At 73.8% G+C, this 57,352-nt stretch carries 51 protein-coding genes (2 of these 51 cut by a window edge); 39 read left to right on the top strand and 12 right to left on the bottom strand.

The features are described 5' to 3' along the window. The 4 genes from yjfF to O7604_RS21525 all read left to right on the top strand — a co-directional run. A protein-coding gene (yjfF, locus tag O7604_RS21510; RefSeq protein ID WP_091417258.1) for a galactofuranose ABC transporter, permease protein YjfF crosses the window boundary here: on the top strand, nt 1-416 show its end. The gene continues 577 nt to the left of window position 1, outside the view; only the last 416 of its 993 coding nucleotides appear in the window; its start codon lies off the left edge, out of view; its stop codon occupies nt 414-416. A 26-nt stretch (nt 417-442) separates the two neighbouring features. Continuing rightward, the gene (araA, locus tag O7604_RS21515; protein WP_269705551.1) at nt 443-1,945 is read left to right on the top strand and encodes an L-arabinose isomerase; all 1,503 of its coding nucleotides are present in this window, start codon (nt 443-445) and stop codon (nt 1,943-1,945) included. 248 nt (nt 1,946-2,193) lie between these two features. Continuing rightward, nucleotides 2,194-4,272 (top strand): RICIN domain-containing protein, encoded by a 2,079-nt coding sequence (locus O7604_RS21520; RefSeq protein ID WP_281577548.1) that lies wholly within the window; start codon nt 2,194-2,196, stop codon nt 4,270-4,272. A gap of 315 nt (nt 4,273-4,587) precedes the next feature. Next, the gene (locus O7604_RS21525; protein WP_269705553.1) at nt 4,588-5,577 is read left to right on the top strand and encodes a LacI family DNA-binding transcriptional regulator; all 990 of its coding nucleotides are present in this window, start codon (nt 4,588-4,590) and stop codon (nt 5,575-5,577) included. Nucleotides 5,578-5,598: 21 nt separating this feature from the next. Here O7604_RS21525 and O7604_RS21530 read toward each other — a convergent pair whose 3' ends face one another. The 3 genes from O7604_RS21530 to O7604_RS21540 are packed head-to-tail and all read right to left on the bottom strand — an operon-like array spanning nt 5,599 to nt 8,026. Next, nucleotides 5,599-6,207: a copper resistance CopC family protein gene (locus O7604_RS21530; protein WP_281577549.1), complete on the bottom strand. Its 609-nt coding sequence runs from the start codon at nt 6,205-6,207 to the stop codon at nt 5,599-5,601. A 20-nt stretch (nt 6,208-6,227) separates the two neighbouring features. Further along, on the bottom strand, nt 6,228-7,460 hold the full coding sequence (locus O7604_RS21535) for a Dyp-type peroxidase (RefSeq protein ID WP_281577550.1): 1,233 nt from the start codon (nt 7,458-7,460) through the stop codon (nt 6,228-6,230). After that, nucleotides 7,457-8,026: a copper chaperone PCu(A)C gene (locus O7604_RS21540; RefSeq protein WP_281577551.1), complete on the bottom strand. Its 570-nt coding sequence runs from the start codon at nt 8,024-8,026 to the stop codon at nt 7,457-7,459. The genes O7604_RS21535 and O7604_RS21540 overlap by 4 nt, the downstream gene beginning before the upstream one ends. 228 nt (nt 8,027-8,254) lie before the next feature. Between O7604_RS21540 and O7604_RS21545 the strand changes: the two genes are divergently transcribed. Beyond that, nucleotides 8,255-8,659, top strand: a complete 405-nt coding sequence (locus O7604_RS21545; RefSeq protein WP_269705558.1) for a transcriptional repressor — start codon at nt 8,255-8,257, stop codon at nt 8,657-8,659. 14 nt (nt 8,660-8,673) lie between these two features. On the opposite strand, the gene O7604_RS21550 is transcribed toward O7604_RS21545, so the two are convergent. From O7604_RS21550 to O7604_RS21560, 3 genes are all read right to left on the bottom strand, one after another. Further along, nucleotides 8,674-9,066 (bottom strand): SCO5389 family protein, encoded by a 393-nt coding sequence (locus O7604_RS21550; protein ID WP_281577552.1) that lies wholly within the window; start codon nt 9,064-9,066, stop codon nt 8,674-8,676. Nucleotides 9,067-9,204: 138 nt separating this feature from the next. Beyond that, a complete protein-coding gene (locus O7604_RS21555) occupies nt 9,205-14,670 on the bottom strand; it encodes a carboxyl transferase domain-containing protein (RefSeq protein ID WP_281577553.1) in 5,466 nt (1,821 codons plus the stop codon). A gap of 235 nt (nt 14,671-14,905) precedes the next feature. Then, a complete protein-coding gene (locus tag O7604_RS21560) occupies nt 14,906-15,136 on the bottom strand; it encodes a DUF2188 domain-containing protein (protein WP_269705562.1) in 231 nt (76 codons plus the stop codon). 175 nt (nt 15,137-15,311) lie between these two features. On the opposite strand from O7604_RS21560, the gene O7604_RS21565 reads away from it, so the two are divergent. The 3 genes from O7604_RS21565 (at nt 15,312) to O7604_RS21575 (ending at nt 16,937) form a co-directional block, all read left to right on the top strand. Then, entirely contained in the window at nt 15,312-15,965 is a 654-nt protein-coding gene (locus O7604_RS21565; RefSeq protein WP_281577554.1) for a class I SAM-dependent methyltransferase, read from the top strand. 86 nt (nt 15,966-16,051) lie between these two features. After that, the gene (locus O7604_RS21570; protein ID WP_064445658.1) at nt 16,052-16,666 is read left to right on the top strand and encodes a superoxide dismutase; all 615 of its coding nucleotides are present in this window, start codon (nt 16,052-16,054) and stop codon (nt 16,664-16,666) included. Nucleotides 16,667-16,670: 4 nt separating this feature from the next. Next, complete coding sequence (locus O7604_RS21575) at nt 16,671-16,937, top strand: hypothetical protein (RefSeq protein ID WP_064445659.1); 267 nt, start codon at nt 16,671-16,673, stop codon at nt 16,935-16,937. 16 nt (nt 16,938-16,953) lie between these two features. Here O7604_RS21575 and O7604_RS21580 read toward each other — a convergent pair whose 3' ends face one another. Both O7604_RS21580 and O7604_RS21585 read right to left on the bottom strand, forming a co-directional pair. Then, on the bottom strand, nt 16,954-18,180 hold the full coding sequence (locus tag O7604_RS21580; protein ID WP_281577555.1) for a sugar efflux transporter: 1,227 nt from the start codon (nt 18,178-18,180) through the stop codon (nt 16,954-16,956). A gap of 57 nt (nt 18,181-18,237) precedes the next feature. Beyond that, nucleotides 18,238-19,812, bottom strand: coding sequence for an FMN-binding glutamate synthase family protein (locus O7604_RS21585; protein WP_281577556.1), 1,575 nt, complete (start codon nt 19,810-19,812; stop codon nt 18,238-18,240). Between the two features lie 84 nt (nt 19,813-19,896). Between O7604_RS21585 and O7604_RS21590 the strand changes: the two genes are divergently transcribed. The 4 genes from O7604_RS21590 (at nt 19,897) to O7604_RS21605 (ending at nt 22,354) form a co-directional block, all read left to right on the top strand. Continuing rightward, nucleotides 19,897-20,463, top strand: a complete 567-nt coding sequence (locus O7604_RS21590; RefSeq protein ID WP_281577557.1) for an RNA polymerase sigma factor — start codon at nt 19,897-19,899, stop codon at nt 20,461-20,463. Next, nucleotides 20,456-21,166: a hypothetical protein gene (locus tag O7604_RS21595; RefSeq protein WP_281577558.1), complete on the top strand. Its 711-nt coding sequence runs from the start codon at nt 20,456-20,458 to the stop codon at nt 21,164-21,166. The genes O7604_RS21590 and O7604_RS21595 overlap by 8 nt, the downstream gene beginning before the upstream one ends. 65 nt (nt 21,167-21,231) lie before the next feature. After that, nucleotides 21,232-21,756 (top strand): hypothetical protein, encoded by a 525-nt coding sequence (locus O7604_RS21600; protein WP_281577559.1) that lies wholly within the window; start codon nt 21,232-21,234, stop codon nt 21,754-21,756. Between the two features lie 37 nt (nt 21,757-21,793). Beyond that, nucleotides 21,794-22,354: a DUF5872 domain-containing protein gene (locus tag O7604_RS21605; protein WP_269705570.1), complete on the top strand. Its 561-nt coding sequence runs from the start codon at nt 21,794-21,796 to the stop codon at nt 22,352-22,354. Between the two features lie 69 nt (nt 22,355-22,423). Here O7604_RS21605 and O7604_RS21610 read toward each other — a convergent pair whose 3' ends face one another. Beyond that, a complete protein-coding gene (locus tag O7604_RS21610; protein WP_269705571.1) occupies nt 22,424-23,617 on the bottom strand; it encodes an endo-1,4-beta-xylanase in 1,194 nt (397 codons plus the stop codon). Between the two features lie 208 nt (nt 23,618-23,825). Beyond that, the gene (locus O7604_RS21615; protein ID WP_269705572.1) at nt 23,826-24,830 is read right to left on the bottom strand and encodes a LacI family DNA-binding transcriptional regulator; all 1,005 of its coding nucleotides are present in this window, start codon (nt 24,828-24,830) and stop codon (nt 23,826-23,828) included. 135 nt (nt 24,831-24,965) lie between these two features. Here O7604_RS21615 and O7604_RS21620 point away from each other — a divergent pair, with 135 nt between their 5' ends. The 8 genes from O7604_RS21620 to O7604_RS21655 all read left to right on the top strand — a co-directional run bounded on the left by O7604_RS21620 (nt 24,966) and on the right by O7604_RS21655 (nt 35,812). Beyond that, nucleotides 24,966-26,276, top strand: a complete 1,311-nt coding sequence (locus O7604_RS21620) for an extracellular solute-binding protein (protein ID WP_269705573.1) — start codon at nt 24,966-24,968, stop codon at nt 26,274-26,276. Further along, on the top strand, nt 26,273-27,274 hold the full coding sequence (locus tag O7604_RS21625; protein WP_281577560.1) for a sugar ABC transporter permease: 1,002 nt from the start codon (nt 26,273-26,275) through the stop codon (nt 27,272-27,274). The genes O7604_RS21620 and O7604_RS21625 overlap by 4 nt, the downstream gene beginning before the upstream one ends. After that, nucleotides 27,271-28,137, top strand: a complete 867-nt coding sequence (locus O7604_RS21630) for a carbohydrate ABC transporter permease (protein WP_269705576.1) — start codon at nt 27,271-27,273, stop codon at nt 28,135-28,137. The genes O7604_RS21625 and O7604_RS21630 overlap by 4 nt, the downstream gene beginning before the upstream one ends. Nucleotides 28,138-28,176: 39 nt before the next feature. Continuing rightward, on the top strand, nt 28,177-30,501 hold the full coding sequence (locus O7604_RS21635; protein ID WP_281577561.1) for a glycoside hydrolase family 3 N-terminal domain-containing protein: 2,325 nt from the start codon (nt 28,177-28,179) through the stop codon (nt 30,499-30,501). 149 nt (nt 30,502-30,650) lie between these two features. Next, on the top strand, nt 30,651-31,760 hold the full coding sequence (locus O7604_RS21640) for a glycosyltransferase family 39 protein (RefSeq protein WP_281577562.1): 1,110 nt from the start codon (nt 30,651-30,653) through the stop codon (nt 31,758-31,760). 94 nt (nt 31,761-31,854) lie between these two features. Next, complete coding sequence (locus O7604_RS21645; protein ID WP_281577563.1) at nt 31,855-33,735, top strand: glycosyltransferase family 2 protein; 1,881 nt, start codon at nt 31,855-31,857, stop codon at nt 33,733-33,735. Beyond that, nucleotides 33,729-34,883 carry a glycosyl hydrolase gene (locus O7604_RS21650; protein WP_281577564.1) on the top strand — a complete coding sequence of 385 codons (1,155 nt, stop codon included), beginning with the start codon at nt 33,729-33,731 and terminating at the stop codon, nt 34,881-34,883. Before O7604_RS21645 ends, O7604_RS21650 begins: the two co-directional genes overlap by 7 nt. A gap of 47 nt (nt 34,884-34,930) precedes the next feature. Next, on the top strand, nt 34,931-35,812 hold the full coding sequence (locus O7604_RS21655) for a YwqG family protein (protein WP_281577565.1): 882 nt from the start codon (nt 34,931-34,933) through the stop codon (nt 35,810-35,812). 13 nt (nt 35,813-35,825) lie between these two features. On the opposite strand, the gene O7604_RS21660 is transcribed toward O7604_RS21655, so the two are convergent. Continuing rightward, entirely contained in the window at nt 35,826-37,169 is a 1,344-nt protein-coding gene (locus tag O7604_RS21660; RefSeq protein WP_281577566.1) for an aminotransferase class V-fold PLP-dependent enzyme, read from the bottom strand. 139 nt (nt 37,170-37,308) lie between these two features. Between O7604_RS21660 and O7604_RS21665 the strand changes: the two genes are divergently transcribed. Both O7604_RS21665 and O7604_RS21670 read left to right on the top strand, forming a co-directional pair. Further along, nucleotides 37,309-38,199 (top strand): dienelactone hydrolase family protein, encoded by an 891-nt coding sequence (locus O7604_RS21665; RefSeq protein ID WP_281577567.1) that lies wholly within the window; start codon nt 37,309-37,311, stop codon nt 38,197-38,199. A 93-nt stretch (nt 38,200-38,292) separates the two neighbouring features. Then, nucleotides 38,293-41,010, top strand: coding sequence for a LuxR family transcriptional regulator (locus tag O7604_RS21670; RefSeq protein ID WP_281577568.1), 2,718 nt, complete (start codon nt 38,293-38,295; stop codon nt 41,008-41,010). A 33-nt stretch (nt 41,011-41,043) separates the two neighbouring features. On the opposite strand, the gene O7604_RS21675 is transcribed toward O7604_RS21670, so the two are convergent. After that, nucleotides 41,044-41,520, bottom strand: coding sequence for a class I SAM-dependent methyltransferase (locus tag O7604_RS21675; protein ID WP_281577569.1), 477 nt, complete (start codon nt 41,518-41,520; stop codon nt 41,044-41,046). Between the two features lie 466 nt (nt 41,521-41,986). Here O7604_RS21675 and O7604_RS21680 point away from each other — a divergent pair, with 466 nt between their 5' ends. The 17 genes from O7604_RS21680 to ribA all read left to right on the top strand — a co-directional run. Next, nucleotides 41,987-44,266, top strand: coding sequence for an FAD-dependent oxidoreductase (locus O7604_RS21680; protein ID WP_281577570.1), 2,280 nt, complete (start codon nt 41,987-41,989; stop codon nt 44,264-44,266). After that, nucleotides 44,263-44,583, top strand: a complete 321-nt coding sequence (locus tag O7604_RS21685) for an antibiotic biosynthesis monooxygenase family protein (protein ID WP_281577571.1) — start codon at nt 44,263-44,265, stop codon at nt 44,581-44,583. The genes O7604_RS21680 and O7604_RS21685 overlap by 4 nt, the downstream gene beginning before the upstream one ends. Then, nucleotides 44,580-45,806 (top strand): cytochrome P450, encoded by a 1,227-nt coding sequence (locus O7604_RS21690; protein WP_281577572.1) that lies wholly within the window; start codon nt 44,580-44,582, stop codon nt 45,804-45,806. The genes O7604_RS21685 and O7604_RS21690 overlap by 4 nt, the downstream gene beginning before the upstream one ends. Before the next feature lie 52 nt (nt 45,807-45,858). Next, complete coding sequence (locus O7604_RS21695) at nt 45,859-46,524, top strand: TcmI family type II polyketide cyclase (RefSeq protein ID WP_281577573.1); 666 nt, start codon at nt 45,859-45,861, stop codon at nt 46,522-46,524. Nucleotides 46,525-46,608: 84 nt separating this feature from the next. After that, complete coding sequence (locus tag O7604_RS21700) at nt 46,609-46,992, top strand: DUF1622 domain-containing protein (protein ID WP_128138377.1); 384 nt, start codon at nt 46,609-46,611, stop codon at nt 46,990-46,992. A gap of 68 nt (nt 46,993-47,060) precedes the next feature. Further along, on the top strand, nt 47,061-49,106 hold the full coding sequence (locus O7604_RS21705) for a heavy metal translocating P-type ATPase (RefSeq protein WP_281577574.1): 2,046 nt from the start codon (nt 47,061-47,063) through the stop codon (nt 49,104-49,106). A gap of 94 nt (nt 49,107-49,200) precedes the next feature. Further along, nucleotides 49,201-49,602 carry a MerR family DNA-binding transcriptional regulator gene (locus O7604_RS21710; RefSeq protein WP_269705591.1) on the top strand — a complete coding sequence of 134 codons (402 nt, stop codon included), beginning with the start codon at nt 49,201-49,203 and terminating at the stop codon, nt 49,600-49,602. Then, a complete protein-coding gene (gene modA, locus O7604_RS21715; protein WP_281577575.1) occupies nt 49,599-50,381 on the top strand; it encodes a molybdate ABC transporter substrate-binding protein in 783 nt (260 codons plus the stop codon). Before O7604_RS21710 ends, modA begins: the two co-directional genes overlap by 4 nt. Beyond that, nucleotides 50,378-51,175 carry an ABC transporter permease gene (locus O7604_RS21720; RefSeq protein WP_281577576.1) on the top strand — a complete coding sequence of 266 codons (798 nt, stop codon included), beginning with the start codon at nt 50,378-50,380 and terminating at the stop codon, nt 51,173-51,175. The genes modA and O7604_RS21720 overlap by 4 nt, the downstream gene beginning before the upstream one ends. Then, complete coding sequence (locus O7604_RS21725) at nt 51,157-52,227, top strand: ABC transporter ATP-binding protein (protein WP_281577577.1); 1,071 nt, start codon at nt 51,157-51,159, stop codon at nt 52,225-52,227. The genes O7604_RS21720 and O7604_RS21725 overlap by 19 nt, the downstream gene beginning before the upstream one ends. A 95-nt stretch (nt 52,228-52,322) precedes the next feature. After that, nucleotides 52,323-52,595 (top strand): hypothetical protein, encoded by a 273-nt coding sequence (locus O7604_RS21730; RefSeq protein ID WP_269705595.1) that lies wholly within the window; start codon nt 52,323-52,325, stop codon nt 52,593-52,595. A 91-nt stretch (nt 52,596-52,686) separates the two neighbouring features. Beyond that, a complete protein-coding gene (locus O7604_RS21735; protein WP_281577578.1) occupies nt 52,687-53,664 on the top strand; it encodes a zinc-binding alcohol dehydrogenase in 978 nt (325 codons plus the stop codon). Between the two features lie 2 nt (nt 53,665-53,666). Further along, a complete protein-coding gene (locus tag O7604_RS21740) occupies nt 53,667-54,065 on the top strand; it encodes a 6-carboxytetrahydropterin synthase (protein WP_269705597.1) in 399 nt (132 codons plus the stop codon). A 4-nt stretch (nt 54,066-54,069) separates the two neighbouring features. Beyond that, a complete protein-coding gene (locus tag O7604_RS21745; protein ID WP_281577579.1) occupies nt 54,070-55,107 on the top strand; it encodes a glycosyltransferase family 4 protein in 1,038 nt (345 codons plus the stop codon). After that, nucleotides 55,104-55,913 carry a class I SAM-dependent methyltransferase gene (locus O7604_RS21750; RefSeq protein ID WP_281577580.1) on the top strand — a complete coding sequence of 270 codons (810 nt, stop codon included), beginning with the start codon at nt 55,104-55,106 and terminating at the stop codon, nt 55,911-55,913. Before O7604_RS21745 ends, O7604_RS21750 begins: the two co-directional genes overlap by 4 nt. A gap of 117 nt (nt 55,914-56,030) precedes the next feature. After that, nucleotides 56,031-56,966: a lysylphosphatidylglycerol synthase transmembrane domain-containing protein gene (locus O7604_RS21755; protein ID WP_269707075.1), complete on the top strand. Its 936-nt coding sequence runs from the start codon at nt 56,031-56,033 to the stop codon at nt 56,964-56,966. 69 nt (nt 56,967-57,035) lie between these two features. After that, nucleotides 57,036-57,352, top strand: the 5' portion of a protein-coding gene (gene ribA, locus O7604_RS21760; protein WP_269705600.1) for a GTP cyclohydrolase II. 313 nt of this gene lie beyond the right edge of the window; the window shows 317 of its 630 coding nt (coding positions 1-317); it begins with the start codon at nt 57,036-57,038; its stop codon lies beyond the right edge, outside the window.

Below are 57,352 nucleotides of genomic sequence, written 5' to 3' on the forward strand. Positions count from 1 at the left end.
TGCTGGCGTACACCCGGTTCGGCCGCAACGTGTACGCGGTCGGCGGCAACGCGCAGTCGGCGCTGCTGATGGGCCTGCCGGTGGCGCGGACCCGGATCGCCGTCTACACGATCAGCGGGCTCTGCTCGGCGATCGGCGGGATTCTGCTGTCGTTCTACACGCTCTCCGGCGCGCCGCTGATCGCCGTCGGGATGGAACTGGACGTGATCGCCGCCGTCGTGATCGGTGGCACCGTGCTCACCGGCGGTTCCGGGTACGTCTTCGGCACCGTGCTCGGCGTGCTGGTGCTGGGCGTGATCCAGACCCTGATCACGTTCGACGGCAGCCTCAACTCCTGGTGGACCAAGATCGTGATCGGCGGCCTGCTCTTCGCGTTCATCCTCCTCCAGCGCCTCATCGGCATCCGGTTCAAGTGACGGTTCCTAGCGCGGAAGGCAACAACATGGCAACTCACCCCCAGCCCGAGGTCTGGTTCCTCACCGGCAGCCAGGGCCTCTACGGCGAGGACACCCTGCGGCAGGTCGCCGAGCAGTCCCGGCAGATCGCCGCGCGGCTGGACGAGTCGCCGGACATCCCCGTACGCGTGGTCTGGAAGCCGGTCCTCACCTCCAGCGCGGACATCCTGGCCGTGTGCCGGGACGCCGCGGTGCAGGGCGCGGTCGGGGTGATCGCCTGGATGCACACGTTCTCGCCGGCGAAGATGTGGATCTCCGGGCTGGACGCGCTGCGGACGCCGCTGCTGCACCTGCACACGCAGGCGAACGTGGCGCTGCCGTGGGACGAGATCGACATGGACTTCATGAACCTCAACCAGGCCGCGCACGGCGACCGGGAGTTCGGGTTCGTCCAGACCCGGCTCGGGGTCGCCCGCAAGACCGTCGCCGGCCACGTCACCGACCCGCGCGTCGTCGGCCGGGTCGCGGCCTGGGCCCGGGCCGCCGTCGGCTGGTCGGCGCTGCGGACGCTGCGGCTGGCGCGCTTCGGCGACAACATGCGCGACGTCGCGGTCACCGAGGGGGACAAGGTCGAGGCGGAGCTGCGCTTCGGCGTCTCGGTGAACACCTACGGCGTCAACGACCTGGTCGCGGCCGTCGACCAGGTGGCGGACGCGCAGGTGGACGACCTGGTCAAGGAGTACGACGACACCTTCCGAGTGGCGCCGGAGCTGCGGCCCGGCGGGGACCGGCACGACTCGCTGCGGTACGCGGCACGTCAGGAGCTGGGCCTGCGCGCGTTCCTGGAGGCCGGCGGGTTCCGGGCGTTCACCACGAACTTCGAGGATCTCGGCGGGCTGCGCCAGCTTCCCGGCATCGCGGTGCAGCGCCTGATGGCCGACGGCTACGGCTTCGGCGGCGAGGGCGACTGGAAGACCTCGGTGCTGGTGCACACGCTCAAGGCGATGGCCGTCGGCGTGCCGGGCGGCACCTCGTTCATGGAGGACTACACGTACGACCTGACGTTCGGCCAGGAGCTGATCCTCGGCGCGCACATGCTGGAGGTGTGCCCGAGCATCGCCGCCGACGTGCCGAGCGCGGAGGTGCACCCGCTGAGTATCGGCGGGCGGGAGGACCCGGTCCGCCTGGTCTTCGATGCGGCGCCCGGCCCGGCCGTCGTGCTGGGCATGGCGGACATGGGGGAGCGGTTCCGGCTGGTCGCCAACACGGTGGACGTGGTGCCGCCGCCGCACCCGCTGCGCCGCCTGCCGGTGGCGCGCGCGGTCTGGCGTCCGCAGCCCGACCTGGCCGGCTCGGCGGAGGCGTGGATCACCGCGGGTGCCCCGCACCACACCGTGCTGTCCCAGGCCGTCGGCGTGGAGGAACTGCGCGACCTGGCCGCGATGGCCCGGACCGAGCTGGTGGTCATCGACGCCGAGACGCGCCCGCACCGCTTCGCCGACGAGCTGCGCTGGAACCAGGCGTACTACCGGCTCGCCCGGGGTTTCTGAACCCGCCCGCCGCCCGCCACGCCGACCCGCGCGGCGGGCGGCGTGTTACGCCTTGACGAACGCCATGTTATCGCTCACAGTCGATGGATAGGGTCACCGGCACCGCTCGCGGGCCGTTCCGGGCGCGATCTGCGCCGCAGTTGCCAGGGATCCGACTCCCGCCTGGGTGGGCATCGCTGTTAGCGATAACGCCGACTTCGTCGGCCGTGCCGCCGTGCCCGGGCTCCGGTCGACGAAGGAGGATCGTGGTGACGGCTCGACTGTCCCGTGGACGTGGACGCCTGTCCCGGCTGCTGGCCGGGGTGGTGGCGCTGCTGGTCGGCGGCGTGGTGGTGGGCGCGGTGCCCGCGCCGGTTTCCGCTGCCACAGTGGACACCAGCGCGTACTACGTGCTGGTGAACCGCAACAGCGGCAAGGCGCTGGACCTGTACAACCAGGCGACGAACGACGGTGCGCGGATCACCCAGTGGACGCGCAACGACGGCGCCTGGCAGCAATGGCAGTTCGTGGACTCCGGTGGCGGCTACTACCGGCTGCGGTCCCGGCACTCCGGCAAGGTGCTCGACGTGACCGGCGCGTCCACCGCCAACGGCGCGGCGGTGGTGCAGTGGACGGACCACGGCGGCACCAACCAGCAGTTCCGGCTGGCCGACTCCGACAGCGGGTACGTCCGGCTGATCAACCGCAACTCGAACAAGGTGATGGAGGTGCAGAACGCCTCCACCGCCGACGGCGGCAACATCGTCCAGTACGACGACTGGAACGGCGCGAACCAGCAGTGGCAGCTCGTCCGCGTCGGCGACAACCCCGGCAACCCGGGCACCCCGGGCGGTAACTTCACCAATCCGGCCGTCTGGCAGGACTTCGCCGACGTCGACATCATCCGGGTCGGCGACGTCTACTACATGTCGGCCTCCACCATGCACTACTCGCCCGGCGCGCCGGTGCTGCGCTCCTGGGACCTGGTGAACTGGGAGTTCGCCGGGCACTCCGTGCCGCGGCTGGACTTCGGCTCCAAGTACGACCTCAGCGCCAACGAGCACGCGTACGTGGACGGCATCTGGGCGTCGACGCTGAACTACCGGCCGAGCAACCGCACGTTCTACTGGGCCGGGTGCATCGACTTCGCGCAGACCCACATCTACACCGCCGGCGCCGTCGACGGCGCGTGGAGCCGGCTCGCCACCATCCCCAACTGCTACTACGACGCCGGCATGCTGATCGACGACAACGACACCATGTACGTCGCGTACGGCAACGGCACGATCAGCGTGGCTCAACTGTCCGCGGACGGGCGCAGCCAGGTGCGGGCCCAGCAGGTCTACCAGACGCCGTCGAGCATCGGCACGCTGGAGGGCGCGCGCTTCTACAAGCGCAACGGCGCGTACTACATCTGGCTGACCCGGCCGGCCAACGGCCAGTACGTGCTGAAGTCCACGAACGGCCCGTTCGGCCCGTACGAGCAGCGGCAGGTGCTGCTCAACATGCCCGGCCCGATCTCCGGTGGCGGCGTGCCGCACCAGGGCGGGCTCGTGCAGACGCAGACCGGCGCCTGGTACTACATGGCCTTCACCGACGCCTACCCGGGCGGGCGGATGCCGACGCTGGCGCCGATCACCTGGACCTCCGACGGCTGGCCGCAGGTGCAGACCGTCAACGGGGCCTGGGGCGCGAGCTACCCGAACCCGCTGCCGACCCGCCCGGTCAAGCCGCTCACCGGCACCGACACGTTCTCCGGCACCACGCTCGGCGTGCAGTACGAGTGGAACCACAACCCGGACAACAGCAGGTGGTCGGTGAACAACGGCCTGCGCCTGCAGACCGCCAGCGTCACGAACGACCTGTACCGGGCCCGCAACACGCTCACCCACCGCATCCAGGGTCCGACCTCCACCGGCACCATCGAGCTGGACTACTCGACCATGCGCGACGGTGACCGGGCCGGCCTGGCGATGTTGCGGGACAGTTCGGCCTGGATCGGCGTACGGCGGGACAACGGCACCACCCGGGTGGTGATGACGAACGGCCTGACCATGGGCTCGAACAACTGGAACACCACGAGCACCGGTACGGAGATCGCCAGTGCGGCGGTGTCCGGCGGGCGGATCTGGCTGCGGGCCAACGCCGACATCCGGCCCGGCTCGGGACGGCAGGCGCGCTTCTCGTACAGCACCGACGGCGTCAACTTCGTGTCGCTGGGCAACGCGCTGACGCTGAACAACGCGTGGCAGTTCTTCATGGGCTACCGGTTCGGCTTCTTCAACTACGCCACCCAATCGCTGGGCGGCGCGGTGACGGTGCGGCAGTTCTCGCTGACGACACCGTGACAACGGTCACCATTCGCGACCGTTGACACATCTTCAATAGCCCGGGGTGCGGCCCGGCAATCGCCGGAAATGCCGCACCCCGGGCCCAATTCCACCCGCTCCGAGCTGCCTGTTCGTGCCACTGCGTAACGGAAGGGAATGAGCCGCCTGTCGATTCCGCGATATCGGCGCGCCACGGTGGGAACGGTCGATCGGCGGTGCCGATACCGATGGGACGGCTGGCGTAGACTGTCGCCACCCGGGCCGGTCCGGCGAGATCGACCGGGCATGGCCGCGGGCAGTGGCGAAAGTGAGGTGGCCGTGCGCGGTCCTGCGATGACGGATGTGGCTCGCCTCGCCGGAGTCTCGCACCAGACGGTCTCCCGGGTGCTCAACGGGCATCCCAACGTGCGTGAGCAGACCCGGCTGCGGGTGCAGGCCGCCATCACCGAACTCGGCTACCGGCCCAACCGCGCGGCCCGCGCGCTGGTCACCGGCCGGTCGCAGGTGATCGGCGTGGTCGCGCAGAACACCACGCTCTACGGTCCGGCGTCGCTGCTGGCCGCACTGGAGCAGACCGCCGCCGAGGCCGGTTTCGCGGTGAGCATCGGCAGCGTCCGCGACCTCGACCACCGCTCCATCTCGGCGGCGGTGGAGCGGCACCTGGCGCACCGGGTCGCCGGTATCGTGGTGATCGCACCGGTCGAGTCCGCCGGGGAGGCGCTGGAACGGCTGCCCCAGGACGTGCCTCTGGTGACTGTCGACGGCGATCCGCGGCGGCCCATCCCACTGGTCACCGTGGACCAGGTCGCCGGCGCCAAGGCCGCCACCGAGCACCTCCTCGCCGCCGGGCACCGCACGGTGTGGCACGTGTCCGGCCCGTCGGACTGGTTCGACAGCGCCGGCCGGATAGAGGGGTGGCGCGAGGCGCTGCGGCAGGCCGGCGCCGAGATCCCGCCACTGGTCCCGGCCGACTGGTCGGCGGCGGCGGGCTACCGGTGCGGGCAGATGCTGGCCCGGATGCCCGAGGTCACCGCCGTCTTCACCGCCAACGACCATCTGGCGCTGGGCGTGCTGCGGGCGCTGTACGAGCACGGCCGCCGGGTGCCCGACGACATCAGCGTGGTCGGCTTCGACGACGTGCCCGAGGCGGCGTACTTCATCCCGCCGCTCACCACGGTGCGGCCGGACTTCGGCGCGGTCGCCGCGGCGAGTCTCGACCTGCTCCTGGCCCAGATCGAGTCGTCGAGCGTCGGGCCGTTGCGGCAGACGATCGCGCCGACGCTGGTCCCGCGCAGCAGCGTGGGCCCGCCGCCCCTGCGCTGAGGCGGCCGGGCCCGCCGGTCGTCAGCGATCCGGGCGACGATCGCGCCACCGGCGCGCGACGAGCAGCACGACCCCGGCGACCACGACCAGACCGGCGACCGCCCCGCCGGCCAGCAGCGCGACCGGCGGGCCGTCGTCACCGGACCGCGGACCGGAGGCATCCGGTTCCCCCGTGTTCGCCGGGCTGCCCGACGCGTTGTCCGCGCCGGTCGACGCGGGAGCCGACGGCGACGCGGGAGCCGACGGCGAGGGCGCGGCCGGGTCGGCGACGGTGAAGCGGTACGAGCCCTGGACCGGGTGGCCGTCGTGGGACACCACCCGGTACGCGACGGTGTAGGTGCCGTTGCCCAGCGGCTCGTCGATCGTCACCGTGCCGGTGGCGCCGTCCACCGCCGGTGCGCCGGTGGGCACCGTGCGCCGGTCGGCGTCGGTGAGCGTGATGGTGGTGAAGGAGGGGTTCAGCCGTTGCAGGAACCGCAGCGTGACCTGCGTCGGCGCGCTGGTGAGCCGGGCGTCGCGCGCCGGGGTGGTCTCCTGCAGCGAGTTGTGTGCCGCCGCCGGCGTGGCCGGTACCAGCAGCATCGTGGTGAGGACCGCGGCGAGCAGCGCGGTGACGGAACGGGTACGCATGACGCGCCTTCCTGTGGTGGTCAGCCGAGCAGTTGCCGGCCGATCCAGCCGCCCTCGGGACAGCCGGGCGGTACGGCGAACACGGCGGAGCCGATCGGGGTGGTCCACTCGTTGAGCAGGTCGCGCTCGGCCAGCCGGCGTTGGACGGGCAGGAACTGGCGGGCGATGTCGGCCTGGTACGAGGCGAACACGAGCCCGCTGTCCGCGTTCCCCTCCGGGGTCGGCACGCCGTCGTAGTTGTAGGGCCGGCGCAGGATCTTCTGCCGGTCGTCCGTGACGCGGGCCCGGGTCAGGTGCGAGAAGTCGGGGATGACGGTGAGCCCGTCGGGGCCGAGCGCGGCGAAGTCCGGCTCGTCGTGTTCGGCCCGGCCGGTCAGCGGCGCGCCGGTGTCGAGGCGCCGTCCGACGGCGAGTTCCCGGTCGGTGCGGCCCAGCAGGTCCCAGGTCTCCAGGTTCATGCTGATCCGCCGCACCACGAGCGTGGTCGAGTCCCGCAGCCAGTCCGGTCCGTCGGTCACCCACACCGCGGTGTCCGCGGGCGTGCCCGGCTCCGGGTTGGCGGTGCCGTCGAGCTGCCCGAACAGGTTGCGCTGGGTACGCCCCGGCTCGGCGCCGGCCGCCCGGCGGAAGCCCTGCTGCACCCAGCGGACGACGGCGAACGGACGGCTGTCCTTGACCAGGACCCGCTGGGCGTGGGCGACGGTGAGCGGGTCGTCGGCGCAGATCTGCAGCAGCAGGTCCCCGCCGGACCAGCGGGGTTGCAGCCGGTCGATGCCGAACGCGGGCAGGTCGGCGACCGAGGCGGGCCGCCGGTCGTCGAGCCCGGCGGCGGCGTAGAGCCCGGGACCGAAGCCGAACGTGACTGTCAGCCGGGCCGGCAGCAGGCTCAGTTCCGGTTCGGTGTCGGCCAGTGCCGGGCGGCCCTGGGTGAGCCGGGCCGCGTCGTCGGAGAGCAGCCGCAGCATCCGCCCGAGCGCCGCCCGGTCGGTGCCGGGACGCAGCGTGAACGCGACGAACGCCGCGTGCGCCTGCGGGTCGGTGGTGACGCCGGACTGCCGGGCGCCGTGGAACGGCTCGACCGCGTCGCCCACCTGGGCCACCGGGACGGCGTCGCCGGGGCGTACCCCCGGGGTGCCGGACCGGGCGGCGGCGAGGGCGCCGGCGCCGGCCAGCGCGCCCCCGGCGGCCATCGCGCCGCCGGTGAGCAGGCCGCGCCGGCTGACCCGGCGCGCGGGTGCGCCGGCGCCGGTCATGACGCCGGGCTCGCGCCGTGCCCGGGGGCGTAGCTCTCCTGGGCGCCGGTGAACGGCTTCGCCACCGCGCTGAACGTCTGGGTCCGGCCGTCGGCGAAGGTCAGCGTGATGTCGAGCTGGTCGCCGGGGCGCACCGGGCGGGTCAGGTCCATCAGCATCAGGTGGTCGCCGCCGGGTTCCAGGGTGGCCTGCGACCGGGCGGCCACCACGACGCCGCCCTGCTTCTGCCGCATCGCCATCTTCCCGTCGGTCATGGCCATCTCGTGGATCTCGGCCCGGGACACGTCGGTGGTCACCCCGGTGATCGTGACGTCGGTGTCGCCGTCGTTGGCGAGCGTGGCGAACGCGGCGGTCATGCCCGTGTCGGCGGCCTTCACCCACGGGTCGCGGACGGTGAGCACGCCCGCCGCCGCGCTCGCCGGAGCGGACGCCGACGCCGAGCCGGACGCCGACGGGGCGGCGGACGGCGTGTCCGCGGACCCGCAGGCGGTGACCGACGCGGCGAGCACGGCGGTGCCGATCAGGGCCGCCGGGCGCAGGAACCGGCGGCTGGTGGTGCTGGGCATGACGTCGTCCCCTCGATGATCCGGTGTTCGTACCGTTTGTCGGCGGGGTACGGCGGAAAGTTCCGGCCGGGGTGGTCGGTCACGTCACACCCGGCCCGGCGGTCCGGGGCCGACCGGGGATCGGCGGTGCACCCGGAAGGCATAATGGTTCCGGGTGTCAGTGGCGCGCCGGGCACGGCCGCGGCCGGACGAGGGTGCCGGGCGGGCGCCCGGACGAGGGAGGCGACGGTGAGCCAGGTGACGACCGGGGCGACCCGCAACACCCGCCAGCGCGCCGAGGTGCTGGCGCTGCTGCGGGAGCTGGACGGCTTCCACAGCGCGCAGCAGCTGCACCAGATGCTTCTCCAGCGGCAGGCGAAGGTCGGCCTCACCACGGTGTACCGGACGCTGCAGATGCTCGTCGACAACGGCGAGATCGACTCGGCCCGGCTACCCGGTGGCGAGCACCTCTACCGCCGCTGCAGCCAGAGCCGCCATCACCACCACCTGGTCTGCCGCCGCTGCGGCCGGGCCGTGGAGGTGGCCGGCCCGGCCGTGGAGCGGTGGGCCGACCAGGTCGCCGCGCAGCACGGATTCACCGACGTCGGGCACACCCTGGAGATCTTCGGCACCTGCGACCGCTGCGCCGCCTGACCCGTCGGGCGCCGTCAGCAGTTGCGCAGCGTGGGGGACTGGTTGAGCACCTGACCCCGGCTGGAGGTGAACCGGCGGTACGCCTCGGAGCCGGCCGCGCCGGGGCGGAACGCCGCCACCCGGTGGCAGTTCTGGAACGCCAGCGTCACCCCGAAGTGCCGTTCCAGACCGGCGCGGATCGCGTCGCTGGCCAGCGCGCGCAGTAGTTGCCCGCGCTCGGCGTCACCGGGCGGGGGCACGACGTTGTCGGCGAACTCGGCGTCGGACGCGGCCAGGTCGGCGGCCACTCGGCTGACCGTCTCCCAGGCGTACGGCAGGGAGTCACGGACGCAGGCGACGAACGCCTCCTCGTCCACGGGACCGGTCTCGGCGGCGTGCAGCAGGGCGGGCGGAACGGTGATCGACATGGGTCCTCCGTCATCGCTAACGAACACGGTTTCCATTACCGATTGAGCACACCATGCCACGGAGGGCCCGTCAAGGACCGGCGCACGCGAAACGGCGGGCGGACCCAAGGCCCGCCCGCCGCCCGGCGGTGCGATGTGTCAGCGCAGGTGCGCCTCGATCGCCTCGATGACGCGGGGACGCAGCTCGGCGGCACGGATCACCGCGTCGACCGAGCCGACCTCGACCGCGCGCTGGATGCTGTGCACCCGGTCGAACTCTGCGGCCACCTCGCCCAGCTTCTCCGCCCGCACCGAGGCGCGCAGCTCGTCCAGCTCGGCGGTGAGCGTCGCCCGCTCGGTGCCGGCCGCGGCGGTGACCCGGGCCTCCAGGCCGCGTACCCGGGCGTCGGCGGCGGTGCGGGCGGCGACCTCGCCGGCGAACACCACGGCGGCGGCGGGCGCGCCACCGAGCACCGAGGCGAACGACCCCTCGATCGCCAGCACCGTCATGTCCGGGTTGAGCGCCTTGGAGAAGACCACGAACGCGCCGCCGTGGTAGCGCGAGATCACGCAGAACACGATCGGGCCGCGGAAGTTCACGATCGCCCGGCCGATCTCCGCGCCGTACTCCAGTTGCAGCTTGCGCATCGACTCGGGTGAGCCGTCGAAGCCGGACAGGTTGGCGAGCACGACCAGCGGCCGGTTGCCGCTTGCCGCGTTGATCGCCCGCGCGGCCTTCTTCGACGAACGCGGGAACAGCGTGCCCGCGGTGTACGTGTCCGGGCCGTCGGTGGGCGGGAAGCCGTGCCGCGGCACCGAACGCGACTCGATGCCGAGCAGGCACACCGGGATGCCGCCGAGGTGCACGTCCTGCACCACCGCCGTCTCCGCGTCGGCCATGCCGGCCCACCGCTCCAGCACCGGGTGGTCCTGGTCGGCGAGGGCCCGCATCACGGTACGGATGTCGAACGGCTTCTTGCGGTCCGGGTTGGCGGTGGCGGAGAAGATCTCGCCCACAGTGGCGAAGTCGCTGCCGGCCACCGCGTGCGGGTAACCGCAGATGTCCCGGTCCACCGGGTCCATCGTGACGGCCCGGCGCGGGGCGTGCTCGCCGGGCGCGACGTACGTGTGGTCGTAGTGCGCCATCAGCACGTCCCGTGCGGCCGGCAGGTCCGGCGCCCAGTACTGCGCCTGCCCGTTCGGCCCCATCACCCGGTCGTAGCCGCCGATGCCGAAGTTGTCCTCGGCGGAGACGCCGCCGGAGAAGTCGAGCGACTGCTTGCCGGTGAGCACCATCGCCGAGTCCGGCGTCATGACCAGCACGCCCTTGGTGTGCATGAGCATCGTCGCCTCGGCGTTCCAGTACGGCTGGGCGCCGACGTTGATGCCCGCCACCACGATGTTGATCTCACCACCGTCCTGGGTGAACTCGACGATGCGCTTGAGCGCCGCGGCTACCCAGTCCATGTTCTCCGTGCCGGAGGTCATCGAGATCCGGGCGCCGGCGCTCAACGCGTACCACTCCAGCGGCACGCCCATCCGCTGCGCCAGGTCCAGCGCGGCGATCACCCGCCGGCACTCCGGCTCGGACAGCGCGCCCAGCGCCTTGGTCGGGTCGCCGAGCAGCACTACCCGGGTCACGCCCTGCGGGTGCCGCGGCGTCGGGGTGGTCACCACGCCGGCCACGATCGCCGCGGTGTTGCGGCCCTTCGGCCGGTCCACCGGCACCAGCTGGTGGTCGGCGTCCAGGTCGTGCTCGACGAAGTCACCGAGCAGACCGGTCAGCTCGTACGGGTAGACCGTGTTGCGGCCGGCCGCGCGCAGCACCTTCAGCCGGTAGTCGTCCAGCGGCTCGACCGGCTCGACCGGCGGCTCGCCCACCGTCAGCTGCGCGTGCCCGCTCACGTCGAAGGTGATCCGCACGCCCACCTTGGTGAGCTCGCCGGTACGCCGGTCGCGCTGCCGCGCGATGAACAGGATTTCCTCCAGCTCGGCGCCCACAGTGGTCGGGCGTACCCGCCCGGCGATCAGCTCCATCTCCTCGCGGGTCAGCTCGCTCGGCGGCCACACGTAGATGACGATCCGGTTGGTCGGGAACCGCGACTTCGACGGCCGCCTCGACTGCGCCCGGCGGATCGAGTCGATGCAGGCCGCCACCGTGTCCTCGGTGGTCGGCAGCGCCACCAGCCGGCCGTCCTGTTCCCGCAGCTCGGTCAGGTCACGCACCTGCGCGAACGCGACCAGCCGCTGGTCGGACGGGTTCTGCCGGGCGACCGCCTGGAACAGGTAGACCTCCTCGTCCAGCGACGGCAGCCGGGTCAGGTCGAACTCGCGCAGCCGTTCCAGGTGCATCCGCTGCGCGATGTACGGGTGCAGGCCTCGGATCAGCCGCTCCTCGACCATCCCGCCGCCCTCGGCGGGGCGGAACGTGACGTGGTGGTGCATCACCGCGCCCGCGCGCCCGGCGACGGTGGTGGTGAGGCGGCGCACCTGCTGCGGCAGCGGGTGCGCGTTGACGACCTCCAGCAGCGCGGCGGCGGTGGCGCCCAGGTCCTCGGGCTGGTTCTCCCAGGCCAGGTAGACGTCCGCGTCGACGGCCTCGCAGTCCCGGGCCACCTCGGCCAGCCCGCGCAGCGCGTCGCCGAGGGCGTCGAAGCGTACGGCGGCCGAGACCACGCTCGACCCGTCGCGCCCGGCCACCACGAACGTGCAGCCGCCGGCGGCGCGGGTGCTGACCTCGGTGAGCGCCTTGTTGCCGTAGTACCGGCGGGTCAGCACCTCCAGCATGGCCGCGTTGTCCAGGTCGTTGCGGACCAGGCGCTGGCCGAGCAGCCGCACCAGCGGCTCGGTGCTGCGGACCATCTCGGCGATCCGTTCGGCGCGGTCCGGCGAGTCCGGCTGCGCGTCGAGGTGTCGCAGGTGGGTGCGGACCTGGGCGTAGACCCGGGCCCGGTTGCGGCGCAGCAGCGGCTGGGCGAACCAGGCGAACACCACGCCGCGGGCCAGGTCGGCGACCACCGGGAAGCGGACCTGGGTGGCCGCGACGAGCCGCTCCAGCGTGAGACCGGCCGGCTCGCGCAGCGCCTCGTCCGGCGGCGGCTCGCGCAGCCAGGAGCGCAGCAGCGCGGCGATCACCGTGGCGTCCGCGGCGGCCCGCTGCTGGGCCAGGAAGATCCGGAAGACCGCGGCCTCCAGGTCGGGGGAGCGGTCCAGCTCGGTGACGCCGTAGTGGGCGAGCGCCTTGGCCAGGCGGGTCCGGAACGACTCCGGGGAACCGGCCCGCTCGACGTCGAGGCTCTGCAGGTAGGTGTGGAAGTACTCGCGGGCGCTGTGCACGTGCCCGCCCGGCCCGTCGTCGCCGCCGGGCCGGTTACGGCTCAGCTCGGCCAGGTCGGCGAAGACGTTCACCAGTTCCAGTTCCTCGGCCAGCGGCCGGTGCCCGGCCTCGGTGGCCGCGCGCCGCGCGTCCAGGTAGTCGTCGAGCACGCGGCGCTCGTCGTGCGGGTCGACGTCGTAGCCGAGCAGAAGCGAGCACAGGTCCTCCTGGCCGCGTTCGGCCCGCGACCGCGCCGGCACGTCGGCGGGCGCGGTGGGCAGGTCCAGCTCGACCGCCGGTCCGGCCGGGCCGGCGGCCGCCTCGTCGCCGGACTCCGCGAGCGGTTCCAGGCGCAGCAGCGGTGCCCCGGCCTCCACCTGGGTGCCGACCGCCACCGACGACTCCTTGAGGCGGGCCCGGAACGGTGCCCGCAGCACCGTCTCCATCTTCATCGCCTCCAGCACCAGCACCGGCGCGCCGGCCTCGACCTCCGCGCCGACCGCGAGTGGCGTGGCGACCACCAGCGCCGGCATGGGCGAGCGCAGCACGCCGCCCTCGTCGCGGCTGATCCGGTGCGTCACGCCGTCCACCTCGACCAGATGGACCGGGCCGTGGGTGTCGGTGAGCAGGCGGAACCGGGCGCCGTTCACCGCGATCTGGCCGGTGTGCCGGTCGAAGCGGTCCAACTCGACGTCGGCGGTGCGCACGTCGCCGCCGGCCTCGACGCCGACCCGGAACCGGTGCGCGCCGACTCGGGCCACCCGCATCCGGTAGGTCACGCCGCGCAACTTCAGGTCCAGCGGCCGGCCGCTGCGGTGCTGCACCTGCGGGCGTCCACCGGCCGCCGTGGACAGCAGACGCTGCCGTTCGGCGGTCTCGTCCTCCTCGTACGCCTCGATCGCGGCGGCGGCGAGCGCCACGGCGGAGTGCCGGTGCGCGACCAGCCGGCCCTCGCCGCGTACCCGGTCGATCCAGCCGGTGTCCGCGCTGGCGTCGATCACCTCGGGCTGGTCGAGCAGGTCGAGCACGAAGCTCTTGTTCGTCGCGCCGCCGGCGATGACCACTGTGGTGTTCGCCATCGCCCGGCGCAGGCGGCCCAGCGCCTCGTCCCGGTCCCGGCCGTACGCGATGATCTTGGCGATCATGGAGTCGAAGTCGGCCGGGATGGTGTCGCCCTCGCTGACGCCGGTGTCGACCCGGATGCCGGGCCCGGCGGGCAGGTCCAGCCGGGTGATCCGGCCGGGGGAGGGGGCGAAGTCGCGGTCCGGGTCCTCGGCGTTGAGCCGCGCCTCGATCGCGTGCCCGCGCTCGACCGGCGGCTCACCGGTGAGCTGGCCGCCGCCGGCCACGTGCAGCTGCGCCTTGACCAGATCGAACCCGGTGGTCGACTCGGTGATCGGGTGCTCGACCTGCAGGCGCGTGTTGACCTCCAGGAACGCGAACAGCCGGTCGCCCGGGTGGTAGAGGAACTCGACAGTGGCCGCGCCCCGGTAGCCGACGGCGACCGCCAGCCGCTCGGCCGACGCCTTCAGTTCCGCGGTCTGCTCCGGGCTCAGCACCGGCGACGCGGACTCCTCGATCACCTTCTGGTTGCGCCGCTGCACCGAGCAGTCCCGTACCCCGAGCGCCCACGCGGTGCCCTGACCGTCGGCGATCACCTGGACCTCGACGTGGCGGGCGCCGGTGACCAGGCGCTCCAGGAAGACCACGCCGCTGCCGAACGCCCGCGCCGCCTCCTGGCTGGTGCGCTCGTAGGCGTCGGCCAGCTCGGCGTCGCTGCGGATCACCCGGATGCCGCGCCCGCCGCCACCGGCTGTGGCCTTGAGCATCAGCGGGTAGCCGATCGAGGCCGCCGCGCGCAGCGCGTCCTCGAGGCTCTCCACCGCGCCGCGGCTCCACGGCGCGACCGGCACGCCGACCTCCTCGGCGATCAGCTTCGCGCCGATCTTGTCGCCGAGCTTGCGCATGGCATCAGGGCTCGGCCCGACGAACGTCACGCCGATCTTCTCGCACAGCTCGGCGAACGCCGGGTCCTCCGCCACGAAACCCCAGCCCACCCACGCGGCGTCCGCGCCGGTCTCGACCAGCGCGCGCTCCAGGGTCTTCAGGTCGAGGTACGGGCGGGCGGACGCGGGGCCGAGGTCGTAGGCGATGTCCGCCTCGCGGACGAACGTGGCGGTACGGTCGACGTCGGTGTACAGCGCGACGGTCTCGATCCGGCTGCCGGTCTCCGCGGCCAGTTCCCGGACCGCGTGGATGAGCCGCATCGCGGCCTCACCACGGTTGACGATGGCGACACGGGTGAACACGTGACCGTCCCCTTCGGTTGACCCACTCCTGCGCGCCGGGCGCGGCGATGCCCCCGGCTTGCCTCACCCTTCCGGCTGTGCGCGGGCGGCGCCATGTCGTAACGGCCGAAGCCTGAGCGGGGACCGTTGTAGGAATCGAACAAAAGTTTTTAGCCAGCCACTCACTACCAGCCGGTACGCGATACGGCGCCGGACCCGTGCGGGTCCGGCGCCGTGACGTGCCTGCGGTGCGGGCTCAGCCCGGGATGTCCCGGGGGTCGCGCTCGCGGGGGTACGTGTTCTTCTCGCCGATCGTGCCGTCCTGCTTCTTGATCACGTGCTCGGTGCCGCGGTCGGCCGCCATCTCCCGGCCGGCCGCTTCGGCCTCCGCCTTGGTGTCGTGGCGGCTGCTCGCGCGCTCGTTGCCCTCCGGGCGGTTCTTCCACTGCCCGTCCTGCTGGTAGGTGTCGATGTCGCCCTTCGCCATGCCGTCGTCTCCCTCGTTCGCGTGTCCGATGACAAATGTCTGCCCACGGGCGCGGTGCGTTAATCCTGCGGTAGCTCAGCCGTTTGCCGGAACAGCAAGCTTCCTTGCTGTCCGGTCCGGGGCGACGCACGATGGCGGGGCCGGTCGGCAGACGACCGGCGGCGAGGAGGCAGATATGACGGGGCACCACCACCACGAGCACCCGGCGGCGGACACCGACCCGGCCCGGTTCTGGGACGAGCGGTACGGCCAGCGGGACCGGATCTGGAGCGGCCGGGTCAACCCGGTCCTGGCCGAGGTGGCCGCCGCGCTGCCCCCGGGCACCGTGCTCGACCTGGGCAGCGGCGAGGGCGGCGACGCGGTGTGGCTCGCGTCGCACGGCTGGCGGGTCACCGCCGTGGACATCTCGTCCGTCGCGCTGGACCGCCTCGCCGTGGAGGCCGAGCGGGCCGGGGTGGCCGACCGGATCACCACCGTCCGGCACGACCTCACCCAGGGCTTCCCGCCCGGCCGCTACGACCTGGTGTCCGCGCAGTTCTTCCAGTCGCCGCTGGTCCTGCCCCGGGAGGAGGTGCTGCCCCCGGCGGCCGAGGCGGTCGCGCCCGGCGGCCGGCTGCTCGTCGTCGAACACGGCGCGCCGCCGCCCTGGGCCGGGCCCGACACCGGCCATCACCGGTTCGCCGAACCGGAGGAGATCCTGGCCGCGATGAGCCTCGACCCGGACGCCTGGGACACCGAGCGGCTGGGCGCGGCGCGCCGTACCGCCACCGGCCCGGACGGCCAGACCGGCGAGTTGATCGACCACGTGGTGCTGGTGCGGCGCCGCTGACCGCGCGGCGGGACAGGAGCGCCGTCGGGCACCTTGTTGCACTATGTTGGCAACAGCAATGCTGCGGCAACAAAAGTGGAGGATCGATGGCGCTCTACACCCTGCCCGACATGCCCTACGACTACGGCGCCCTGGAGCCCGCCATGTCCGGCGAGATCCTGGAACTGCACCACAGCAAGCACCACGCGGCGTACGTCAAGGGCGCCAACGACGGGCTGGAGCAGCTCGCGGAGGCGCGTGCGAAGGGCGACTTCGGCCGGCTGGTCGGGCTGGAGAAGACGTTCGCGTTCAACCTGTCCGGGCACGTGCTGCACACCATCTTCTGGGGGAACCTGTCGCCGGACGGCGGTGACCGCCCGGACGGCGAGCTGGCCGCGGCGATCGACGAGCACTTCGGCTCGTTCGACGCGTTCGCCGGCCAGCTGTCGGCGGCCACGAAGAGCGTGCAGGGCTCCGGGTGGGGCGTACTCGCCTGGGAGCCGCTGGGACAGCGACTGATCGTCGAGCAGGTCTACGACCACCACGGCAACGTCGGCCAGGGCACCACGCCGCTGCTGGTCTTCGACGCCTGGGAGCACGCCTACTACCTGCAGTACCGCAACGTGCGTCCGGACTATGTGGACCGGCTGTGGAACCTCGTGAACTGGTCGGACGTGATCGCACGCTTCGACGCCGCCCGCGCCGCGACGCCGAAGATCTGATCCGGTGAGCGGGCCCACCCCCGAGGCGGCGGAACTGGTGCAGCGCGCCGCCGGGGTGATCGCGGCCAAGCACCGGGGTGACCTCGCCGGTGCCGAGGATCTGCTCGCCGCGTTCCCCGGCGAGCAGGCCCGGACCCTCGGCTTCTACCTGCTCGCCGACCTGGCTCTCGGCCTGGTGCGGGCGAGCAGTGGGCAGAGCATGGACGACCTCGTGCGGGAGTTGTCCCTGCTGATCGCGGCCACCGCCGGCCGCCCGCCCGCTCCGAGCTGATCCCGGTGCCCGCGGGTCACCCGCCCACGGGCACCGACCCGGCCGCCCGCGCGGGCGGCCGGGTCAGCAGCAGCACCAGCAGCCCGGTCGCGCACAGCGCGGTGCTCATGCCGTACGCCCACCGGTAGCCGACCTGCGCGGAGAGCCCGAGCAGCGGCCCGGCGAGCATGGCGCCGATCGGGAACGTGTTGGTGAACAGCGTGGTGGCCCGGCCCGGCTCGCCCGGCAGCAGATCCTGCACGTAGGCGATGCCGACGCCGGACACCGCGGCGATGAACAGCGCGTTCACCGGCTGCGCGAACAGCAGGACCGGCACGCTCGGCGCCAGCGCGGCCGTCGCGTAGTAGGCGACCCCGCAGGCGCCGCCGACCAGGACCAGCAGTCGCAGCCGGACCCGCGCGGTCAGCGCGCCCAGCCCGAGGATCAGCGGGATCTCCAGCGCCGCGCACAGGCCCAGCACCAGCCCGGCGCGGGAGGGGTCGTCGTTCAGTTCGGTGTCGATGAACAGCGGCATCGCCTGCACACCGACCGTCAGCGGGCACTGGAGCAGGACGAACGTGAGCGCCGTCAGCGCCAGCCGCAGCCGGGACGCGCCGGGTGGGCCGGGCGCGGCGCCGTCCGGGTCGGCCGCGACCGGCCGCGCCGGCAGCGGCAACTCCTCCAGCCGGAACGCGGCAACCAGCGCGGCCAGCGCGTACATGACGGCGGCCATGCCGTAGACCAGGCGGAAGCCGCCGACGTCGAGCAGCACCGCGGCCAGCGCCGGCCCGGCGACCCACGCCAGCGAGAACACGGTACGCATGAGGCTGACGCCGAACGCGGCCCGCGCCGGATCGTCCCTGTCGAACAGCGCCCGGGTGTACGCGAACGACTGCGGGAACAGCGAGTTCGCCAGCGCGGTGGCGGTCGCGGTCAGCCCCAGCAGGATCCAGTAGTCGCGGACGTACGCGGTCAGGCCCGCGCCCACCACGCCGGCCAGCGCGGCGCCGACCAGCAGCGCGCGCCGGATCGGCAGGCGGTCCGACAGTCGGCCGATCAGCGCGGAGGCGACCACCCCGGACAGCGGGGCGACGACCAGGAACACGGTCACCCGTACCGGACTGGCGTGGACCTCCCGGTCGAGGAACAGCGACAGGAACGGCAGCACCACGGCGGTGGACAGACCGACGGTCAGGAAGACCACACCCAGCGGGAGCAGCCGGAATCGGCCGGCGCGCACCGCCGGCCTGGTGTCCACAGCCATGCGGCGGACTGTACGCCGCGGCGGCGCGGCGGCCGACCGGGTTTCCCACCGTCCGGGTCAGCCGACGGCGGTGGGGGAGGGCGGCGCGCTGCCGCCCTGCGGCGCCTCCGCCGTCATCAGCCGGACGATCTCCGCCCGGTCGGCGGCCGACGGCATCCCCCACTCCGGCCGGTAGCCGAACGCCCGGTCCAGCGGGATCGACGAGGTGCGGCCGTCGAGGATCTCCACCGCGTCGGTGCCGATCAGTCCGGGGTGCTCGACGCCGCACGCCTCGGCCACCTTGACCAGGTCGCGGCGCAGCGTACGGATGTAGTTCGCGGCCCGCACCGACTTGCGGGCCGGGTCCAGGCCCCGGGCCAGCCAGGCGTTCTGCGTGGCGACGCCGGTCGGGCAGGTGTCGGTGTGGCACTTCTGCGCCTGGATGCAGCCGATCGCCAGCATCGCCTCCCGCCCGACGTTGACCATGTCGGCGCCGAGCGCGAACGCCACCACCGCGTTGTCCGGCAGGCCGAGCTTGCCCGCGCCGACGAACACCACGCTCTCGTGCAGGTCGCGCTCGGCGAACGTCCGGTAGACCCGGGAGAAGCCCTGCTGGAAGGGCAGCGAGACCGAGTCGCTGAAGATCAGCGGTGCCGCGCCGGTCCCGCCCTCGCCGCCGTCGACGGTCACGAAGTCCACCCCGCGGCCGGTGTCGCGCATCAGCGTGGTCAGCTCCTCCCAGAACCCCAGGTCGCCGACGGCGGACTTGATGCCGACCGGCAGGCCGGTCTCGGCGGCGAGCAGTTCCACCCAGTCCAGCAGGCTGTCGCAGTCGGAGAACTCGGCGTGCCGGGACGGGCTGACGCAGTCGCGTCCGGCCGGGATGCCCCGGGTGGCGGCGATCTCGGCGGACACCTTCGCCGCCGGCAGCAGCCCGCCGAGGCTCGGCTTGGCGCCCTGACTGAGCTTGATCTCCAGCGCGCGGACCGGTGCCGACGCCACCAGGTCCTTGAGCCGCTCCAGGCTGAACCGGCCCTGCTCGTCCCGGCAGCCGAAGTAGGCGGTGCCGAGCTGGAAGACCAGCTCACCGCCGTTGCGGTGGTACGGCGACAGCCCGCCCTCACCGGTGTTGTGCAGGCATCCGGCCAGCGCGGCGCCCCGGTTGAGCGCCTCGACCGCGTTGCCGGACAGCGAACCGAAGCTCATCCCGGAGATGTTCACCACCGACTGGGGGCGGAACGCGTGCGCCCGGCCGCGCGCCGCGCCGAGCACCTTGGCACAGGGCAGCGTCACGTCGTGCCCGGCGGTCGGCGCCGACGGCGGGACCGTCCGGCCGAACGTGCGGTGCTTGATGATCGGATAGCCGGAGGTGTGCTCGATGTCGTTGTCGGTGCCGAACCCGAAGTAGTTGTTCTCCTGCTTGGCCGAGGCGTACACCCAGCGCCGCTGGTCGCGGGTGAACGGCCGTTCCTCGTCGTTGCCGGCCACGATGTACTGCCGCAGCTCCGGTCCGATCGACTCGATCAGGTACCGGGCCCGGCCCAGCACGGGGAAGTTGCGGCGCAGCGCGTGGTCGCGTTGCAGCAGGTCCCGCGCCGCCAGCGCGGCGACGGCGGCGACGGCTGCGGGTACGGCTCTTCTCGCCCAGCTCATCCCGCCACTCTTTCCGGCCCGGCACCCGGTCAAACGCCTGATGGAACCCGGCCGCCCCGGGCGGTGTCATGGAAGCGGACGACGGTGGAGGCTGCCCTGGACGACGACGACCTCGTCACCCGCGTACGCGCCGGCGACCGGGAGGCGTACGACGCCCTGGTCGCCCGGCACACCGCGTCCGCGTACCGGACGGCGGTGCTGCTCGGCGCCGGGCCGGACGCCGAGGACGTGGTCCAGGAGGCGTTCGTCAAGGCGTACCGGAAACTGTCCCGCTACCGGGCCGAGGCGTCGTTCCGGTCCTGGCTGCTCGCGATCGTCGCCAACGAGACCCGGAACCTGCACCGGACGCGTACCCGGCGGGACGGGCTGACGCTGCGCGCGGCGGCGGCGGACCCGGTCGCGGCGGCCACCGCCGAGGACGGGCTCGACGCGGTGCTGGCGGCCGAGCGCCGGGCCGCGCTGGTGGCGGCGCTGCGCCGGCTGCCCGCCCGGGACCGCGAGGTGATCGTCTGCCGCTATCTGCTCGACCTCGGCGAGGAGGAGACGGTGACGGTGCTGGGGGTGGCCCGGGGCACCGTGAAGTCCCGGACCCACCGGGCGCTGACGAAGCTGCGCGCACTGCTGGACCGGGAGGTGGCACACCGTGGATGACCTGGAACGGGAGCTGCGGGAGCTGACCGGCTGGCTGGAGCCGGCCCGGACGCCGGACGTCACCGCGCGGGTCCGCGCCCGGCTCGACGCGCCCGCACCTCGTCGCCGCCGGCGGTACGTGCTGGCCGCCGCGCTCGCCCTGCTCGTGGCGGTGCTGCCGCCGGGGCGGGCCGCGCTCGCCGACGCGGTGACCGGGCTGCTGCGGTTCTCCGGGGTCGTCGTCGACAGCGCACCCGCGCCGCCCCCGACGGGTACGCCGTCGCCGCTGCCCGCGCAGCACGAGGTAGCCCTCGCCGAGGCGCAGCGGCAGGTCCGCTTCCCGATCCGGGTGCCGGCCCGGCTCGGCGCACCGGAACGGGTGCTCGTCGCCGATCCGGACGGCACCGGCGCGCACCGGGTCGCCAGCCTGCTCTACCGGGGCGGGACGGTCCGGCTGGACGCCTTCGACGGTTCGCTCGACATCGTGTTCCACAAGCGGTCCCTCGGTGCGGACGTGACGCTCACCCACGTCGGCGGCGAGTTCGCCATCTGGGTCGGGGGTCCGCACGCGCTCGCGTACGTGGACCGCTCGGGCACGGTACGGGTCGCCACCGCGCGGTTGTCCGCCGCCACGCTGATCTGGGAGCGGGCCGGAGTGAGCTACCGGCTGGAGGGCGACCTGACCCGTGAGCAGGCGCTGGACGTCGCGTCCTCGGTCCAGTGAGCGGCGGGAACCTCGGGGCGCCGGGCGGTGTCCTGGTGACGAGAGTCGTCGACGGGGGAGGCCGGATGTCCGTTCCGAGAAGAGTCCTGCTGGTGCCGGTCGTGCTGCTGGCCGGGTGCACCGGCCCGGCCGCGCAACCGGCCGGCGGGCCGGCCACGGGCACCGTGCCCGCCACCGGACCGTCCACGCAGGCGACCTGTGCCGAGCGGGTGGAGACCGGCCGGCTGCCGGACTGGGCGGACGCCGGGTTCACCGGCGACACCCGGATCCGGCACGTCTTCGGCACCCGGGGCGACATCGTGGCGATCCTGTTCGCGTACCCGCTGGTGCACGCGCGCGGCGACGGCGCGAACAACAAGATCCTCTGGGTGTCCCGCCCCGAGCCCGGCCGGTCCGAGCCGGCGCCGCGGACGCCGCTGGTGATCACCGCGACGCGGGACGGGACGGACACCCCGGTCGTCCGGGAGGTGGCGAGCGGGCCCGGGCCGTCCATCGTCGACCTGCCGGCCGCCGGGTGCTGGCGGCTGCGGCTGGACTGGTCCGGCCGCAGCGACACGATGGATCTGGTCTACCGGCCGTCGTCCCGCTGACCGGCATGGCCGCTGCCGGTCCGGGTAACGCTGCGTCATGGCGAAGTACACCGAGCCGGAACTGCGGGAGCGCCTCAAGGCGGAGATCCGCGCCTCCGACAAGGGCGGACGGCCGGGGCAGTGGTCGGCCCGCAAGTCGCAGCTGCTGACGAACGAGTACAAGAAGGCCGGCGGGGGATTCGAGGGCCCGAAGGACGCACGGCAGCGCTCGCTGCAACGCTGGGGTGGCGAGAAGTGGCAGACCCGCAGTGGTGACACACGCGCCCGCAATGGCGGCGAAACCCGTCGCTACCTGCCCAAACGGGCGTGGGAGGAGCTGTCGGAGACCGAACGCCGGGCCACCGACACCCGCAAGCGCCGGGCGTCGCGCTCCGGCCGCCAGTACGTGCCGAACACCGGCCCGGCGAAGCGGGCCCGGCGGGACGCGACCGCCGTCCAGCAGATCAGCGAGTTGCCGGTGACCGAGGCGGTCAAGCTGGTCCGCGACCTGGACACCCGTCAGCTCGACGCGGCGCTGCGCCGGGAACGCGGCGGCAAGGCCCGCAAGACACTCATCGGACGGCTGGAGTCGGAACTGGGCCGGCGCCGGGCGGCGTGAGCGCGGACCGGCCGGACACAGGCGGCGGGGCCGGTCACCGGACCGGCCCCGCCGTGGTGCGCTCGCCGCCTAGCGGCGCGGGTGCTGCGGGATGCGCGGCAGCACGTAGGGCGGACCCGAGAAGATCAGGTCGGCCTTCAGCTCGTGGTACGCGAGCTTCGGCTGGTAGTTCTCGTCGTACACGGTGGCCAGGCCCTCCGGCGGGTCGGAGAACGCGCCGGGCACCCAGGAGTGCTTGTCGGTGAAGCCCCAGAGGGTGAACGACAGGCAGTGCCGCTCGGCCAGGCAGGCCTGCATCAGCACGCTGAAGCCCGCCGCGGACGCCTGCAGGCGCGGGTTGATCTCCGCGGAGTCGCCGGCCTCCACGCCCTCGGTGATCTGGCTGCGCACGTCCACCTCGGTGAGGGCCGTGGCCAGCCCGAGCCCGGCGAACTTGCGCAGCGCCGCGACCACCTGGAGCGTGCTGAAGTTGCCGTACTGGGTGCCCAGGTGGCCCTGTGCGCCCACGCCGTCGATCGGCACGCCCTTGGCCCGCAGGTCACGGGCCATGTTGTAGACGAACTGCGTCTTGTCGTCGGCCGGGTTGCCGGAGCCGAACGCCTCGATGTTGTAGTCGTTGTAGAACAGCAGCGCCTTCGGGTCGGCGGCGCGGGCCCAGCGGAACGCGTCGGCGATGTAGCCGGGGCCGAGGTTCTGCGCCCAGAACCCCTTGTAGTGCAGGGTGGACGGGGTGTCCCAGGGGTCGCTGACCGCCTCGTTTACCACGTCCCACTGCCAGATCTTGCCCTTGAAGTGGGTGACCACGGCGGTGATGTGGTTGCGCAGGATCTGGCGCAGCTCGGCCTTGCTGATCGAGCCGTCCGCGACTCCGCTGGTCAGCCACGCGGGCAACTGGTTGTGCCAGACCAGCACGTGGCCGCGGACCCGCTGGTTGTTCTTACGGGCGAACTCGATCAGCTCGTCGGCCGGGCCCCAGTTGTAGGTGCCCCGGGTGGGCTCGAGGCTCTCCCACTTCATCACGTTCTCGGCGGTGACTGTGGAGAACTCCGACGCGGCCAGCTCGCGGTACCGCGGCTCGGAGGCGTCGTTGAGTGCGGCCATGTCCACCGCGGTGCCCACGTACAGGCCGTGGCGCTTGGCCAGCTCACGCAGGCTCTGCGCGGCCGGGTCGTACGGGCGTCCGGCCGTCGCGGGGACGACGTTGAGGGCGGTGGCGGTCGCGACGGCGACGGCGCCGGCGGCGAGCCATCGTCTCAGCTTCATGGTCGTTCCTTTCGGGAGGGTGCGCGCGGCCGAGGGCCGGCGGTGGCGGTGCCGGAGACGCCGCGCCGTGGAACGGATCGGCGGGCGCCAGGATGGACTGACGATGCGGCTTCCGAAACTTCCGGACCAGCTTCCGGAAGTAGCCCGAAACATTACGGACGCCGATAGCCGTCCGTCAATCACCGGGGCGGGAGGGTGTGGCGGCGCCTCAGCGCAGCGGGTGGCAGGAGGCGCGGACGACCAGCTCGGTGGGGAGCTGGATGTGCGTGTCCCGCTCGACGCCGGCGATGAGGTCGATCAGCAGGCGCAGCGACTCGGCGCCCATGCGTTGCAGCGGCTGCCGGATCGTGGTGAGCGGCGGGTCGACGAGCGCCGACTCGGGGATGTTGTCGAAGCCGATGACCGACAGGTCCTCCGGTACGCGCAGGCCGAGGCCGCGGGCGACATCCACAGTGGAGATGGCGGAGAGGTCGTTGCCGGCGAAGATCGCGGTCGGCCGGTCGGCGAGCGCGAGCAGGTCGGCCGCCGTGCTGGCGGCGGTCTCGGTGCGGAAACCGCCCACCCGCACGAGCCGCTCGTCCACCGGCACGCCCGCGTCGGCCATCGCCTTGCGGAACCCCGCCTCGCGCAGCCGGGCCGACTCCAGGTCGGGGCGGCCGCTGATGTGCGCGATCCGCCGGTGCCCGAGCGACAGCAGGTGGTCGGTGGCCAGCACCGCGCCGGCGAAGTTGTCGGAGTCGACCGTGGGCAGGCCGGACGGGCCGGTGTGCGGGTCGACGGCCACCACGTGGAAACCGTGCTTGGTCTCGACCACCGTCGGCGTCACGATCACGGCGCCGTCGATGAGCGTGCCGGACAGCCGCGCCAGGGAGCGCCGCTCCCACCCTATGGCCGCGCCCTCGCCGTCCCCGCTGGAGTAGGCGAGCAGTTGGTAGCCGCTGCCGGCGACCTCGCGGGACGCGCCCTTGAGCAACTCCGTGGAGAACGGCTCGAACTCGGCGACCAGGATGCCCAGCACGTTCGTCCGGTGGCTGCGCAGGCTCTGCGCCCCCAGGCTGGCCTCGTACCCCAGCTCGTGGATGACCTGCTGGACGCGTTCGACGGTGGCCTGCGCGACGCCGTACCGGCCATTGACAACCTTCGATACAGTTGCCACCGAGACGCCGGCCGTACGTGCCACGTCCGACATCTTGACGCGCTCCTGGAAGACCACGCCGACGATGATAGAGGGCTCTCCCGGGCGGATCGAAGACGATGTCGAAAACGTTATCGATACCGATTGACTTCACGTTACGGCCCTGTAAAACTCCCCGGCAGGTAACCCGGCTATGTGGTCGAGGAGACATCTATGGCGATGAAGCGCCGTGCTGGTGCCGTCCTGGCACTGTTTGTGACAAGCGCCCTGCTGGCCTCCGCGTGCAGTGGTGGTGGCGAGGAGGAGAAGGCCGCCGAGAGCGAGCTGTACAAGAACCCGGTGACGCTGACCTGGTGGCACAACGCCTCGCAGGACGGCCCCGGCAAGACGTACTGGGAGAAGGTCGCCAAGGACTTCTCCGCGGCCCACCCGACCGTCAAGATCGAGATCGAGGCGATCGAGACGAACCAGCTCCAGCGCACCCGGCTCCCCGCCGCGCTGCTGAGTAACGACCCGCCGGACATCTTCCAGGCCTGGGGTGGCGGCGAGATGCGCGAGCAGGTCGAGGCCGACTACCTCAAGGACATCACCGACCAGGTGAAGGGTGAGGTGGCCGACATCGGCAGCCCCGCCGAGATCTGGCAGGTGGAGGGCAAGCAGTACGGCCTGCCGTTCCGGATGGGCATCGAGGGCATCTGGTACAACAAGGACATGTTCGCGAAGGCGGGCATCTCGGCGCCGCCGACCACCTTCGAGGAGCTCAACGCCGCTGTCACCAAGCTCAAGGCCATCAACGTCATCCCGATCGCCCTGGGCGCCGGTGACAAGTGGCCGGCCGCGCACTGGTGGTACAACTTCGCGCTGCGCGCCTGCTCGGTCGACACGCTGAAGAAGGCCTCCAAGGACCGGACCTTCGACGACCCGTGCTTCGTCAAGGCCGGTCAGGACCTGAAGACCTTCATCGACACCAAGCCGTTCCAGAACAACTTCATCGCCACGCCGGGCCAGAACGACCCGACCAGCGCCAACGGCCTGCTCGCCAACGGCAAGGCCGCGATGGAGCTGATGGGCGAGTGGAACCGCGGCACGCTGGACACCGTCGCCACCGACAAGGCGGCCCTGGGCAAGTTCCTCGGCTGGTTCCCGGTGCCGGCGATCTCCGGCTCCGCCGGTGACCCGAAGGCGGCCCTCGGCGGCGGCGACGGCTTCGCCTGCTCCAAGAACGCACCGGCCGAGTGCGTCGAGTTCCTCAAGTACATCGTCAGCCCCGAGGTGCAGAAGGGCTACGCGGCCACCGGCACCGGCCTGCCGGCAGTCAAGAGTGCTGCCGACGGCGTGACCGACCCGGCGCTGAAGTCCATCCTGGAGTCGACCGCGTCGGCCACCTACATCCAGCTCTGGCTGGACACGGCCTTCGGCAGCACCGTCGGCACCGCGATGAACGACGCGATCGTCGCGATCTTCGCCGGCAACGGGACACCTGAGAAGGTCGTCTCGGCCATGAAGGCGGCCGCAAGCAAGTGACGTCCGCATCGCAGACCCGTACGCCCGCCGTCGGCGCGCAAGCGCCGCCGGCGGGCCTCCGGCCCGGCGGCGCACGGGCCGCCTCCCGCCGTGCCGAGACCCGTCGCAAGTGGTACGAGATCATCGGTCTGACCACGCCCGCGATCGTCATCTACGTGATGTTCGTGCTGGTGCCGATGGGCTTCGCGTTCTACTACAGCCTGTTCCGCTGGCGCGGCGTCGGCCCGCCCACCGAGTACGTCGGCTTCCGCAACTACACGCTCGCCTTCCAGGACCCGATCTTCCTCGACGCGCTGCGCAACAACGCGATCATCGTGTTCGGGTCGCTGCTGATCCAGGGCCCGGTCGCGCTGGGCATCGCCCTCCTGCTCAACCGCCGCTTCCGCGGGCGCTCGGCGTTCCGCCTGCTGGTGTTCGTGCCGTACGTGCTGGCCGAGGTCACCGTCGGCATCATGTGGAAGCTGATCCTGACCGAGAACGGCACGCTCGACGCGCTGCTCCAGTCGATCGGCATGGGCGGCCTGGTACAGGCGTGGCTGGCCGACCTGGACGTGGTGATCTGGACGCTGCTGTTCGTCCTCACCTGGAAGTACGTCGGCTTCGCCATCATCCTGCTGCTCGCCGGCCTGTCGAACGTGCCGCCGGAGCTGAACGAGGCCGCCGAGATCGACGGCGCGAGCTGGTGGCAGATCCAGCGCCACGTCACGCTGCCGCTGCTCGGCCCCACCATCCGGATCTGGATGTTCCTGTCGATGATCGGCTCGTTGCAGGTCTTCGACATGATCTGGGTGACCTCGGTGCCGGCGGTACGGTCCCTCGGCGCCTCGGCCACCATGGCGACGTACATGGTGGACAACGGCTTCTTCGCCCGCCTCTGGGGCTACGGCAACGCGGTGGCCGTGATCCTGTTCGCCATCTCGTTCGTCGCGGCGTTGCTGTTCCAGCGGTTCCTGCTCCGCCGGGACATCGAGGGCGCCATCACCCGGAAGGGGAAGTGACAGTGGCCGTGAACTCCGTATCCGCCCCCTCGGCCGGGCGCCGGCCGGTGCAGTGGAGCTCCCCGCTGACGTACGCGATCGCGCTCGCGGTCGCGGCCGTGTCGATCGCACCCGTCGTGTACGTCGTCGTCGGCGGTTTCCGGACCACGCCGCAGATCGTGAACGACCCGGCCGGCCTGCCGGACCCGTGGGTCTGGGACAACTACTACCGGGTGCTGACCCAGAGCGACTTCTGGAAGCAGGCGTTCAACAGCGCCGTGGTCGCCCTCGGCACCACGCTCGGCGTGGTGGTGCTCGGCATGGCCGCCGCGTTCGTGCTCGCCCGCTACACGTTCCGGGGCCGCGAAGGTCTCTACACCTTCTTCACCCTCGGCCTGCTGTTCCCGGCCGGCGCGGCGATCCTGCCGCTGTACCTCATGCTGCGCGACCTGAACCTGATCAACTCCTACTACGCGGTGATCCTTCCGCAGGTGGCCTTCTCGTTGCCGCTGACGATCGTCATTCTGCGGCCTTTCCTGTCGGCCATTCCGCGGGAGCTGGAGGACGCGGCCGCCATCGACGGCGCCGGCCGGCTCGGCTTCCTCTGGCGGATCGTGCTGCCGCTCTCGCGGCCCGCGATCGTCACCGTCGGCATCCTCGCGTTCGTGGCGAGCTGGAACGCGTTCCTCCTGCCGCTGCTCGTCCTCGGGGACGTCAACCTGCACACGCTGCCGCTGGGCGTGCAGAACTTCTCCAGCCAGTACACCACCGACACCGCGGGCGTCCTCGCCTTCACGTCGCTGGCGATGTTGCCGGCGCTGCTGTTCTTCACCCTGGCGGAGAAGCAGATCGTGGGCGGTCTCCAGGGCGCGGTCAAGGGCTGAGCGGCAGCGGCACCAGCACAACCAGTGGAAAGGCACACCATGACAGAGGTCCACGCGGTGGTGGACGGGCCGGTACCGGCTCAGGCAGGGTCGGACCACGACCGGCCGGACGGGCACGGCGCCGAGGCGCGCGTACGGGAACTGCTCGCTCGCATGACGATCGAGGAGAAGGTCGCGCAGCTCGTCGGGTTCTGGGAGAAGGAGGACGGTGAGGCGGTCGCGCCCCTGCAGGGCGAGTTCGCCTCCACCGGCCGGCTCGAGGACTTCTCCCGGCACGGGCTGGGTCACCTCACCCGCGCCTACGGCACCCGCCCGGTCGACGCCGCGGCCCGGGCGGCCTGGCTGTGGAAGTTCCAGCGGGACCTGGTGACCGGTACCCGGCTGGGCATTCCGGCGATCGTGCACGAGGAGTGCCTGACCGGCCTGTCGGCGTGGAAGGCGGCCACCTTCCCGACGCCGCTGGCCTGGGGCGCCGCGTTCGATCCCGACCTGGTCGCCGAGATGGCGGCGGCGATCGGGGCCTCGATGCGCGCGCTCGGCATCCACCAGGGACTGTCCCCGGTGCTGGACGTGATCCGGGATCCGCGCTGGGGCCGGGTCGACGAGTGCATCGCCGAGGATCCCTACCTCGTCGGCACCATCGGGACCTCGTACGTGCGTGGGCTCCAGTCACAGGGCGTGCTCGCGACGCTGAAGCACTTCGCCGGCTACTCCGGCTCGCGGGCCGGGCGCAACTTCGGCCCGGTGCACGCCGGTCCCCGGGAACTCGCCGACGTGCTGCTGCCGCCGTTCGAGATGGCGATCCTCGACGGCGACGCGCGCAGCGTCATGCACTCGTACGCGGAGATCGACGGCGTACCGGTCGCGGCCGACCCGACGATGCTCACCGACCTGCTGCGGGACCGGTGGGGCTTCGACGGCACGGTGGTGGCCGACTACTACGGCGTCGCCTTCCTCAGCCTGCTGCACCACGTCGCGGCGGACAACGCGGAGGCGGCCGTGCAGGCGCTGAGCGCCGGCCTCGACATCGAGCTGCCCACCGGCGACGCCTACCTGACCCTGACCGAGTCGGTGCGGGCCGGGGCCGTCGACGAGGCGCTGGTCGACCGGGCGGTGCTGCGGGTCCTGCGCCAGAAGCAGGAACTCGGGTTGCTCGACGCCACGTTCGACGACGAGCCGCCGGGCGCGATCGACCTCGACTCGCCGGAGCACCGGTCGATCGCCCGCCGGCTCGCCGAGGAGTCGGTCGTCCTGGTCGCCAACGAGGGGGTGCTGCCGCTGCCGGCGGGCCGCCGGGTGGCGGTCGTCGGTCCGAACGCCGACCGGCAGGGCGCGCTGTTCGGCTGCTACTCCTTCCTCAACCACGTGCTGGCCCACCACCCGGGCGTGGAGACCGGCTTCGAGGTGCCGACGGTGCTGGAGGCGGTGCGCGCCGAGTTCGGCGCCGACCGGGTCACCTTCGCGGCCGGCTGCGAGGTGGACTCGGCGGACCGGTCCGGGTTCGACGAGGCGGTCGCCGCCGCGTCCGCCGCCGACGTGGCGGTCCTCGTGATGGGCGACCACGCCAGCCTGTTCGGGCGCGGCACCGTCGGCGAGGGCTGCGACCGGGACGACCTGGAGCTGCCCGGCGTGCAGCGCCAGCTCGTCGAGGCGGTGCTGGACACCGGCACCCCCGTCGTCCTGGTGCTGCTCACCGGCCGCCCGTACACGCTCGGCTGGGCGCTGTCCCGGTGCGCGGCGGTGGTGCAGACGTTCTTCCCGGGTGAGGAGGGCGCCGGGGCGATCGCGGGCGTGCTTTCCGGGCGGGTCAACCCGTCCGGCCGGCTGCCGGTCACCCTGCCCGGCTCGGCCGGCGCGCAGCCGTACTCGTACCTGCACCCGGAGCTGGGTGAGGGCATGAACGGCACCAACCTGCCGGCGACGCCGGTGGCGCCGTTCGGGCACGGCCTGTCCTACACCACGTTCGCGTACACCGACCTGACCGTGCCGGCCGAGGTGCCGACCGACGGGTCGCTGCGGGTGTCGGTGCGGGTGACGAACACCGGCCCGGTCGCCGGTGACGACGTGGTGCAGCTCTACGGCCGCGATCTGGTCGCCTCGGTGACCCGGCCGGTCGCGCAGCTGCTCGGCTACCGGCGGGTGCGTCTGGAGCCGGGCGCTTCGGTGACCGTCGAGCTGACCGTCCCCACCACGCGGCTGGCGTTCACCGGCCGCTCGTTCACCCGGGTGGTGGAGCCCGGGGAGGTCGACGTCTGGGTGGGCACGAGCGCCCGGCGCGACGCCCAGGCGCGGACGACGCTGACCGGGGACACCGCCGAGATCACCGCCGCCTCGCCCCGGTGGACGACGACCGACGTTCGCTGAGCCGGGTCCGCCGGTCGTCCACGGGGCGGCCGGCGGACCCTTTCACCTGATATCGGCGTTATGTCGTTTTTGGCTCACTAGGCTCCAGGATGTCATCCAGCTACGGCTGGATCCCGGTCGCCGGCACCCACAGGGATGCGTGAGTCACGATGATGGACGCGGACACCATGGTCCTGCCCCGGCTCGGGGACGCCGCGGTCGAGGACCCGTGGGGTGAGGACCGGCCGCGTCGGGCCGCCGCACGCACCGCGACCGGTGTGCCGGCGCGGTGGCGGATCGCGGCGTGGCTGGTGCCGGCGGTGCTGGCGGGTGCGCTCGGCGCCGCCCGGATCACCGCGTCGGGGCTGAGCGCCGGAGAACTGGCGACCCGCCAGGCGGTCACGTCGCGGTGGCACGGGCTCGGCACCGCGCTGACCGGCGACGAGGTCGCGCTCGGGCCGTACCATCTGCTGCTGCGCGGCTGGGCGGCGCTGTTCGGCGCGGCGGACCTCGCGCTGCGCGTACCCTCCCTGCTGGCTGTGGTCGGCGCCGCGGCCCTGGTCGGCGCGCTCGCCGCCCGGATCGCCACGCCCGCCGCCGGCCTGGCGGCCGGCGTGATCTTCGCGGTGCTGCCGACCTCGATCCGGTACGCGCAGGAGGCGCAGCCGTACGCCCTGGCGGTGTTCGCCGCCGTGCTCGCCACCTGGCTGCTGGTGCCGGTGCTGGACCGGCCGCGCCCGCGCCGGCTCGTGCCCTACGCCGGCGCGGTGCTGCTGCTGGGCCTGTGCCAGCCGGTGGCGTTGCTGCTGCTCGCCGGCCACGGCTGGGTCGTGCTGGCGTTCCGTCGCCGCGACGCCGTCAGGTGGCTGGCCGCAGTGGCCCTCGGGCTGCTCCCGGTCGCCGCCTGGTACGCGGCCGGCCTGCGCGACGGCGGGCATCTGGCGTCCGGCGCGTCGCCCGGTGCTGCCGTGCTGGCGGCCACGCCGGGGGACCTGTTCGGCGTCGCCGCGCTCGGCGGCGTGCTGGCCGGGCTGGCCCTGTTCAGTCTTCCGCTGCGGTACCCCGCCGCGATCTGCACCGCCTGGGCGCTGGTGCCGGCGCTCGGGCTGCTGGCGCTGGCGCAGGTCGTGCCGGTCTGGTCGGCGGGGAACCTGCTGTTCACGGTGCCGGCCTGGGCGGTGCTCGGCGGGGTCGCGCTGACCCGGGCGCGTGCCGTCGGTGCGCTCGCCGTGCCGGCGCTCGTCGCGCTGCTCGCGGCGGCCGATCAGCTTCCGTGGTGACCGACTGACGATCGGGCGACCTCTGCCTGATTCACCCCTTTTGCGGTTGATTGTCGGCTTAGCATTCGGGCGGCTCCTGAGCCGGATGCAGACCATGGGGGGAAACGTGGCCGTCGCCGCCGATACACGCCCGTCCCGCGCCACGACGGCCGGGACGCCGGGCGCCCGCCCGACCGCGCCCGTACCGCCCGAGGCACCGGGAGACCCGGACCGCCGGCAGCGCAACGTCCGCGCCCGCCTCGCGTACGCCCGCTGCGGCGCCACCGCCGGGCCGCTGCGGCCGCCCCGGCGCCCCGACGCGGCGGTCGAGTTCCGCCCCACCGCCTCGGTCGCCGCGCGGCTGGTCCTGACGCTGCTGGTGCTCGTCAACAGCGCCGCCGGGCTGATCTTCGTCGGCTGGCTGCTGCTGCCCCAGCACGTGCCCGGCCCCGGCGTCGTCGGGCTCGGCGGGTGGCAGACAGTCGCCGCCCGGCTCGCGTTCTGCGTGGTCGTCGGCGTGGAGCTGATCCGCCTGGCGCAGAACGTGGTGGTCTGGGTCTTCGCCTTCCACGCCCGGGACCCGGTGCCCGTCGACCCGCCGGTCGGCCTGCGCGTCGCCCTGCTCACCACGATCGTGCCGAGCAAGGAGCCGATCGAGGTCGCGGAGCGGACGCTGCGCCGGCTCCGGGAGATCGTCTACTGCGGGCACGTCGACGTGTGGATCCTCGACGAGGGCGACGACCCGGCGGTCCGGGCGATGGCCGCGCGGCTCGGCGTCCGCCACTTCACCCGCAAGGGCCGCCCCGAGTACAACCGGCCCGGCGGTGAGTTCCGGGCCCGGACCAAGTCCGGCAACCACAACGCCTGGCGGGCCGAGCACGAGCACCGCTACGACGTGGTCGCGAACGTCGACCCGGACCACGTGCCGTTGCCGAACTTCCTGGAACGCACGCTGGGCTACTTCCGCGACCCGGACGTCGCGTTCGTGGTGACCCCCCAGGTGTACGGGAACATGCACCAGAACTTCGTCGCCCACGGCGCCTCGGTGCAGCAGTACCTCTACAACGGGCTGATCGCGCGCGGCGGCAACGGCCTGGACGCGCCGCTGCTGACCGGCACCGGGCACCTCTACCGCCCGGCGGCCTGGCGGACCATCGGCGGCTACCAGGACTCGATCATCGAGGACCACCTCACCAGCATCCGCGTGCACGCCGCCGTCAACCCGGCCACGGGCAACCGGTGGAAGGGCGTCTACACCCCGGACGTGGTGGCGCTCGGCGAGGGACCGACCTCCTGGGCGGACTACTTCAACCAGCAGAAGCGCTGGGCGGCCGGGATCTGCGAGATCCTGCTCCGCCGCGAGCTGCGCACGCCGCGCGACCTGCCGTCGCGCCGCCGCTGGCAGTACCGGCTGCTCCAGTTCTACTACCCGAGCGTGGCGGTGAGCCTGCTGCTCGGTAACGCCGCCACCGCCCTGTACCTGCTGACCGGCGTCGACGCGGGCCGGCTCGACCCGCAGGTCTGGGCGACGCTGTGGGGGTCCACCATCGGCACCTGGTTCCTGCTCTGGCTCTGGCTGCGCCGTTTCAACATCGCCCCGCACGAGCGGGAGGAGGTGGGCATGACCGGCATGGCGCTCGCGCTGTTCGCCGGACCGGTCTACGTGGCCGCGGCGGTGGGCGCCCTGCTGCGCCGCAAGCTCGGCTTCGTGGTCACCGCCAAGGGCGCGTTGCGCACGGTGGAGTCGCCGCGTACGTTCCGGCTGCACCTGGGCTGGTCGCTCGCCGCCGCCGGACTGCTCGCGGCGAGCTTCGCGCTCGACCACGACTATCCGCTGCTGCGGGTCTGGCCGGCGCTGACGCTGCTGACCGGGCTCGCGCCGCCGCTGATCTCGTGGGTGGAGAGCCTGCGGGCGCGCCGGGGGAGGACCGCCGAACCGGCCCGGGAACCCCAGGTGGTGCCCCGGCCCGTGACCGACGGCGGTGTGCCGTGCTGAGGCCGACGCTGCCCCGGATAGGCCTGGCGCTGGCCGGGCTGCTGCTGCTCGCGTACGCCTTCGTGGTGGCGCCGGGCGCGTGGCGCGACCCGGGCACCGACGCCGCGGCGCGGCGGCCTGCCCCGGCCACGCCGCAGGCGAGCACCGACGTGCCGGCGGCGGCCACGCCGAGCCCGCGCGGTGGTCCGTTCCCGCCGGCCGGGCAGGCGTTCTTCGGCGTGATGACGGACAAGGGGCCGTACGACTTCGCGCCGGTCGACAGCTTCGCCGAGGCGGCCGGGCGGTCGCCGCAGGTGATGCTCTTCGGCGCCGACTGGGCGTCGGCGGCGTTCGACCGGAGCCTGTTCGACCGGATCGCCGAGCGGGGCATGATGCCGATGCTCGGCTGGGAGCCGTGGGACCACACAGTCGACCGGGAGGCCCGGCGCACCGACCTGACCGACAGGCAGATCGACCGGCTGCGCGCCACCCAGCCGGACTACCGGCTGGCCCGCATCGCGCGCGGCGACTTCGACGCGTACCTGCGCTCCTGGGCGCAGGGGGTGCGGTCGCTCGGCTACCCGGTGGCGATCCGCTTCGCGCACGAGATGAACGGCGACTGGTACCCCTGGTGCGAGCGGGCCAACGGCAACCGCCCCGGCGACTACGTCCGGGCCTGGCGGCACGTGCACGACATCTTCACCGAGGCCGGCGCCACGAACGTCACCTGGGTGTGGAGCCCGAACGCCCGCTGGGACAAGACGACGGCCGGGGTCACCGGGCTCTACCCGGGCGACGAGTACGTCGACTGGGTGGGCGTCACCGGCTACTACGGCAGCGGCGCGTTCACCAAGACGTACTGGTCGTTCGACCAGATCTTCGGCCCGACGATCGCCGAGATCCGCAAGGTCACCGGCAAGCCGCTCGTGGTCACCGAGACCGGCGCCGCCGACGCCGCCGGGCACAAGGCGCGGTGGATCCGGGACACGTTCCGCGCGCTGCCCCGCTATCCGAACCTGATCGGGCTGATCTGGTTCGAGGTGGACAAGGAGAAGGACTGGCGCATCGCCGGCTCACCGGCTGCGGCGACCGCGTTCGCGGAGGCGGTGGCCGCCGAGCGCTACGACGTCACCTGGTCGCCGGCGGTGCGGCCGCGTACCGGGACCTGACCCCGTTCCACGCTCCATGTCGGACGGTGCGGCTACCCTCCACGACCATGAACGAGAGAGATCAATTCCGGCGGGCGGCGATCGAGCAGGGTGTGCCCGAGGACGAGGTGGCCCGCTTCGCGGAGCTGATCCGGTTCCGGATCCACGCCTGGCAGCGCGAGGAGGGCGTGCACGCCGGGCGGCGGGGCGGGCGGCCGCGGCTGCCGGTGGGCATGCCGTGGCCCACGTGCCCGAAGGGCTTCCCGTTGCCGTTCCTCCTCCGGCTCGACTGCGCGGCGCTGCCCCGGGTTCCCGACCTCGCCCTGCCGGCCGACGGCACGCTGCTGTTCTTCCTCGACCAGGAGGGCGCACAGGACGCCTGCGGCATCGAGAACGAGAAGGCGTACTCGCGGGTCGTGTACGTTCCGGCCGGCACCGAGACGGCCGACGGCGAGTACGTCCTACCCGCCGGGACCGCCCGGGAGTCCTTCCTCGCTCCCGAACACGAGATGTACGCCGCCGTCCAGGCGGAGCTGCCGGACTGGCTCGACCGCGCGGAGGAGTGGCTGTGCGACACCCAGATCCAGCTCCTGCGCGACATGCCGCACCGCAAGGAGATGAGCGCGCTGGTCGAACAGCTCTGGCCCGAGCGGGACTGGTGGATTGAGCGCGACGTCTTCGTCGGCGGCTACACCATCTCCGCGCAGGACCCGCCCGAGGTGATCATGATGGACCCGGAGCGGGTTCAGCAGGGATGGTCCCTGCCCCGCGCGGAGCGAATGGTGGCCCGGTACGAGGAAGAACAGCGGGTGATGCGCGAATGGGTGCCGCTGGCCCAGTTCGGCGTACCGGACGAGGAGTACGTCAACGCGCGGTTCCTGATCCGCCACGACGACCTCGCCGCCCGGCGGTTCGACAGGGTGCTGTCCTTCTGCGAGTTCACCGAGTGACAGCCGGGCCGGCTCAGACCAGCGTGCGGACCGCCCGCAGCGCCGCCTCCACGTCCTGCTCGCCGTTGGCGATCGTCGCGCCGAAGCGCAGGTACGACGGCCGGTAGGGGGTGCTGCTGGCGATCACGCCGGCCGACCGCAGCCGGTCCACCGCCCTCTCCGGCGGCACGCCCGGCACCTCGCAGCAGACCACCCCGGCGGACAGGTCGGCGGCGCGCGGCGTGACCAGCCGGACGCCCCGGATCCCGGCCAGCCCCTCCTTGAGGCGGTCGGCGAGTTCCCGGGTGCGCTCGGCGACCCGGGCCGGGCCGATCCGCCGGTGGAACGCGAACGCGTCGGCGAGCGCCCACCGGTGCTCGAAGCTGTGGTAGCCACCGGGCGTGTGCGCCGGTCCGGGCGGCGCGGGCGGCCCGCCGGTGGCGCCGGTGAGCCAGCGGCCGATGACCCGTCTGTCGAAGCTGGGGATCACCGGCGTCATCCGGGCCCACGCCCGCTCGGCGGCCCAGACCAGACCGGTGCCACGCGGCCCGAGCAGCCACTTGTGGCAGCCGGAGACCAGCACGTCGCAGCCGAGTTGCTCCGGTGTGGACGCGTCGGCGCCGAAGCCGTGCACCGCGTCGAGACAGAGCAACGCCTCCGGGCTGCGCTCGCGGACCACCTCGGCCAGCCGGCGTACCGGCAGCTTCACCCCGGTGCTGGAGTGCACCCAGGTCAGCGCCACCACACGGGTGCGGGGCGTGAGCGCCGCGGTCAGGCCCGCGACCATCTCGTCCACGCCGGCCGTGGCGGCGTCCCGGTAGAGGCGGGCCCGGCGCACTGTCACCCCGTCGCGTTCGGCACGCAACCGCAGCGACTCGTGCGTGGCGTAGAAGTCGTGCTCGGTGGTCAGCACCTCGTCGCCGGGCCGCAGCCGGACCGCGCCGTAGACCAGGCCGAGGCCCATGGTGGTGGAGTCGGTGAGCGCGACCTGGTCCGGTCGGGTGCCGAGGTGCCCGGCCGCCGCGTCGAGCACCGCGCGGTCCAGCCGTTCCTCGTGGAGCCCCAGATAACCGGCCGCGTCCCGGTCGAGGCCGGCGCGGTGGATCGCCACGGCGGCCCGTACCGGGGCCGGGTGCGGGGCGAAGACGAACGTGGCCAGGTGCGCCCGGGAACGGTCGAGCGCGAACTGGGCGCGGACACTGTCCCAGCTGGCCGGATCCAGGGCGGGCGCGTCGTCGTCCGGGGCCGCGGTCCCGCCCGCCGGGCGGTCCGGCTCGCAACCGGTGGCCAAACCGGTCACGCCGGCCGCCGCGGTCGCGCCGAGCAGGTGCCGCCGGGTCAGCTGCCGCCGGGTGAGGTGCCGCCGGGTCGGGTGCATGAGGCAATCGTCCGTCGTGCATGTCACGGCCGGGTCACCGTCGGTGCCGGGGGACCGGTGATTTCACCGATGCGCGCCGGTGGCCCGGGCACGGATGCTGACGCATGTCGATGTAATTCCGGCGCAAGGAGTGACCGACGTGCCCACCACCATCCGTTCCCGTACCCCCGTCCGTGCCCTCGCCCGCTTCGCCGTGGCGGCTCTGCTCGCCACCGGCGGCGCCCTCGCCGTCCCGGCCGCGGCGAGCGCCGAAAGCCCCTACGAGCGCGGTCCGGCTCCCACGAGCGCCATCCTGGAGGCCAGCCGCGGCCCGTTCGCCACCTCGTCGATCAACGTCTCCTCGTTGAGCGTGACCGGCTTCGGCGGCGGCGTCATCTACTACCCGACCAGCACCGCCGAGGGCACCTTCGGCGCGGTCGCCATCTCGCCGGGCTACACCGCCTCGTGGTCCAGCCTCAGCTGGCTCGGGCCGCGGATCGCCTCGCACGGCTTCGTGGTGATCGGCATCGAGACCAACACCCGGCTGGACCAGCCGGACAGCCGGGGGCGCCAGCTCCTGGCCGCGCTGGACTACCTGACCCAGCGCAGTTCGGTGCGGGGCCGGATCGACTCCTCCCGGCTCGCCGTGGCCGGACACTCGATGGGTGGCGGCGGCAGCCTGGAGGCCGCGGCGGCCCGGCCGTCGTTGCAGGCCGCCGTCCCGCTCGCGCCGTGGAACCTGGACAAGACCTGGTCCGAGGTGCAGGTCCCGACGCTCATCATCGGCGGCGAGACCGACAGCGTGGCGCCGGTGGCGTCCCACTCGATCCCGTTCTACAACAGCATCCCGGCGTCCTCGGAGAAGGCATACCTGGAGCTGAACGGCGCGAGCCACTTCTTCCCGCAGACGACGAACACGCCGACGGCGAAGCAGATGGTGGCCTGGCTGAAGCGGTTCGTCGACGACGACACGCGCTACGAGCAGTTCCTCTGCCCGGGCCCGAGCGGGTCGGCGATCCAGGAGTACCGCAACACCTGCCCCAGCTCCTGATCCCCGCCGCTCCCGGGGTGGCCGCCACGGCGGTCACCCCGGGAGCGTGTCCGCCTCTTTTCCGACGGGTTGCCCATCTGTGACACTGCATGCATGGTTTCTGCATCGACAGTGCATATAGCCCTGTGGGGCCGGGACGACGAGTGCGACGCGATCCGCCGGCTCCTCGACCGCGACGACGGCGGCGCGCTGCTGTTCCACGGGCCGCCCGGCTCCGGGCGCACCGCCCTGCTGGCGTACGCCCGCCAGTCGGCGGGCCGGCGCGCGGTGCTCAGCGGCGCCGGCGTGGCCGACGAGGCGACACTGCCCTACGCCGGGCTGCACCGCCTGCTCGACCCGGTGCTCGACGCGGACACCGCGCTCCCGGTACGGCAGCGCCGGCTGCTGCGCCGCGCGCTCGGCGGCGACGGGTGCCCGGCCGAGCAGCGGCTGGCCCTGGCCGCGGCGGTGCGGTCCCTGCTCGCCGCCGCCGCGGCGGACCGGCCGCTGCTGTGCACCGTGGACGACCTCGACGCCGGCGATCCGCAGAGCGCCTGGACCCTGGCGGTGGTGGCGCGCCGGCTGCGCCGGCTGCCGGTGGCGATGCTGCTGACCGCGACCGCGCCGGCCACCGTCGACGGCGTACCGGCCCACCGGCTGCGTCCGCTGCACGCCCACGAGTGCCACGCCATGCTGGCCGGGCTGCGGGAGCGGCCGTCCGCGCCGGTGGCCGCCGCGCTGGCCGCGCTCAGCCGGGGCAGCCCGGCCGCGCTCGCCGACCTGGCCGGCACGCTCACCCCCGCCCAGTGGCGAGGCGAGGCGCCGCTGCCCGACACGCCGCCGGTGGACGGCGCGCTCGCCGCCGCGTACCGGGCCCGCCTGGACCGGCTGCCGGTCCCGACCCGGCGCATGGTCCTGCTCGCCGCGCTCGACCCCGGCGACGACCCGGGCATCCTGGTCCGCGCCGCCTGGGCGGCCGGCCTGACCGTCGAGACGCTCGCGCCCGCCGAGGCCGCCGGCCTGCTGCGCACCGGGCCCGGCGGCGTGACGTTCCCGCACCCGCTCGCCCGCACGATGATCACCGCCGTCGCGCCGCTCGCCGACCTGCGCGCGGCTCACCTGCTGCTGGCCGGCACGCTCGCCGAGGGCACGCTGGGCCGGGCGCTGCGCCACGCCATCGCCGCCGACTGTCCGGCCGACACGCTCGCCGCCGAGTTGAGCGCGGCGGTCGACGAGGTGCCGGACCGCGCCGCCGCCGCGGTCGTGTTGCGCCGCGCCGCCGAACTGAGCCCCGACCCCGGCCGCGCCGCCGAGCTGACCGTCGCGGCGGCGCGGTGCGCCTGGACCGCCGGCGACCCGGACCAGGCCCGCGGGCTGCTGCGAAGCCTGACCGGCGCGTCGCCCGCCGAGCGTCGCGCCGACCTGCTCCGCGGCGAGATGCAGCTGCGCTGCGACGCGCCCGCCGCCGCGGTCGCCACGCTGCTGACCGCCGCCGACGCGGTCGCGCCGGCCGACCGGCGGGCCGCGTTGCTGGCGCTGGTCCGGGCCGGCGAGGCCATCTGCGTCACCGGCGACCAGTTCCGGTACGCCGAGGTGGCCCGCCGGGCCGAGGCGCTGCGGCGTCCCGGCGACCCGCCCGAGCTCGACCTGCTGGCCACGTTCGCCTCGGGCGTCGGGGCGACACTGCGCGGTGACCACGCGCGTGGCGGTCCGGCGCTGCGCCGGGTCGTCGTCCTCGGCGGCCGGCTGACCGGGCCCGCGCTCACCCCCGGCGCGCTCGTCTGCGCCGCCGCGGCCGCACTGCTGGTGGCGGTGGACGGTCCCGCGCACCGGCTCGCCGGCCGGGCGGTCGAGGTGGCCCGCTCGCGCGGCGAGCTGTCCCTGCTGCCCCGGGCGCTGGAGCTGCGGGCCGTCGCCGAGTACTGGCTGGGCCGGCACGAGGCCGCGGCGGAGACCGCCCGCGAGGGCGTGCGTGCCGCCCGCGCCGCCGGCCAGCACGTCTGCGCCCAGGTGCACCTCGGCATCCTCGCCGTGCTGGCCGCGGTCCGCGCCGACCGGGACGCCGCGCTGGCCCGGATCGCCGAGATCGGTGACGGGGCCGCGCCGGGGAGCCGGCCGGACGCGTACGCCCGCTGGGCGCTGGGCGTGCTGGACCTCATCGACGGCCGGTACGCCGACGCGGTGTCCCGGCTGTCCGCGCTGGCCCGTACCGGCACCGGCCGGGGGCAGGTGCTGGTCCAGGTGATGGCCACGCCGTACCTGGTGGAGGCCGCCGCCCAGGACGGCGGGCGGCCGGCCGCCGCGCTGGCCGTGTTCGACCACTGGGCCAGCAGCACGGCGAGCCCGTCGCGGCGGGCGCTCGCCGCGCGCTGCCGGGCGCTGCTCGCGCCCCGCGGCGGCCCGGAGGCCGAACGGGAGTTCCACGCGGCGCTGCGGTTGCACCCGGCCGACACCGACCGGTTCGAGCGCGCCCGCACCGAGCTGCTGTTCGGCCGCGAGCTGCGCCGCCGGCGCCGGCCCCGGGACGCCCGCGCGCACCTGCACCGGGCCCGGGAGGCGTTCACGCTGCTCGGCGCGACCGTCTGGGCCGACCGGGCGGGGGAGGAGCTGCGCGCGGCGGGGGAGTCGGTCGGGCCGGTGCGGCACGGTCCGGAGGAGTTGCTGACCGGGCAGCAGCTGCACATCGCCCGGCTGGTCGCGGAGGGGGCGACCAACCGGGAGATCGCCACCCGGATGTGCCTGTCCACCCGGACCGTCGACCACCACCTGCGCAACGTCTTCCACCGGCTCGGTGTGCGCTCCCGCACCGAACTGGCCCGCCTGTTCGCCTGAGCGGCGGACCGGGCCGGTTCCGGCCGGCCGGGGTCAGCGGAGCGCGGCCACCGCGGCGTCCGCGCCGCCGCGCCAGAGCACGCCGGCCTCGGTGAAGCCGGCCGCGCGCAGCGCGTCCAGGTGCCATGCCGCGGGCGGGGTCCACTCCGGGCTGTGCCCGGTCGGGTAGATCTGCCGCCGCTTCTCCACGAGCGGGCCGAGCACCGGGTCGTCGGCCGCCTGCGCCCACCAGTCCGGCCAGGACAGCGCCGCGCCGGCACGGTGCCGGGCGTCCCGGCGCGCCCGCGCGCGCTCGCCGAGCCGGGCGGTGAGCGTCGGCATCGCGTCGTCGGGCATGTGGTCGGCGTTGACGAACACGCCGCCGGGGCGCAACACGTCGCGGATCTCGCGGTAGAGCTCGGCCAGGCGCGGACCGTCCACCCAGTGCAGCGCGGTGGCGGTGAGCACCGCGTCGTAGTCGCGGTGCGGCAGCGTGGCGGCCCAGTCGGACCGGTTGAGGTCGGCGGTCACCAGGGCGGCCCGCCCGGCCAGCGCCGCCTCGGCGAGGGTGAAGCAGCACCGGGTCGAGGTCGAGCACCGTCACCTCGGCGTCGGGCCGGCGGGCCAGCGTCCGCAGGCTGATCGAGCCGGTGCCGCCGGCCAGGTCGAGCACCCGTGGCGGCCGGTCGCCGGTGACCGCCTCGACGGCGTCGAGCATCGCCGCGAAGCGGTGCTCCCGGTCCGGCATGAACGTCTCCTGCTGCCGGTCCCAGCTCTCCTGCCAGGCGCGCACATCCGAGTCGTAAGGAGTCATGCCGCTCACGATAGTTACCGGCAGGCGACCCTGTCGAGGCTTGTTGCCAAAGTTTTGCAATAAGCGACGGGCGTCCCGGCGGCGTCACCGGGACCGGACGTGCGGCGGGTCGACGGTGACGAGCGGGTGACGCGCGCTGCGGCAGGGTCGCGGCACGACGACGGCACCGTACGAGGGGGCTGCATGATCAGGACGATGCTCCGGCTGCGCGCGCGCCCCGGCTGCGAGCCCGCGGTCGGACCGGCGTTCGAGACGGTCGCCGGTCAGCTCGGCGCGCTGGCCGGGAACCTGCGGCACGAGCTGCTGCGGGACGCCCTCGACCCGCGCGGCTTCGTCGTCGTCACCGAGTGGGCCGACGAGGCGGCGCTGCGCGCGTACCGGCGGGGGCCGGTCGCGGCCCGCCTCGCCGGCCTGCTCCGGCCGCTGACCGAGCCGGCGGACGGCCCCGGCTACCCGCTGCTGCGGGAGACCGGGGACGGAACGGGTCCGGTCTACGTGGACGTCGAGCTGACCGTGCCGCGCGACCGCCTCGCCGAGTTCCACAGCGGCTACCCCGAGGTGGTCCGGCGGATGGCCGCGATACCCGGCTACCGCCGCGAGCAGCTGCTGCGCGAACCCGGCTCGGACATCCACCACATCTTCGCCGAGTGGGACGGCGCCGCGCCGTTCCTCGCCTGGATCGGCGACCCGGCCCACGCCTCGGCGCAGGCCGGACCGATCGCACCGTTCCTTCTCGACATCCGGCGCCGGCTGTTCCACGTCGTGCCCGACGCGGACGACCGCCGACACCCCACCACGGGCTGGGAGGCCGACGTGCACAGGACAACAGACGTACTCGTCGTCGGGGCGGGGCCCACCGGGCTGACCGCCGCCGTCGAACTGGCCCGGCGGGGCATCGACTGCCTGGTGATCGACAAACAGGTCACCCCGCCCGGCCACGCCGACAAGGCGATCGGCGTGCACTGCCGCACCATGGAGATCTGGGAGGAGCAGGGCGTCGTCCGGGACGCCATGGACGCCGGCATCTGGCTCACCGGCAACATGGTCTTCGTCAACGGCGAGCAGACCCACCGGATGAGCTGGGAACTGCCCGGCCTGCCGTACGCCCACCTCGGCCTGCCGCAGTACGAGACCGAGCGGATCCTCACCGACCGGCTGGCCACGCTCGGGGTGCGCCCGCAGCGCGGCGCCGAACTCGTCGACTTCACCCAGGACGCCGACGGCGTGACCGCCACCGTCCGCACCGCCGACGGCGGCACCGAGACGGTACGCGCGGCGTACCTGGTCGGCGCCGACGGCGCGCACAGCCGGGTACGGGAGCGGCTGGGTCTCACCTTCACCGGCGGGCTGGGCCGGTTCCCGCAGCTGTTCATGCTGGTGGACGTCGACGTCGACTGGGACATGCCGGACGGGCACCTGCTGCGGTTCCTGCACATGACCGACGGGCAGATGGACGGGATGCTGGTCTGCGTACCGCTGCGCGGTGAGCACCGTTACCGCATCGCCACCCTCGCGCCGCCCCGCTTCTTCGCCCAGACCGGCGGGCGCGACGCCCCGCCCGGCTTCAGCGAGGAACTCGACGAACCGACCATCTCCGACGTGCAGGCCGCGCTGGACCGCCTCGCGCCGCCCGGCACCCGGGCGACCAACCTGCGCTGGTCCTCGGTGTTCCGGATCAGCCACGGCATCGTCGACCGTTACCGCGACGGGCGCGTGTTCGTCGCCGGGGACGCCGCCCACCTGCACCCGCCCGCCGGCGGGCAGGGCATGAACACCGGCATCCAGGACACCTGGAACCTGGCGTGGAAGCTGGCGCTGGCGGTACGCGGACTCGCCGCGCCCGGCCTGCTGGACAGCTACGAGACCGAGCGGCGCCCGGAGGGCGAGGAGATCGTCGGCCGCGCGGTCCGGATGGCCGGCACCGAGGAGGTGGACCGCGCCGACCTGGAACGGCAGTTCCTCCAGGAGATGTCCATGCTGCTCAGCTACGCCGGCAGCCCGCTGGTCGGGGAGACCGTCGCCGACCCGGCCGCGCTCGGTGACGCGCCCCGCCCCGGCGACATCGCGCCCGACGTGGACGGGCTGCGCCGGCGCGGCGTCGGCCACCCGCTGCGGCTGCGCGACCTCACCCGGGGCACCCGGCACACGCTGCTGCTCTACGCCGACGCGACCGCCGGCGCGGGAGAGTTGGCCGCGCTGACCGGCCTGTGCGCCGACGCGCGCCGGCTCACCGGCGGCGAACTCGAGGCGTACCTGCTGCTCGACCCGGACGCCGACGAGCCGCGACTGCTCGACCCGCCGGTGGTGCGCGACGCCGAGCGCCGCTTCCGCGCCGGGTACGGGCTGACCGGCACCGGCCTGTACCTGATCCGCCCGGACGGGCACGTCGGCTTCCGGGGCGCGCCGGTCGACCCGGACGCGCTGCGCAAGCACCTGCACCTGGTGTTCGGGAGCACGCGGTGAGCCGGGTCCGGACCGTGCTGTCGATGCGGACCCGGGCGGGCTGCGAGGAACGCTTCGAGGCCGAGTGGCTCACCGCCGCCGAACAGATCCGCACGCTGGACGGCTGCCTGCACCAGGACCTGGTCCGCGACGCCGACGACCCGCGCAGCTATCTCATCATCAGCGACTGGGCCGACCGCGAGCGGCTGGACGCGTTCGGCCGCAGCGCGCACCGGGACCGGCTGCTGAGCATCATCCGCGAGCTGCGCGAATCCGCCGACCGGCACACCTACCAGGTGCTGCACAGCGTGGCCGGCGAACCGGGGGAGAGGCGATGACCGACGACGTGATGCCCGCGAGCGAGCTGTACACCGACGCGTTCGCGGCCGACCCGTACCCCGCGCTGGCCCGGCTGCGCGCGGACCGGCCGGTCTGCCCGGTCGGCTCGCCGCGCTTCGACTCCTGGCTGATCACCCGCTTCGACGACGCCCGCACCGCGCTGACCGACCCGCGCCTGTCCAAGGACCTGTACGGCCCGGAGCAGCACTACCTGAAGATCTTCGGCCCGAACTCCGAGGGCCTGAACCGCAACATGCTCAACTCCGACCCGCCGGAGCACACCCGCCTGCGCCGGGTGGTGTCGCAGGCGTTCGCGCCCCGGCGGATCGAGGCGCTGCGCCCCCGGGTGGCGTCGATCGTCGACCAGCTCATCGACAAGATGGCGCCGCACGGCGAGGCGGACCTGATGCACGAGTTCGCCATCCCGCTGCCGATGACAGTCATCTGCGAGCTGCTCGGCGTGCCGCCGGCCGACCACGACCGGGTGCTCGACTGGACCCAGGTCATCCGCACCTCCGGGTCCACCAGCCGGCCCCCGGCGCAGGAACGGGCCGCGGTGCAGGAGGCCCAGCTCCGGCTGCACCACTACCTGGCCGGGCTGGTCCGCGCCAAGCGCGACGATCCGGCCGACGACATCATCGGTGCGCTGATCAAGGCGGTCGACGCGGACGGGACGCTGTCCGAGGCGGAACTGGTCACCACCACGTTCCTGCTCCTGTTCGCCGGGCACCAGACCACCGCCGACTTCCTCGGCAACGCCGTGCTGGCCCTGCTCACCCACCCCGAGCAGATGGAACTGCTGCGCACCACGCCGCGGCTGCTGCCGGCCGCGATCGAGGAGCTGCTCCGGTTCGACGGGCCGCTGCCGGTGGCCAGCCCGCGCATCGCCACCGAGGACGTCGACTACCAGGGCGTCCGCATCCCGCGCGGCGCGATCGTCGGGGTGGCGATCAACGCGGCCAACCACGACCCGGCGCACTTCGCCGACCCGGACCGGCTGGACCTGCGCCGGGTCCGGGGCCCGCACCTCGGGTTCGGGCACGGCGTCCACTACTGCCTGGGCGTCTCGCTGGCCCGGATGGAGGCCGAACTCGCGCTCGGGGCGCTGCTGCGCCGGCTGCCCGGACTGCGCCTCGGCGTGCCGCTCGCGCAGGTGCGCCGGCTCCCGGCCGCCTCGCCGTTCCGCGGCCTGCTGGAACTGCCCGTCACCTTCACCGCCTGACGGCGCCGCCGTCGCGCGCCCCCGTCCTCGTCGCAATCATCAAGGAGCAGTCATGGTCTTCCGCAACGTGATCGTCTGTCACATGGTCCCCGGCAGCGAGCAGATCGTCGGCGGCGTGTTCGGCCACTACGACCAGGCCACCCGCCCGCAGGACCTGGGCGTCATCGGCCGGTACCTGCTGTCGCACCACGACCTCTACATCCACGTGATCGAGCGGGAGCAGGACCCGCGGATCTCCGGGCAGACCCGTGGCCTGCCCGCCTTCCAGAAGATCGCCGAGGAGATCGGGCCGTACGTCACCCCGTACCCGCGCTACTGGAAGAACCCGTCGGACTCGGTGGCGAAGGAGTTCTACCACTGGGCGCCCGAGGGCGAGCCGCCCGCCGACACCACGCTCACCGTGATCGTCGGGCGGATCAAGCCGGGCGCCGAGCCGGACGTGGCACGGGTCTTCGGCGAGTCCGACGCCGGGTCGCTCCCGGCCGACCTCGGCGTCACGGGGCGCTGGCTCTACTCGATCGACGACGTCTACGTGCACCTGCTCGAACAGGAGTCGTCGGTGGCCGAGGCCACCCGCGACCGGCACGGCGACAAGCCGGCCTTCGGCAAGGTGATGCAGGACCTGGGCCCGTACATCGAGCCGTACCGGCCGGAGAGGTGGCAGGGCCCGCAGGACTCCGTCGCCACCGTCTTCTACCGCTGGCAGGCCCAGGACTGACCCGATCAGCGCTCCCGTGCACCGGGAGCGCGGAAACGCCGCCCCCGCCACCGGCCGTACGCCAGGCTGGTGCGGGGGTGCCCGGTGTCGACGAAGGAGATCGTCCAGCACGTCGGGGCGCTGCTGGACCTGGCCGGGGTGCTCGTCATCGCGGTCGGCGTCGCAGTCGCCACGGCGGTGTTCGCGGTGCGCTGCGCTCGGACCCGGCAAGTGGTCGCGCACTACCGGGCGTACCGGCAGGGGGTCGGCCGGGCCATCCTGCTCGGCCTGGAGTTCCTGGTCGGTGGCGACATCATCCGTACGGTCGCGGTGTCGCCCACGTTCACCAGCGTCGGCGTGCTGGCGCTGATCGTGCTGGTCCGCACGTTCCTCAGCTTCTCCCTCGAGGTGGAACTGGACGGCCGGTGGCCCTGGCAGGGCCGGACCCCCGCCGACCGGCCGAGCGTGGGCGCCCGCCCGCAGCGCTGAACGCCGGCCGACATGTCGGCCGGCGCGGGATGCGCCGGACAGTACCCCCAGGGGGTATGGTGGGCGGCATGGAGCACGGATCCGGTCACTACACCGCCCACCACGGCGACCACGGCGCGCACGCCGGGCACGACCCGGAGCAGTTCCGCCGCCGGTTCTGGCTGAGCCTCGCGCTGACCGTGCCGATCGTCGCCACCAGCCACATGGTGATGGACTGGTTCGGCTACACGCTCGAGTTCCCGGGCGTGCGCTGGGTCGGCCCGGTGCTCGGCACCGTCGTGTTCGCGTACGGCGGCTGGCCGTTCCTCACCGGCGGGCTGCGTGAGCTGCGCGAACGTGCCCCCGGGATGATGCTGCTGATCTCGATGGCGATCGTGGTCGCGTACCTCGCCTCGGCCGCCACCAGCGTCGGCCTGTTCGACCTGGACTTCTGGTGGGAGCTCGCCGCGCTGGTCACCATCATGCTGCTCGGCCACTGGCAGGAGATGCGGGCGGTCGGGCAGGCGCGTGGTGCGCTCGGCGCCCTCGCGGCGCTGCTGCCCGACGACGCCGAGCGCCTGGACGACGCCGGGCAGCCGCATCCGGTGCCCGTCGGCGAGCTGCGGGTGGACGACCTGGTGCTGGTGCGCCCCGGCGGGCGGGTGCCGGCCGACGGGCGGATCGTCGAGGGCGCCGCCGAGCTGGACGAGTCGATGATCACCGGCGAGTCGCGGCCGGTGGCGCGTGCCGCCGGTGACCGGGTGGTCGCCGGCACCGTCGCCACCGACTCCACCCTCCGGGTACGCGTCGAGGCCGTCGGCGCGGACACCGCGCTGGCCGGTATCGGGCGGCTCGTCGCGCAGGCGCAGGCCTCCGGCGGGCGCGCGCAGGTGCTCGCCGACCGGTTCGCCGCGCTGCTGTTCTACCTGGCGGCGTTCGCCGGCCTGGCGACGTTCGCGGTGTGGGCGCTGCTCGGCGACCCCGACCAGGCGGTGGTGCGGACCGTGACCGTGCTGGTGATCGCCTGCCCGCACGCGCTCGGCCTGGCGATCCCGCTGGTGGTGGCGCTGTCCACCGCGCTGTCGGCCCGCGCCGGCATCCTGGTCAAGGACCGGCTCGCGCTGGAGCGGATGCGCACCGTCGACACCGTCCTGTTCGACAAGACCGGCACGCTCACCACCGGCCGGCACACGGTCACCGGCGTGGCCGCGACCGGCGGGCTCGACGAGGCGGCCGCCCTGGCGCTGGCCGGCGCGGTCGAGGCGGACAGCGAGCACCCGCTGGCCCGGGCGCTCGTGACCGCCGCCGACGCCCGTGGCGCCCGCCCGGCCGCGCGCGGCTTTCGTGCGCTCACCGGCCGGGGCGTGCGCGCCACGGTGGACGGCGTCGACTGGGCGGTCGGCGGGCCGGCGCTGCTGCGCGAACTCGGCGCCCCGGTGCCGGACGACCTGGCCCGGGCCGCGCAGGAGTGGTCGGGTCGCGGTGCCGCGGTGCTGCACCTGGTCCGGCTGCCCGAGGGCGGAGCGCCGGAGGTGGTCGCCGCGTTCGGGCTGGAGGACCAGGTCCGCCCGGAGGCGCGGGCCGCCGTGGCCGAGCTGCGCGACCTCGGCGTACGCAAGATCGTGATGATCACCGGCGACGCGCGCCCGGTCGCTGAGGCGGTCGCCGCCGACCTCGGGTTCCGGCCCGGCGTCGACGAGGTCTTCGCCGAGGTGCTCCCGGCCGACAAGGACAAGGCGGTGGCCGAGCTGCGCGACCGGGGACTGACTGTGGCGATGGTGGGCGACGGCGTGAACGACGCACCGGCGCTTGCGCGCGCCGACGTCGGGCTGGCCATCGGCGCCGGCACCGACGTGGCGATCGAGTCCGCCGGGGTGGTGCTCGCCGGCTCCGACCCGCGCGGCGTCGGCGGCGTGATCCGGCTGTCCCGCGCCTCGTACCGGAAGATGCGGCAGAACCTCGCCTGGGCGGCCGGCTACAACGTGGTCGCGATCCCGCTCGCCGCCGGTGTGCTGGCCTGGGGCGGGATCGCGCTCAGCCCGGCCCTGGGCGCGGTGCTGATGTCCGCCTCCACCATCGTCGTGGCGCTCAACGCCCAACTGCTGCGCCGGGTCCGGATCGCGCCGGCCGACTGAGCCGCAGCTCCGGCTCCCGAACGGCAGTAAGGCTTGCGGCTGCGAGCGAACATGGCCCTTCCGGCCCGCACCTGCGGGCCGCTAGGGTGAGCGCGTGACGGTGTTCCGGATCGGCGAGGCGGCCGAACTGCTCGGGGTCAGCGCGGACACGGTCCGCCGCTGGATCGACGCCGGCAAGCTGCCGGCCACCCGCGACGAGCACGGCCACCGGGTGCTCGACGGCGCCGACATCGCCGCGTTCGTCCGCGCCCCCGGCCACCCCGAGCTGTCCTCGGCCCGTAACCGGCTGCGCGGCATCGTCACCGCCGTCGTCAAGGACACCGTGATGGCCCAGGTGGACATCCAGGCCGGGCCGTTCCGGGTGGTGTCGCTGATGAGCCGCGAGGCCGTCGACGACCTCGACCTCCAGGTCGGCTCCGTCGCCGTCGCGGTGATCAAGTCGACCACCGTCGTGGTCGAGCGGGCCACCACCCCCAGGGGAAGGACCAGTCCGTGACCGTACGGTGGATCCGCGCCGCGCTCGCCGCCGCGCTGGTGACGACGCTCGGCCTGACCGGCTGCGGCGGCACCGACGAGCCGGCCGGGTCCGACGGCGCCGGCCCGGTGACCGTGTTCGCCGCCGCCTCGCTCACCGAGTCGTTCACCAAACTCGGCAAGGACTACGAGGCCGCGCACCCGGGCCGCACCGTCACGTTCAACTTCGGCGGCAGCTCCGGGCTCGCCACCCAGATCACCCAGGGCGCGCCCGCCGACGTGTTCGCGGCCGCCTCCCCGGCCACCATGAAGACGGTCACCGACGCCGGTGACGCCGCCGGCGAACCGGCCGCGCTGGTGCGCAACCAGCTCGTCGTCGCCGTACCCCCCGGCAACCCGGCCCGGGTCGGCGGCCTGGCCGACCTCGCCCGACCCGGCGTCAAGGTGGCGCTCTGCGCGGAGCAGGTGCCCTGCGGCGCCGCCGCGCGCACCGCGCTCGACGCCGCCGGTGTCCGGCTCACCCCCGCCACGCTCGAACGGGACGTCAAGGGCGCGCTGGCCAAGCTGCGCCTCGGCGAGGTCGACGCCGCGCTGGTCTACCGCACCGACGTCCGCGCCGTACCCGGGCTCGACGCGGTCGAGTTTCCCGAGTCGGCGCGCGCGGTGAACGACTACCCGATCGTGGTGCTGCGCGCCGCCGGCAACCCGGCCGGCGCCCGCGCCTTCGTCGACTTCGTCCGCTCCGACGCCGGGCTCGCCGTGCTCACCGCCGCCGGGTTCCAGGCGCCGCCCGGCGCATGAGCCGCGGCGTACGCCGGCAGCGGGTGCCGATCGCCCTGCTCGTGCCCGCCGGGCTGGGCCTGACCTTCCTCGTCCTGCCGCTCGCCGGTCTGCTGCTCCGGGCGCCCTGGACCACGCTGCCCCGGCGGCTGACCGAACCGGGTGTGCTCACCGCGCTGCGGCTGTCACTCGAGACCGCCACCGTCGCCACGCTGCTCTGCGTGGCGCTCGGCGTACCCCTGGCCTGGCTGCTGGCCCGCGTCGAGTTCCCCGGCCGACGGCTGGTCCGGGCGCTGGTCACGGTGCCGCTGGTGCTGCCGCCGGTGGTCGGCGGCGTGGCGCTGCTGCTGGTCTTCGGCCGGCGCGGGCTGATCGGGTCGTGGCTGGACGAGGCGTTCGGCGTGACGCTGCCGTTCACCACCGCCGGGGTGGTGCTGGCCGAGGCGTTCGTGGCGATGCCGTTCCTGGTCATCGCCGTCGAGGGCGCGTTACGCGGCGCCGACCCCCGGTACGAGGAGGCCGCCGCCACGCTCGGCGCCGGACGCTTCACCACCTTCACCCGGGTCACGCTGCCGCTGGTCGCCCCGGGCGTGGCAGCCGGTGCGGTGCTCTGCTGGGCCCGGGCCCTCGGCGAGTTCGGCGCCACCATCACGTTCGCCGGCAACTATCCCGGCCGCACCCAGACCATGCCGCTGGCGGTCTATCTGGCGCTGGAGACCGACCTGCAGGCCGCGATCGTGCTGAGCCTGATCCTGCTCACCGTCTCCGTGGTCATCCTCGCCGCGCTGCGCGACAAATGGGTCGGCAGCACATGACAGCGCTGCTGGACGCGCACCTCGTCGCCGAGCGGGACGGCTTCACCCTCGACGTGCGGCTGCGTATCGCCGCCGGTGAGGTGGTGGCGCTGCTCGGCCCGAACGGCGCCGGCAAGACCACGGCGCTGCGGGTGCTCGCGGGGCTGCACCCGCTGGACGGCGGGCACCTCACGCTCGACGGCGCCGACCTGGACCGCCCGGACCGCCGGGTGTGGACGCCACCGGAACGGCGGCCGGTCGGCGTGGTGTTCCAGGACTACCTGCTGTTCCCGCACCTGAGCGCGCTGGACAACGTGGCGTTCGGGCCACGCCGCCGGGGCGCCGACAAGCGTGCCGCGCGCGCCCGGGCCCAGGAGTGGCTGGACCGGGTCGGCCTCGGCGACCAGGCTCGCCGGCGGCCCCGGCAGCTCTCCGGCGGGCAGGCGCAGCGGGTCGCGCTGGCCCGCGCGCTCGCCGTCGACCCGGCGCTGCTGCTGCTCGACGAGCCGCTCGCCGCGCTGGACGCGCGGACCCGCCTGGACACCCGCGCCGAACTCCAGCGCCACCTCGGCGCGCATCCCGGTGCGACGCTGCTGGTCACCCACGACCCCCTCGATGCCCTGGTGCTCGCCGACCGACTGGTCATCGTGGAGCACGGCCGGGTCGTGCAGGAGGGCGACGCCACAGCCGTCACGGCCCGGCCGCGCACCGACTACGTGGCCCGGCTGGTCGGCCTCAACCTGCACCGCGGCCACGCCGACGGCCATGCCGTCACAGTTGGTGAGCTGACGCTCACCACCGCCGACGCGGTTGAGGGTGAGGCGTTCGTCGCGTACCCGCCTTCGGCTGTCGCGCTGCACCCGTCCCGGCCGGAGGGCAGCCCGCGCAACGTGTGGGCGGCCACCGTGAGCGGAGTGCAACGCCACGGCGACAACCTGCGCGTGCAACTGGCCGGGCCGGTCGAGGTCGCCGCCGACGTCACGCCCGCCGCCGCGGCCCATCTCGGACTGATCCCCGGCCGCCCGGTGTGGGCGGCGGTCAAGGCAGCCGAGACGCGCGCGTATCCGGCGTGACAAACACCGCTGGTCAGGGCATGTGCGCAGGTGAGAGGTTTGATCTGCGCTCAACCGGTCACTGGGACGGTAGCGACGACGCAAAGGGGGACACGGTGCCCGACACGATCCGCAACAGGTCCAGTCTGGACGCCGACCTGCCACGGGGAGTCACCGACCCGTTGCTCTGGCGGGCCGCGTACGACGTTGCCGTCGCCCACCGGCCCGACGAGTCCGGCCGGTGCGAGAGCCTGCTGTGTGACGGTCGGGTCGCGCCGTGTGACGCGCTGACCGCCGCCCACCGGGCCATGGAACTGGCCGGGGACCGGCACGCCGACCGGGCCGAGCCGGAGACCTGGCGTACGGAGCAGCGCCGGCGCGCCGCCTGAGCATCGGGTCGCGGGCGGTTCGAACCGTGGACGCCCCGCTTCCGTGTTTATGATCGACAACTCGGTCGGAATGCGGGGAAGAGGAGAGTTCGTGACGGTCGACGCCCACGCGTTCTGGCTCCGCGCCCCCGGCGAGGGCGAGATCCGGCCGGTCCGGCTCGCCCCGCCCGGCCCGGGTGAGGTGCTGGTCCGCACCCGTTTCTCCGGCGTCAGCCGCGGCACCGAGACGCTGGTGTTCACCGGTCGAGTCCCGGCCGACCAGCACGCCGCGATGCGGGCGCCGTTCCAGGAAGGCGACTTCCCGGCGCCGGTCAAGTACGGCTACCTCAGCGTCGGCACGGTCGAGGCCGGCGACGAGCGGCTGCTCGGCCGTACCGTCTTCTGCCTGTACCCGCACCAGAGCGCGTACGTGGTCCCGGCCGACGCCGTGACCGTCGTGCCGGACGCCGTGCCGGCGCAGCGCGCGGTGCTGGCCGGCACCGTGGAGACCGCGGTCAACGCGCTCTGGGACGCCGCGCCGCTGGTCGGCGACCGGGTCACGGTGATCGGCGGCGGGATGGTCGGCTGCGCGGTCACCGCGCTGCTGGCCCGCTTCCCCGGCGTACGCGTGGAACTGGTCGACGCCGACCCGGCCCGGGCCGAGGTGGCCGCCGCGCTCGGCGCCGACTTCGCCGTGCCCGCCGACGCGAGCGGCGAGCGTGACCTGGTGGTGCACGCCAGCGCCACCTCCGACGGACTGCAACGCGGCCTGGAGCTGCTGCGCCCGGAGGGCACCGTGCTGGAGCTGAGCTGGTACGGCGACCGGCCGGTCACGCTGGCGCTGGGCGGCGCGTTCCACTCCCGACGGCTGGGCATCCGCAGCAGCCAGGTCGGCACCGTGTCGCCCCGGCGGGCCGACCGCAGTTACGCCGACCGGCTCGCGCTGGCCCTGGACCTGCTGGCCGACCCGGCGTTCGACGCGCTGCTCACCGGCCGGTCCCGTTTCGACGACCTGCCCGACGTGCTGGACCGGCTCGCCTCGGGCGAGCTGCCGGCGCTGTGTCATCTCATCACCTACGGCGAGGAGTGAACGTGTTCAGCGTGACCGTCCGGGACCACATGATGGTCGCCCACAGTTTCCGCGGCGAGGTGTTCGGTCCGGCGCAGCGGCTGCACGGGGCGACGTTCGTCGTCGACGCCACGTTCCGCCGCGCCGAGCTGGACGACGACGGCATCGTGGTCGACATCGGGCTGGCCACCGAGCAGCTCAAGACCGTGCTCGCCGAGCTGAACTACCGCAACCTGGACGACGAGCCGGCCTTCGCCGGGGTGAACACCACCACCGAGGTGCTGGCGCGGACGATCGCCGACCGGCTCGCCGACGCGGTGGCGGCGGGCCGGCTGGGGGAGGGCGCGCGGGGCCTGGCCGGGATCACCGTCACGCTGCACGAGTCGCACATCGCCTGGGCGAGCTACGAGCGGTCGCTCTGACCGGATGACAGTCGTCCACGTGGTGCTGCCGGGCGACATCGACGACCCGGCGAACCCCAGCGGCGGCAACGCCTACGACCGCCAGGTGTGCCGGGGCCTGGCCGCGCGTGGCTGGACGGTACGCGAGCACCAGGTGCCGGGCGGCTGGCCGCACCCGGGGGCAGGGGAACGCGCCGACCTGGCCGGACTGCTCGGGGGGCTGCCCGACGGCGTGCCGGTGCTGCTCGACGGCCTGGTCGCCTCGACCGTCCCGGACGTGCTCGCCCCGCACGCGGCGCGGCTGCGCCTGGTGATCCTGGTGCACCTGCCGATCGAGGGCGAGACGGAGGCGCGGGCGCTGGCGGCGGCCGCCGCCGTGGTCGCCACGAGCGAGTGGACCCGGGACCGGCTGCTCGACCGCTACCGGCTGCGCCCGCAACGGGTGACTGTCGCCCCGCCCGGCGTCACCCCGGCGCCCGTCGCCTCCGGCACGCCCGGCGGGGGACGGCTGCTCTGCGTCGCCGCCGTCACCGCGGTCAAGGGCCACGACGTGCTCGCCGCCGCGCTCGCCGAGGTGGCGGACCTGGACTGGACGTGCGACTGGGTGGGCCCGCCGGACCGGGACCGGGCGTTCGCCGACCGGCTGCGCGGGCGGCTCGCCGCGACCGGGCTGGCCGGCCGGGTCCGGCTGACCGGGCCACGCACCGGCGATGACCTGGCCGCCACGTACGCCGCCGCCGATCTGCTGGTTGCGCCCTCCCGGCGGGAGACGTACGGGATGGTGGTCACCGAGGCGCTGGCCCGGGGCGTACCGGTGCTGGCGAGCGACACCGGCGGCCTGCCGGACACGCTCGGGCACGCCCCCGGCGGCGACCGGCCCGGTCTGCTGGTGCCGCCGGGCGACCCGGGCGCGACCGCCGCGGCGCTGCGCCGCTGGCTCACCGACCCGGGCCTGCGGGACCGGCTGCGCCGCGCCGCCCGGCAGCGGCGGCACACCCTCACCGGCTGGCCGGTCACAGTGGACCGGCTGGCGACGGCGCTGAAGGAGGCGACAGCGGCATGACCACCTCACTCCCGCCCGGCTTCGCGGACTGGCTGCGACTGCGCGAACCCGCCGACGCGGCGGCCCGCAGCGCCGAGCTGGCCGACGCGGTCCGCGACCGGCTGCCCACCGGGCGGCCGATCGTCGTGCACGACCTGGGCAGCGGCACCGGCTCGATGGCCCGCTGGCTGGCCCCCCGGCTGCCCGGCCCGCAGCACTGGGTGCTGCACGAACGCGACGCGGACCTGCTGGCGCTGGCCCGGGCCGGACGGCTCACCGCCGCCGACGGCGCCGAGGTCACGGTGACCACCCGCGGCTCCGACGTCACCCGGCTGACCCCCGCCGACCTGGCCGACGCCCACCTGGTCACCGCGTCCGCGCTGCTGGACATGCTCACCGCCGACGAGGTGGAGCGGATGGTGGCGGCCTGCGCCTGCCACCCGACGCTGTTCGCGCTCACCGTGACCGGGCGGACCGAGTTCACCCCGCCGGACCCGCTGGACGCCGAGCTGACCGCCGCGTTCAACGCCCACCAGCGCCGCACCGTCGACGGCCGGACGTTGCTCGGCCCGGACGCGGTGGACGTCGCGGTGGCCGCGTTCCGCCGCCACGGCGTCGAGACGCTGGTGCGATCCACCCCCTGGCGGCTCGGGCCCGAGCAGGCCGAGCTGGCCGCCGAGTGGCTCACCGGCTGGGTCGACGCCGCCGTCGAGGAACGACCGCATCTGTCCGGGCCCGCCGGGACGTATCAGAAGTGGCGGCTCGCCGAGGCCGCCGCCGGCCGGCTCGGCGTGGTGCTGCACCACGCCGACCTGCTCGCCGGCTGAACCGTACCGGCTGCCGGCACGTGACAACCGGTGAGAGCCAGGGAGGACCGTTTGTCACACGTCGCCGTAGCCGGACCCGTACCCGCAGTCACGCCCGCGCCGCCGCGCCGGACCCGGGTGGGCCGCGCCTGGACGGGCCGTGCCTGGGTACGACCGCTGCTCGGGCTCGCGGTGCTCGCCGTGCTCGTCGCCTCGGTGGGCACCGGCCCGTTCCTGGCCGGGCTGCGGCTGATCGACGCGCCGGCGCTGGCCGCCGCGCTCGGCATCGGAGTCATCACCACCGTCTGCTGCGCCTGGCGCTGGTCGCTCGTCGCCGGCGGTCTGGGCGTACGGCTGCCGATGCGCGCCGCGGTGGCGCACTGCTACCGGGCGGTCTTCCTCAATTCGACGCTCCCCGGCGGCGTGCTCGGCGACGTGCACCGGGCGGTACGGCACGGCCGCGACGCCGGGGACGTCGCCCGCGGCGTCCGGGCGGTGGTGTGGGAGCGCACCGCCGGGCAGGTGGTGCAGGTGGTCATCGCGGTGGCGCTGCTGGCCGCGTTCCCGTCGCCGGTGCGCCGGTACCTGCCGGCGCTGGCGGCCGGACTCGCCGTGATCGCGCTGGCGCTGGTGCTGGCCGCCCGCGCGGTGCCCCGCTCCGGGGCGTCCCGGTTCGCCCGGGCGGCCCGCACCGCGCTGACCGACGTGCGCTCCGGAGTGCTGGGCCGCCGGACCTGGGCCGGAGTGGTGATCGCCTCGACAGTGGTGTTCGCCGGTCACCTGGCCACGTTCGTGGTGGCCGCCCGCACGGCCGGCGCGGACGCCCCGTTGTCGCACCTGCTGCCGCTGACGCTGCTCGCGCTGCTGGCCATGGCGGTGCCGCTGAACGTGGGCGGGTTCGGGCCGCGCGAGGGGGTGGCCGCGTGGGCGTTCGCCTCGGCCGGGCTGACCGCCGCGCAGGGTGTGGCGACCGGCACTGTGTACGGCGCGCTGGTGCTGGTGGCCAGCCTGCCCGGCGCCGCGGTGCTGCTCGCACGGCGGCTGCCCCGGCGCGAGCCCGGCAACTGTCGGTGATCCCGCCTACGGTGGGGGAGCGAGGTGTGCGTCGCCGGGTCCGCCCGGCGACCGGACGACAGGAGAACCATGGACGAAACCCTGCCCACCGCGACGGTCCGGACCCGCGTGACGGTTCCGCTGCGGTTCCCCGACGGGTACGTGACCACGGCCCGCGTGCACACCTTCCACGGTCTCGTCGACGGTCGCGAGCACCTGGCGTTCGGGCTCGGTGAGCACGCCGACGCCGACCCGCCGCTGGTCCGCCCGCACTCCGAGTGCCTCACCGGGGACGTGTTCGGCAGTCAGCGCTGCGACTGCGGACCGCAGTTGCGCGAGGCGGTCGAGCGGATCGCCGAGTCGGGTGGCTACCTGCTCTACCTGCGGCAGGAGGGGCGTGGCATCGG

Source organism: Micromonospora sp. WMMA1947 (genome assembly GCF_027497355.1).
GTDB lineage: Bacteria > Actinomycetota > Actinomycetes > Mycobacteriales > Micromonosporaceae > Micromonospora.

Excerpts from the sequence above, each read along its gene's own strand:
- O7604_RS21560 (WP_269705562.1), bottom strand. The coding sequence starts at position 15,136 with ATGGCGAAGGGCGACATCGACACCTACCAGCAGGACGGGCAGTGGAAG.
- O7604_RS21655 (WP_281577565.1), top strand. The coding sequence starts at position 34,931 with ATGAACGAGAGAGATCAATTCCGGCGGGCGGCGATCGAGCAGGGTGTG.
- O7604_RS21585 (WP_281577556.1), bottom strand. The coding sequence starts at position 19,812 with ATGAGCTGGGCGAGAAGAGCCGTACCCGCAGCCGTCGCCGCCGTCGCC.
- O7604_RS21620 (WP_269705573.1), top strand. The coding sequence starts at position 24,966 with ATGGCGATGAAGCGCCGTGCTGGTGCCGTCCTGGCACTGTTTGTGACA.
- araA (WP_269705551.1), top strand. The coding sequence starts at position 443 with ATGGCAACTCACCCCCAGCCCGAGGTCTGGTTCCTCACCGGCAGCCAG.
- O7604_RS21550 (WP_281577552.1), bottom strand. The coding sequence starts at position 9,066 with ATGTCGATCACCGTTCCGCCCGCCCTGCTGCACGCCGCCGAGACCGGT.
- O7604_RS21660 (WP_281577566.1), bottom strand. The coding sequence starts at position 37,169 with ATGCACCCGACCCGGCGGCACCTCACCCGGCGGCAGCTGACCCGGCGG.
- O7604_RS21565 (WP_281577554.1), top strand. The coding sequence starts at position 15,312 with ATGACGGGGCACCACCACCACGAGCACCCGGCGGCGGACACCGACCCG.
- O7604_RS21725 (WP_281577577.1), top strand. The coding sequence starts at position 51,157 with ATGGGTCGGCAGCACATGACAGCGCTGCTGGACGCGCACCTCGTCGCC.
- O7604_RS21645 (WP_281577563.1), top strand. The coding sequence starts at position 31,855 with ATGGGGGGAAACGTGGCCGTCGCCGCCGATACACGCCCGTCCCGCGCC.
- O7604_RS21695 (WP_281577573.1), top strand. The coding sequence starts at position 45,859 with ATGGTCTTCCGCAACGTGATCGTCTGTCACATGGTCCCCGGCAGCGAG.
- O7604_RS21635 (WP_281577561.1), top strand. The coding sequence starts at position 28,177 with ATGACAGAGGTCCACGCGGTGGTGGACGGGCCGGTACCGGCTCAGGCA.
- O7604_RS21705 (WP_281577574.1), top strand. The coding sequence starts at position 47,061 with ATGGAGCACGGATCCGGTCACTACACCGCCCACCACGGCGACCACGGC.
- O7604_RS21640 (WP_281577562.1), top strand. The coding sequence starts at position 30,651 with ATGATGGACGCGGACACCATGGTCCTGCCCCGGCTCGGGGACGCCGCG.
- O7604_RS21720 (WP_281577576.1), top strand. The coding sequence starts at position 50,378 with ATGAGCCGCGGCGTACGCCGGCAGCGGGTGCCGATCGCCCTGCTCGTG.
- O7604_RS21750 (WP_281577580.1), top strand. The coding sequence starts at position 55,104 with ATGACCACCTCACTCCCGCCCGGCTTCGCGGACTGGCTGCGACTGCGC.
- O7604_RS21670 (WP_281577568.1), top strand. The coding sequence starts at position 38,293 with ATGGTTTCTGCATCGACAGTGCATATAGCCCTGTGGGGCCGGGACGAC.
- O7604_RS21690 (WP_281577572.1), top strand. The coding sequence starts at position 44,580 with ATGACCGACGACGTGATGCCCGCGAGCGAGCTGTACACCGACGCGTTC.
- O7604_RS21680 (WP_281577570.1), top strand. The coding sequence starts at position 41,987 with ATGATCAGGACGATGCTCCGGCTGCGCGCGCGCCCCGGCTGCGAGCCC.
- O7604_RS21580 (WP_281577555.1), bottom strand. The coding sequence starts at position 18,180 with ATGGCTGTGGACACCAGGCCGGCGGTGCGCGCCGGCCGATTCCGGCTG.
- O7604_RS21570 (WP_064445658.1), top strand. The coding sequence starts at position 16,052 with ATGGCGCTCTACACCCTGCCCGACATGCCCTACGACTACGGCGCCCTG.
- O7604_RS21605 (WP_269705570.1), top strand. The coding sequence starts at position 21,794 with ATGGCGAAGTACACCGAGCCGGAACTGCGGGAGCGCCTCAAGGCGGAG.
- O7604_RS21610 (WP_269705571.1), bottom strand. The coding sequence starts at position 23,617 with ATGAAGCTGAGACGATGGCTCGCCGCCGGCGCCGTCGCCGTCGCGACC.
- O7604_RS21535 (WP_281577550.1), bottom strand. The coding sequence starts at position 7,460 with ATGACCGGCGCCGGCGCACCCGCGCGCCGGGTCAGCCGGCGCGGCCTG.
- O7604_RS21540 (WP_281577551.1), bottom strand. The coding sequence starts at position 8,026 with ATGCCCAGCACCACCAGCCGCCGGTTCCTGCGCCCGGCGGCCCTGATC.
- O7604_RS21525 (WP_269705553.1), top strand. The coding sequence starts at position 4,588 with ATGACGGATGTGGCTCGCCTCGCCGGAGTCTCGCACCAGACGGTCTCC.
- O7604_RS21530 (WP_281577549.1), bottom strand. The coding sequence starts at position 6,207 with ATGCGTACCCGTTCCGTCACCGCGCTGCTCGCCGCGGTCCTCACCACG.
- O7604_RS21600 (WP_281577559.1), top strand. The coding sequence starts at position 21,232 with ATGTCCGTTCCGAGAAGAGTCCTGCTGGTGCCGGTCGTGCTGCTGGCC.
- O7604_RS21745 (WP_281577579.1), top strand. The coding sequence starts at position 54,070 with ATGACAGTCGTCCACGTGGTGCTGCCGGGCGACATCGACGACCCGGCG.